Annotated in this window: 57 protein-coding genes (1 of these 57 running past the window's edge); 36 read left to right on the forward strand and 21 right to left on the reverse strand. The window is 62.0% G+C overall.

From position 1 onward, the window contains the following. Positions 1-169: 169 nt before the first annotated feature. Positions 170-1156 carry a malate dehydrogenase gene (locus tag ACCAA_RS09325; RefSeq protein WP_186406973.1) on the reverse strand — a complete coding sequence of 329 codons (987 nt, stop codon included), beginning with the start codon at positions 1154-1156 and terminating at the stop codon, positions 170-172. Positions 1157-1396: 240 nt separating this feature from the next. Between ACCAA_RS09325 and ACCAA_RS09330 the strand changes: the two genes are divergently transcribed. From ACCAA_RS09330 to lpdA, 10 genes are all read left to right on the forward strand, one after another. Next, on the forward strand, positions 1397-2134 hold the full coding sequence (locus ACCAA_RS09330) for a GntR family transcriptional regulator (protein WP_186406974.1): 738 nt from the start codon (positions 1397-1399) through the stop codon (positions 2132-2134). A 119-nt stretch (positions 2135-2253) separates the two neighbouring features. Next, positions 2254-2646, forward strand: a complete 393-nt coding sequence (sdhC, locus tag ACCAA_RS09335; RefSeq protein WP_186406975.1) for a succinate dehydrogenase, cytochrome b556 subunit — start codon at positions 2254-2256, stop codon at positions 2644-2646. Next, complete coding sequence (gene sdhD, locus ACCAA_RS09340) at positions 2640-2987, forward strand: succinate dehydrogenase, hydrophobic membrane anchor protein (protein WP_186406976.1); 348 nt, start codon at positions 2640-2642, stop codon at positions 2985-2987. The genes sdhC and sdhD overlap by 7 nt, the downstream gene beginning before the upstream one ends. Further along, positions 2988-4772 (forward strand): succinate dehydrogenase flavoprotein subunit, encoded by a 1785-nt coding sequence (gene sdhA, locus ACCAA_RS09345; RefSeq protein ID WP_186406977.1) that lies wholly within the window; start codon positions 2988-2990, stop codon positions 4770-4772. 24 nt (positions 4773-4796) lie between these two features. Continuing rightward, on the forward strand, positions 4797-5510 hold the full coding sequence (locus tag ACCAA_RS09350; RefSeq protein WP_186406978.1) for a succinate dehydrogenase iron-sulfur subunit: 714 nt from the start codon (positions 4797-4799) through the stop codon (positions 5508-5510). Continuing rightward, the gene (locus ACCAA_RS09355; RefSeq protein WP_186406979.1) at positions 5510-5764 is read left to right on the forward strand and encodes an FAD assembly factor SdhE; all 255 of its coding nucleotides are present in this window, start codon (positions 5510-5512) and stop codon (positions 5762-5764) included. The genes ACCAA_RS09350 and ACCAA_RS09355 overlap by 1 nt, the downstream gene beginning before the upstream one ends. A 70-nt stretch (positions 5765-5834) precedes the next feature. Beyond that, positions 5835-7130 carry a citrate synthase gene (gene gltA / locus ACCAA_RS09360; protein ID WP_186406980.1) on the forward strand — a complete coding sequence of 432 codons (1296 nt, stop codon included), beginning with the start codon at positions 5835-5837 and terminating at the stop codon, positions 7128-7130. Positions 7131-7241: 111 nt separating this feature from the next. Further along, positions 7242-10082, forward strand: a complete 2841-nt coding sequence (locus tag ACCAA_RS09365; RefSeq protein ID WP_186406981.1) for a 2-oxoglutarate dehydrogenase E1 component — start codon at positions 7242-7244, stop codon at positions 10080-10082. A 12-nt stretch (positions 10083-10094) separates the two neighbouring features. Next, the gene (gene odhB, locus ACCAA_RS09370) at positions 10095-11339 is read left to right on the forward strand and encodes a 2-oxoglutarate dehydrogenase complex dihydrolipoyllysine-residue succinyltransferase (protein ID WP_186406982.1); all 1245 of its coding nucleotides are present in this window, start codon (positions 10095-10097) and stop codon (positions 11337-11339) included. A gap of 89 nt (positions 11340-11428) precedes the next feature. After that, entirely contained in the window at positions 11429-12865 is a 1437-nt protein-coding gene (gene lpdA, locus ACCAA_RS09375) for a dihydrolipoyl dehydrogenase (RefSeq protein WP_186406983.1), read from the forward strand. Here lpdA and ACCAA_RS09380 read toward each other — a convergent pair. After that, the gene (locus ACCAA_RS09380) at positions 12862-13494 is read right to left on the reverse strand and encodes an MBL fold metallo-hydrolase (RefSeq protein ID WP_186406984.1); all 633 of its coding nucleotides are present in this window, start codon (positions 13492-13494) and stop codon (positions 12862-12864) included. The genes lpdA and ACCAA_RS09380 overlap by 4 nt on opposite strands. A gap of 113 nt (positions 13495-13607) precedes the next feature. Between ACCAA_RS09380 and ACCAA_RS09385 the strand changes: the two genes are divergently transcribed. The 4 genes from ACCAA_RS09385 (at position 13608) to ACCAA_RS09400 (ending at position 16561) form a co-directional block, all read left to right on the forward strand. Beyond that, a complete protein-coding gene (locus ACCAA_RS09385) occupies positions 13608-13814 on the forward strand; it encodes a hypothetical protein (RefSeq protein WP_186406985.1) in 207 nt (68 codons plus the stop codon). Then, a complete protein-coding gene (locus tag ACCAA_RS09390; protein WP_186406986.1) occupies positions 13811-15289 on the forward strand; it encodes a hypothetical protein in 1479 nt (492 codons plus the stop codon). Before ACCAA_RS09385 ends, ACCAA_RS09390 begins: the two co-directional genes overlap by 4 nt. A 34-nt stretch (positions 15290-15323) precedes the next feature. After that, entirely contained in the window at positions 15324-16208 is an 885-nt protein-coding gene (locus tag ACCAA_RS09395) for an endonuclease/exonuclease/phosphatase family protein (protein WP_186406987.1), read from the forward strand. A gap of 161 nt (positions 16209-16369) precedes the next feature. Further along, positions 16370-16561, forward strand: coding sequence for an SUMF1/EgtB/PvdO family nonheme iron enzyme (locus tag ACCAA_RS09400; RefSeq protein WP_186406988.1), 192 nt, complete (start codon positions 16370-16372; stop codon positions 16559-16561). 109 nt (positions 16562-16670) lie between these two features. Here ACCAA_RS09400 and ACCAA_RS09405 read toward each other — a convergent pair whose 3' ends face one another. The 3 genes from ACCAA_RS09405 to ACCAA_RS09415 are packed head-to-tail and all read right to left on the reverse strand — an operon-like array spanning position 16671 to position 20795. Next, positions 16671-18572, reverse strand: a complete 1902-nt coding sequence (locus ACCAA_RS09405) for a propionate--CoA ligase (protein ID WP_186406989.1) — start codon at positions 18570-18572, stop codon at positions 16671-16673. Positions 18573-18616: 44 nt separating this feature from the next. Beyond that, positions 18617-19759 (reverse strand): GGDEF domain-containing protein, encoded by a 1143-nt coding sequence (locus ACCAA_RS09410; RefSeq protein ID WP_186406990.1) that lies wholly within the window; start codon positions 19757-19759, stop codon positions 18617-18619. Positions 19760-19790: 31 nt separating this feature from the next. After that, positions 19791-20795 (reverse strand): acrylyl-CoA reductase family protein, encoded by a 1005-nt coding sequence (locus ACCAA_RS09415; protein ID WP_186406991.1) that lies wholly within the window; start codon positions 20793-20795, stop codon positions 19791-19793. A gap of 165 nt (positions 20796-20960) precedes the next feature. Here ACCAA_RS09415 and ACCAA_RS09420 point away from each other — a divergent pair, with 165 nt between their 5' ends. The 8 genes from ACCAA_RS09420 to ACCAA_RS09455 are packed head-to-tail and all read left to right on the forward strand — an operon-like array spanning position 20961 to position 28707. After that, positions 20961-21470, forward strand: a complete 510-nt coding sequence (locus tag ACCAA_RS09420) for a C40 family peptidase (RefSeq protein ID WP_186406992.1) — start codon at positions 20961-20963, stop codon at positions 21468-21470. Positions 21471-21514: 44 nt separating this feature from the next. After that, entirely contained in the window at positions 21515-22225 is a 711-nt protein-coding gene (aat, locus tag ACCAA_RS09425; protein WP_186406993.1) for a leucyl/phenylalanyl-tRNA--protein transferase, read from the forward strand. Between the two features lie 4 nt (positions 22226-22229). Continuing rightward, positions 22230-22988, forward strand: coding sequence for an arginyltransferase (locus ACCAA_RS09430; protein WP_186406994.1), 759 nt, complete (start codon positions 22230-22232; stop codon positions 22986-22988). 49 nt (positions 22989-23037) lie between these two features. After that, positions 23038-25545, forward strand: coding sequence for a tetratricopeptide repeat protein (locus tag ACCAA_RS09435; protein WP_186406995.1), 2508 nt, complete (start codon positions 23038-23040; stop codon positions 25543-25545). Then, entirely contained in the window at positions 25538-25828 is a 291-nt protein-coding gene (locus ACCAA_RS09440) for a DnaJ domain-containing protein (protein ID WP_186406996.1), read from the forward strand. The genes ACCAA_RS09435 and ACCAA_RS09440 overlap by 8 nt, the downstream gene beginning before the upstream one ends. Further along, positions 25825-26541, forward strand: a complete 717-nt coding sequence (locus ACCAA_RS09445) for a nucleotide exchange factor GrpE (RefSeq protein ID WP_186406997.1) — start codon at positions 25825-25827, stop codon at positions 26539-26541. The genes ACCAA_RS09440 and ACCAA_RS09445 overlap by 4 nt, the downstream gene beginning before the upstream one ends. Beyond that, positions 26538-28334 (forward strand): Hsp70 family protein, encoded by a 1797-nt coding sequence (locus ACCAA_RS09450; protein ID WP_186406998.1) that lies wholly within the window; start codon positions 26538-26540, stop codon positions 28332-28334. The genes ACCAA_RS09445 and ACCAA_RS09450 overlap by 4 nt, the downstream gene beginning before the upstream one ends. Then, positions 28327-28707, forward strand: a complete 381-nt coding sequence (locus ACCAA_RS09455; RefSeq protein ID WP_186406999.1) for a hypothetical protein — start codon at positions 28327-28329, stop codon at positions 28705-28707. Before ACCAA_RS09450 ends, ACCAA_RS09455 begins: the two co-directional genes overlap by 8 nt. 226 nt (positions 28708-28933) lie before the next feature. On the opposite strand, the gene mobA is transcribed toward ACCAA_RS09455, so the two are convergent. The 4 genes from mobA to ACCAA_RS09475 are packed head-to-tail and all read right to left on the reverse strand — an operon-like array spanning position 28934 to position 32565. Beyond that, positions 28934-29509, reverse strand: a complete 576-nt coding sequence (mobA, locus tag ACCAA_RS09460) for a molybdenum cofactor guanylyltransferase MobA (protein ID WP_186407033.1) — start codon at positions 29507-29509, stop codon at positions 28934-28936. 44 nt (positions 29510-29553) lie between these two features. Further along, on the reverse strand, positions 29554-30117 hold the full coding sequence (locus tag ACCAA_RS09465) for a hypothetical protein (protein WP_245754523.1): 564 nt from the start codon (positions 30115-30117) through the stop codon (positions 29554-29556). 24 nt (positions 30118-30141) lie between these two features. Continuing rightward, complete coding sequence (locus tag ACCAA_RS09470; protein WP_186407000.1) at positions 30142-30561, reverse strand: ProQ/FINO family protein; 420 nt, start codon at positions 30559-30561, stop codon at positions 30142-30144. An 18-nt stretch (positions 30562-30579) separates the two neighbouring features. After that, positions 30580-32565 (reverse strand): SDR family oxidoreductase, encoded by a 1986-nt coding sequence (locus ACCAA_RS09475; RefSeq protein WP_186407001.1) that lies wholly within the window; start codon positions 32563-32565, stop codon positions 30580-30582. Positions 32566-32746: 181 nt separating this feature from the next. Between ACCAA_RS09475 and ACCAA_RS09480 the strand changes: the two genes are divergently transcribed. From ACCAA_RS09480 to ACCAA_RS09495, 4 genes are all read left to right on the forward strand, one after another. Next, the gene (locus ACCAA_RS09480) at positions 32747-33304 is read left to right on the forward strand and encodes a phasin family protein (protein ID WP_186407002.1); all 558 of its coding nucleotides are present in this window, start codon (positions 32747-32749) and stop codon (positions 33302-33304) included. Between the two features lie 115 nt (positions 33305-33419). Then, positions 33420-34637, forward strand: coding sequence for a patatin-like phospholipase family protein (locus ACCAA_RS09485; RefSeq protein WP_186407003.1), 1218 nt, complete (start codon positions 33420-33422; stop codon positions 34635-34637). Between the two features lie 91 nt (positions 34638-34728). After that, a complete protein-coding gene (locus ACCAA_RS09490; protein WP_186407004.1) occupies positions 34729-35376 on the forward strand; it encodes a TetR/AcrR family transcriptional regulator in 648 nt (215 codons plus the stop codon). A gap of 59 nt (positions 35377-35435) precedes the next feature. After that, positions 35436-36209 (forward strand): tetratricopeptide repeat protein, encoded by a 774-nt coding sequence (locus ACCAA_RS09495; protein ID WP_186407005.1) that lies wholly within the window; start codon positions 35436-35438, stop codon positions 36207-36209. A gap of 25 nt (positions 36210-36234) precedes the next feature. Here the strand turns inward: ACCAA_RS09495 and ACCAA_RS09500 are convergent, their stop codons facing one another. The 5 genes from ACCAA_RS09500 to ACCAA_RS09520 form a co-directional block, all read right to left on the reverse strand. Next, a complete protein-coding gene (locus ACCAA_RS09500) occupies positions 36235-37731 on the reverse strand; it encodes a wax ester/triacylglycerol synthase family O-acyltransferase (RefSeq protein WP_186407006.1) in 1497 nt (498 codons plus the stop codon). Between the two features lie 113 nt (positions 37732-37844). Continuing rightward, positions 37845-38123 (reverse strand): polyhydroxyalkanoic acid system family protein, encoded by a 279-nt coding sequence (locus tag ACCAA_RS09505; protein WP_186407007.1) that lies wholly within the window; start codon positions 38121-38123, stop codon positions 37845-37847. 18 nt (positions 38124-38141) lie between these two features. Next, positions 38142-39008, reverse strand: a complete 867-nt coding sequence (gene rsgA / locus ACCAA_RS09510; protein WP_186407008.1) for a ribosome small subunit-dependent GTPase A — start codon at positions 39006-39008, stop codon at positions 38142-38144. Beyond that, on the reverse strand, positions 39005-39346 hold the full coding sequence (locus tag ACCAA_RS09515; protein ID WP_186407009.1) for a 4a-hydroxytetrahydrobiopterin dehydratase: 342 nt from the start codon (positions 39344-39346) through the stop codon (positions 39005-39007). The genes rsgA and ACCAA_RS09515 overlap by 4 nt, the downstream gene beginning before the upstream one ends. A gap of 24 nt (positions 39347-39370) precedes the next feature. Next, on the reverse strand, positions 39371-40609 hold the full coding sequence (locus tag ACCAA_RS09520) for a M48 family metallopeptidase (protein WP_186407010.1): 1239 nt from the start codon (positions 40607-40609) through the stop codon (positions 39371-39373). A gap of 44 nt (positions 40610-40653) precedes the next feature. On the opposite strand from ACCAA_RS09520, the gene orn reads away from it, so the two are divergent. Beyond that, positions 40654-41199, forward strand: coding sequence for an oligoribonuclease (orn, locus tag ACCAA_RS09525; protein ID WP_186407011.1), 546 nt, complete (start codon positions 40654-40656; stop codon positions 41197-41199). Positions 41200-41232: 33 nt separating this feature from the next. Here the strand turns inward: orn and ACCAA_RS09530 are convergent, their stop codons facing one another. From ACCAA_RS09530 to trxA, 4 genes are all read right to left on the reverse strand, one after another. Then, positions 41233-42900: an ArnT family glycosyltransferase gene (locus ACCAA_RS09530; protein WP_186407012.1), complete on the reverse strand. Its 1668-nt coding sequence runs from the start codon at positions 42898-42900 to the stop codon at positions 41233-41235. 87 nt (positions 42901-42987) lie between these two features. Next, positions 42988-43203 carry a 50S ribosomal protein L31 gene (gene rpmE, locus ACCAA_RS09535; RefSeq protein ID WP_186407013.1) on the reverse strand — a complete coding sequence of 72 codons (216 nt, stop codon included), beginning with the start codon at positions 43201-43203 and terminating at the stop codon, positions 42988-42990. Between the two features lie 127 nt (positions 43204-43330). Further along, entirely contained in the window at positions 43331-44587 is a 1257-nt protein-coding gene (rho, locus tag ACCAA_RS09540; protein ID WP_186407014.1) for a transcription termination factor Rho, read from the reverse strand. A 203-nt stretch (positions 44588-44790) separates the two neighbouring features. Beyond that, on the reverse strand, positions 44791-45117 hold the full coding sequence (trxA, locus tag ACCAA_RS09545) for a thioredoxin TrxA (protein ID WP_186407015.1): 327 nt from the start codon (positions 45115-45117) through the stop codon (positions 44791-44793). 204 nt (positions 45118-45321) lie between these two features. Here trxA and fdxA point away from each other — a divergent pair, with 204 nt between their 5' ends. Both fdxA and fadD read left to right on the forward strand, forming a co-directional pair. Further along, positions 45322-45645 (forward strand): ferredoxin FdxA, encoded by a 324-nt coding sequence (gene fdxA, locus ACCAA_RS09550; protein ID WP_186407016.1) that lies wholly within the window; start codon positions 45322-45324, stop codon positions 45643-45645. Between the two features lie 49 nt (positions 45646-45694). After that, positions 45695-47371: a long-chain-fatty-acid--CoA ligase FadD gene (gene fadD, locus ACCAA_RS09555; RefSeq protein ID WP_186407017.1), complete on the forward strand. Its 1677-nt coding sequence runs from the start codon at positions 45695-45697 to the stop codon at positions 47369-47371. Here fadD and ACCAA_RS09560 read toward each other — a convergent pair whose 3' ends face one another. Continuing rightward, a complete protein-coding gene (locus ACCAA_RS09560) occupies positions 47372-47998 on the reverse strand; it encodes an ankyrin repeat domain-containing protein (RefSeq protein WP_186407018.1) in 627 nt (208 codons plus the stop codon). A 91-nt stretch (positions 47999-48089) separates the two neighbouring features. Between ACCAA_RS09560 and ACCAA_RS09565 the strand changes: the two genes are divergently transcribed. The 5 genes from ACCAA_RS09565 (at position 48090) to ftsB (ending at position 52947) form a co-directional block, all read left to right on the forward strand. Then, complete coding sequence (locus ACCAA_RS09565; RefSeq protein ID WP_186407019.1) at positions 48090-48632, forward strand: hydrolase; 543 nt, start codon at positions 48090-48092, stop codon at positions 48630-48632. 106 nt (positions 48633-48738) lie between these two features. Beyond that, positions 48739-50382 carry a CTP synthase gene (locus ACCAA_RS09570; RefSeq protein ID WP_186407020.1) on the forward strand — a complete coding sequence of 548 codons (1644 nt, stop codon included), beginning with the start codon at positions 48739-48741 and terminating at the stop codon, positions 50380-50382. Next, positions 50379-51215 carry a 3-deoxy-8-phosphooctulonate synthase gene (gene kdsA, locus ACCAA_RS09575; RefSeq protein WP_186407021.1) on the forward strand — a complete coding sequence of 279 codons (837 nt, stop codon included), beginning with the start codon at positions 50379-50381 and terminating at the stop codon, positions 51213-51215. Before ACCAA_RS09570 ends, kdsA begins: the two co-directional genes overlap by 4 nt. A 67-nt stretch (positions 51216-51282) precedes the next feature. Next, a complete protein-coding gene (eno, locus tag ACCAA_RS09580) occupies positions 51283-52566 on the forward strand; it encodes a phosphopyruvate hydratase (RefSeq protein ID WP_186407022.1) in 1284 nt (427 codons plus the stop codon). Positions 52567-52590: 24 nt separating this feature from the next. Continuing rightward, positions 52591-52947 carry a cell division protein FtsB gene (ftsB, locus tag ACCAA_RS09585; protein ID WP_186407023.1) on the forward strand — a complete coding sequence of 119 codons (357 nt, stop codon included), beginning with the start codon at positions 52591-52593 and terminating at the stop codon, positions 52945-52947. Positions 52948-52987: 40 nt separating this feature from the next. Here the strand turns inward: ftsB and ACCAA_RS09590 are convergent, their stop codons facing one another. Continuing rightward, positions 52988-53653 carry an SIMPL domain-containing protein gene (locus ACCAA_RS09590; RefSeq protein WP_245754524.1) on the reverse strand — a complete coding sequence of 222 codons (666 nt, stop codon included), beginning with the start codon at positions 53651-53653 and terminating at the stop codon, positions 52988-52990. A 259-nt stretch (positions 53654-53912) separates the two neighbouring features. Here ACCAA_RS09590 and ACCAA_RS09595 point away from each other — a divergent pair, with 259 nt between their 5' ends. Together ACCAA_RS09595 and ACCAA_RS09600 are read left to right on the forward strand one after the other, a co-directional pair. Then, positions 53913-54383 carry a peroxiredoxin gene (locus ACCAA_RS09595; protein WP_186407025.1) on the forward strand — a complete coding sequence of 157 codons (471 nt, stop codon included), beginning with the start codon at positions 53913-53915 and terminating at the stop codon, positions 54381-54383. After that, positions 54380-54904, forward strand: a complete 525-nt coding sequence (locus ACCAA_RS09600; protein ID WP_186407026.1) for an FKBP-type peptidyl-prolyl cis-trans isomerase — start codon at positions 54380-54382, stop codon at positions 54902-54904. Before ACCAA_RS09595 ends, ACCAA_RS09600 begins: the two co-directional genes overlap by 4 nt. A gap of 41 nt (positions 54905-54945) precedes the next feature. Here the strand turns inward: ACCAA_RS09600 and ACCAA_RS09605 are convergent, their stop codons facing one another. Continuing rightward, a protein-coding gene (locus ACCAA_RS09605; RefSeq protein ID WP_186407027.1) for an ABC transporter substrate-binding protein crosses the window boundary here: on the reverse strand, positions 54946-55307 show its 3' end. It continues 805 nt past the right edge of the window; the window shows 362 of its 1167 coding nt (coding positions 806-1167); its start codon lies beyond the right edge, outside the window; its stop codon occupies positions 54946-54948.

The following is a 55307-nucleotide window of genomic DNA, read 5'->3' on the forward strand; positions in this document are numbered from 1 at the left end:
TGCGGGCTACGCTGCAAAACTGTCGACGCCAGATTTCTACGGAATGACGACGCCGTTAACACCCCAGCAGACCACAGGTTCAATGTGTTGGCAAATAGCAGGACGTAACGTTCCAATCAATGAAAAAGCCGCGGATCTGCCGCGGCTGTGGGGGCGATGGAAAGGCCGATCAGAGCATGTGCTTGACGGCGTCCTGTTCGTCGGTCAGTTCCTTGAGCGTCTTGTTGATCTTGTCGCGTGAGTAGTCGTCGATCTCGAGACCCTGGATGATTTCGAACGAGCCGCCCTTGCAGGTGCAAGGAAAACCGAAAACGATGCCGGCCGGGATCCCGTAGGAGCCGTCGGACGGCACACCCATGGTGACCCATTCGTTGGAACCAAGAACCCAGTCGCGCATGTGGTCGATGGCTGCATTGGCGGCCGAAGCGGCGGAGGACAGGCCACGGGCGTCGATGATCGCCGCTCCGCGCTTGCCGACCGTCGGCAGGAAGGTATCGTTGTTCCATGCCGCATCGTTGATCAGCTCCTTGACGTTGTCGCCGTCAGAGGTGCAATTGCGGTAATCGGCATACATTGTCGGCGAATGGTTGCCCCAGACGACGAGTTGCTTGAAGCTGGCCACCGGCCGGCCGGTCTTCGCGGCGAGCTGTGTCAGGGCGCGGTTGTGGTCCAGACGCAGCATGCCATGGTAGTTGGCCGGGTTGGTGCGACCGACCTTCTTTGCTGCGGTGCCGGCAATCAGGGCATTGGTGTTGCAGGGGTTGCCAACGACCAGAACGCGGACGCCTTCGCTGGCATTTTCGGCAATCGCCTTGCCCTGAACAGTGAAGATGGCACCGTTGGCGGTCAACAGGTCGGCCCGCTCCATGCCGGGGCCGCGCGGACGCGCGCCGACCAGCAGGCAGACGTCGGCGTCCTTGAAAGCAAGGTTCGGATCGTCAGTGGCGAATACGCTCGCGAGCAGCGGGAAGGCGCAGTCTTCAAGCTCCATGATGACGCCTTGGCAGGCTTTCTGGGCTTGCGGCAGGTCGAGTAACTGGAGGATGACCGGTTGATCCTTGCCCAGCATTTCGCCGGAGGCGATCCGGAAAAGCAGGCTGTAACCAATTTGACCGGCGGCGCCGGTGACCGCGACGCGCATGGGGGCTTTAGACATGATGCGGCTCCTGTTGAGTGATGAGCAAAATTAACGGAAAAGCGGGATAGAAAAGCGAAACGCAAAACGAGCGGAAATCGATCGGCCTTATCCCTGAAACGCCTTCGCAGGGCGAGCCAAATCGACGTAATCATAAGATGCCAGACCACAGAGTGTCAAATATATCTTATATCTTATAGATGAGTTGTATAACAGAAACGAGATGGACGCGAGCGTCAAATTATGCTGAAATAGCGCTCCATGAACCGGTCTTCGTCATTGCATTCTCCGACCTTCAGCCCGCTGTATCGGCAGATCAAGGATTTGGTCCTGCGCCATCTGGAGTCGGGCGAGTGGGGTCCTGGCGACCCGATTCCGAGCGAGTCGGAACTGGCGACGCGTTTCGGCGTCAGTCAGGGTACCGTCCGCAAGGCGATCGACGAGATGGCTGCCGAGAATCTCCTGGTCCGCCAGCAAGGCAAGGGCACTTTTGTCGCCACGCACAAGGACCCGGGTTCCTATTTTCGCTTTCTGCGTCTGCTCCCCAATGACGGCGAGACGCGCCTTTCGCAAAGCGTTCCGCTCGAATGCTGGCGTGCCAAGGCTGGCGCCGACGTGGCCCGCATTCTGGCGCTCGAACCCGGTTCGCCAATCACCATCGTTCGCCGCCTGTTGAAGCTCGGCGACGAGCCGGTGGTCTTCGACGAGATCTATCTGCCCAGCGAATTGTTTCCGGATTTGTCGCTCGAGATTCTCCGGTCGGCTGAGTCGCTGTACAGCCTGTTCGAAACCCGTTATGGCGTACGCATGATTCGGGCTGACGAACGGTTGCGTGCCGTGGCGGCCGACCGGGTCAGCGCCGAATGGCTGCAGGTCACCGAAGGCAGCCCGCTGCTGCTCGTCGAGCGGGTCACTTTTACCTACGGGCACAAGCCGGTCGAATGGCGCCGCGGCTTCTACTCAACACGCAACTATCATTATCACAACGAACTGGGGTGAACCATCACAGCGAGCCTATCGGGTAAGTCAGCCGCGCTACGATGGTTTATAATCGAGCGCGGTTTTGCAGAGGTCGGGCGGCACGGATTCGGCCGCATTACAGATGAGGGATGACGTTCATGGCAGAGATGGCAATCAAAAAGAAGCGTCCAAAAAATTTGGACTTGCCGACAATCAGGCTACCCCTTCCGGGTATCCTTTCAATCCTCCACCGGGTCAGCGGGGCGGCAATTTTCCTGCTCCTGCCGGTTCTCCTATGGCTGTTGCAGAGCAGTCTCGCGTCGCCGGAAGCTTTTGCCGGGGTCAAGGGTATCATCGGGCATCCGCTGGCTAGAATTGTTCTGTTCGGTTTGATCTGGTTTTACATGCATCACTTCTGCGCCGGCATCCGCTACCTGCTACTCGATGTGGACAAGGGGGTAGGGCTCGAGGCGGCACGTCGGTCGAGCAAGATCGTTTTTGCGGTCAGCATCGCCCTGACCCTGATCATCGGAGCGAAAGTGCTATGGTAAATCGTATTCTTGTCGGGGCGCATTACGGGCTCAAGGACTGGATCATCCAGCGTGCCACGGCGATCATCATGGCTGTGTACACGGTCATCTTCCTGGTCGTCATCGCTGCCGTCGGGCCCGACTCCTTCGACGCATGGCGCGGCATCTTTGCCAATGGTTTCATGAAGTTCGCAACCTTTCTGTTTTTCGTCAGTGTCTTCTACCATGCCTGGATCGGTATTCGGGATATCTGGATGGATTACATCAAGCCGGATGCCTTGCGCCTCCTGATGATGATTGCGACGGCTGCGGTGCTGGTCGGCTACGCCGGCTGGGCGGTTCAGATTCTGTGGAGAATGTAAGTGAGCAAGCTAACCATTCCGGTACGTAAGTTCGATGCAGTCATCGTTGGCGCTGGTGGTTCCGGTCTGCGCGCAGCGATCCAGTTGTCCGAAGCCGGCCTGAAGACAGCGGTTCTGTCGAAGGTCTTTCCGACCCGTTCGCACACCGTGGCGGCGCAGGGTGGCGTGTCTGCCTCGCTCGGCAACTCCGAGGAGGATCACTGGCACTGGCACATGTACGATACGGTCAAGGGTTCCGACTGGCTCGGCGACCAGGACGCAATTGAGTACATGTGCCGCAAGGCACCTGAAGTAGTGGTCGAACTCGAACATTTCGGCATGCCTTTCGACCGCACCGACGAAGGCAAGATCTACCAGCGTCCGTTCGGCGGGCACATGTCGAACTTCGGCGAGAAGCCGGTCCGTCGGGCCTGTGCCGCGGCCGACCGCACCGGGCACGCCATGCTGCACGCGCTGTATCAGCGCAACGTGCGCGCCAACACACAGTTCTTCGTCGAATGGATGGCGCTCGACCTGATTCGCGACGATTCCGGCCAGGTGCTGGGGGTGATCGCCCTCGAGATGGAGACCGGTGAGGTCGTCGCCTTCCACGCCAAGGCCACCATCTTCGCCACCGGTGGTGCTGGCCGCATCTTCTATTCGTCGACCAATGCGTTCATCAATACCGGCGACGGTCTCGGCATGGCGGCACGTGCCGGGATCCCGCTCGAGGACATGGAGTTCTGGCAGTTTCACCCAACGGGCGTCGCTGGTGCCGGGGTGCTGATTACCGAGGGTGTGCGCGGTGAAGGCGGTATTCTGCGCAACTCGGCCAACGAGCGCTTCATGGAGCGTTACGCGCCCAACGCCAAGGACCTGGCTTCGCGTGACGTCGTTTCGCGGGCCATGGTCACCGAAATCAACGAGGGTCGCGGTTGCGGGCCGAACAAGGACTTCGTCCTGCTCGACATTACCCACCTCGATCCGGCAACGATCATGAAGCGGCTGCCGGGAATTCGCGAGATTTCGATCCAGTTCGCCGGCATCGACCCGATCAAGGCACCGATCCCGGTGGTGCCGACCTGTCACTATCAGATGGGCGGCGTGCCGACCAATTACAAGGGCCAGGTCGTCGCTCCGGACGGCACTCCGGTCAGGGGCTTCTATGCCGCCGGCGAGGTAGCCTGTGCTTCGGTGCACGGCGCCAATCGGCTGGGGACCAATTCGCTGCTTGACCTGCTGGTCTTCGGCAAGGCGTCCGGGGATTCGGTGATCGAAGATGTCCAGTCGGGTGCGATCGGTCTCAAGGAGTTGCCGGAGAACTTTGCCGACTTCACCATGGCGCGGCTGAAACGCCTCAATACGCAGACCGGTGGCGCCGACGTCAATGAGACGCGCCTTGAGTTGCAGCGTACGATGCAGAAGCATTGCGGCGTTTTCCGCTTCAAGGACATGCTGGTCGACGGTGTCGCGAAGATTGTCGAGATCGAGAAAGCGGTTGCCAGGACCGAGATCAAGGACAAGTCGCAGGTCTGGAACACGGCCCGCGTCGAGGCGCTGGAACTCGACAACCTGATCGAGGTGGCCAAGGCGACGATGGTTTCGGCGGAGGCACGCAAGGAATCGCGTGGCGCCCACGTCCGCGACGATGCGCCGGATACGGCCGCCAATCCCAATGGACGCGACGATGTCAACTGGCACAAGCACACGCTGTGGCAGCGCGAGGGCAATGGTCTGAGCTACAAGCCGGTGATCATGACCCCGCTGTCCGTCGAATCCATCGCGCTGAAGACGCGTTCCTATTGATCGTGCGCTAAGGAGTCAATGATAATGGCCACCAGTACCATGCAGTTCAAGATTTACCGCTACGATCCTGACAAGGACAACGCGCCGTACATGCAGGACATTTCGGTCGAGGTCGACTTTGCGCTTGATCGCAAGTTGCTTGACATTCTCACGCGCCTCAAGGCGAAGGACGATACGCTTTCCTATCGCCGCTCGTGTCGCGAAGGCATTTGCGGTTCGGATGCGATGAACATCAACGGCAAGAACGGTCTGGCCTGCCTGACCGACATCAAGGATCTCAAGCAGCCGGTCGTCCTGCGGCCGTTGCCGGGTCTGCCGGTGATCCGCGACCTGATCGTCGACATGACCCAGTTTTTCAAGCAGTACCACTCGATCAAGCCTTACCTGATCAATGAAGGGCCGCGTCCAGACCGTGAGCGCCTGCAGTCGCCCGACGAGCGTGAAGAACTCAACGGTCTCTACGAGTGTATCCTGTGTGCCTGCTGTTCGACCTCGTGCCCGTCGTTCTGGTGGAATCCGGACAAGTTTGTCGGTCCGGCCGGTCTGCTGAATGCTTACCGTTTCATCGCCGATACCCGCGACCAGGCGACCAACGAGCGGCTGGATGATCTCGAGGATCCCTATCGTCTGTTCCGCTGCCATAGCATCATGAACTGCGTCGATGTCTGCCCGAAGAACCTGAACCCGACGCGGGCGATCGGCAAGATCAAAGAGATGATGGTTCGTCGCGCCATCTGATGGAGGACCGGGAAAAGCTCAACCGCCTGCGCTGGCGCTGCACGCGCCGCGCGATGCTGGAAATGGATCTCCTGCTCGGGGAGTTTCTCGATCGGATCTTTCCGACCCTGACGCCGGGGCAGGCCGATGCCTTTGTCACCTTGGCCGACATGGAGGACCTCGAACTGTGGCCGCTGGTAACCGGTAGCCGCGAATGTTCCGATCTGGTGCAGGCCGAGGTTCTTGCGCTGTTGCGCGACGTAAGAGTTAAGTAAGGAAGTTGCCATATTCTGGCGGCTTCCTGTTCGACGCTGTGACCTCAACACCTCAACGGGGATTAAAAGAATGACGACCGCACGTAAGGCAACTCTGATCATCGAAGGGCAGGCTCCTGTCGATTTTCCAATCATGACGCCCACGCATGGCAATGATTGCATCGACATTCGCACCCTTGGGGCCAAGACCGGACTGTTTACCTACGACTCCGGCTATCTGTCGACGGCGAGCTGCAGGTCTACGGTCACCTTTATTGACGGCGACAAGGGTGAGCTGCTCTACCGCGGATATCCGATCGAGCAACTGGCCGGACAATGCAACTTCCTCGAGGTGGCCTATCTTTTGTGGTACGGTGAGTTGCCGAGTTCCGCCCAGAAGGTCACTTTCGAGAAGAACATCAAACAGCACACGATGGTACACGAGCAACTGGTGAAGTTCTTCCAGGGCTTTCGTCGTGACGCCCACCCGATGGCCGTTCTCGTGGGTGTGGTCGGTGCCCTGTCGGCGTTCTACCATGAGGCCGAGGATTTCTCGGATCTCGAACACCAGAACATCAGTTTCAATCGTATCGTCGCCAAGCTGCCGACGATCGTCGCCATGGCCTACAAGTATCACCGCGGTGAACCCTTCATCTATCCGCGCAACGATCTCGACTACACAGCGAACTTCATGCACATGATGTTCGGCACGCCGTGCGAGGAGTACAAGCCGAATCCGGTGCTGGTGCACGCGCTCGACACCATATTCACCCTGCACGCCGACCACGAGCAGAACGCATCGACCTCGACGGTCCGCCTGTCGGGTTCTTCCGGTGCCAATCCATACGCCTGCATCTCGGCCGGCATCGCCTGTCTGTGGGGTCCGGCGCATGGCGGCGCCAACGAGGCCTGTCTGCAGATGCTCGAGGAAATCCACGATGTCTCGCGCGTCGGCCAGTACATCACCCGGGCCAAGGACAAGAACGACGATTTCAAGCTGATGGGCTTTGGTCACCGGGTCTACAAGAATTTCGACCCGCGCGCAACATTGATGAGGAAGGTCTGCAACGAGGTCCTGCAGGAACTCGGTCTGGAGAACGACCGCCTGTTCAAGCTGGCGATGGAACTTGAAAAGATCGCCCTCGAGGACGACTACTTCGTCGAGAAGAAACTTTATCCGAATGTCGATTTCTATTCAGGGATCGTCCAGAAGGCGCTCGGTATCCCGACCACGATGTTCACCTGTATCTTTGCCCTCGCCCGCACCGTGGGCTGGATGACGCAGTGGGAAGAGATGATCAACGATCCGGAGTACAAGATCGGCCGCCCGCGGCAGCTCTACGTCGGTACGGCCAGGCGCGATGTGATTCCGGTCGGCCAGCGCTAGGCTGGCGGACTCCAGAGGGCGGCAGACAGTGGCCGCCCTTTTTTCATTCTGCAGTCTTTCGACCGCAGGTATTGTCGATTCGAACCAGGACCGTGACCACAGGTAACTGCCATGATGAATCAGCTTTTTGGTAACTCCCTCCTCTTTGGTGGCAACGCGCCCTTCGTCGAGGAGTTGTACGAAAACTATCTCGACAACCCCGGTTCCGTCTCCGAGCAATGGCGTGACTACTTCGACAAGCTGGCCCAGTTGCCGGGCTCCGTCGCGCGCGACGTACCGCACCTGCCGGTGATCAATGCCTTTGCCGAGCAGGCAAGGAAGGGTGGCTACCGCGCCGCGGCAGTGGCGCCGGTCGACGACCAGAAGCAGGTTCGCGTTCTGCAGATGATCAGCGCCTATCGCTTCATCGGTGATCGCTGGGCCAACCTGGACCCGCTCAAGCGCACCCCGCGCCCGGACCTGCCGCAGCTTGATCCCGCCCACTACGGACTGTCCGATGCCGACCTGAACACGGTGTTCAATGCGGGTTCGTTCAAGGGAACGCCAAGCCGCGCTACGTATGGCCAGATCTACGACGCCTTGAGGGCGACCTATTGCGGTTCGATCGGCGTCGAGTACATGTATATCAGCACGCTGGCCGAGAAGCGATGGATACAGGATCGACTCGAGCCCGTTCACGCCAAGCAGAGCTACACGCCCGACGAGCGGAAGCGGATGCTCGAACGCCTGACTGCTGCCGAAACCCTCGAACGCTATTTGCATACGCGTTACGTTGGCCAGAAGCGCTTCTCTCTCGAAGGTGGCGAGTCGCTTATCCTGGCGATGGACGAACTGATTCGCGTCGCCGGTGCCGGTGGTGTTGACGAGATCGTCGTCGGCATGGCGCACCGCGGCCGCCTCAACGTTCTCGTCAATACCCTGGGCAAAGAGCCCGCGATGCTGTTCGACGAGTTCGAAGGCAAGAAGGCACAGGACCTGACGGCCGGTGACGTCAAGTATCACATGGGCTATTCCTCCGACGTTTCGACGCCGGGAGGACCGTGTCACCTGACCCTGGCTTTCAACCCCTCGCATCTCGAAATCGTGAACCCGGTGGTGGTTGGCTCGGTCTATTCGCGTCAGCGGCGTCGCGGTGCAGACGGCAAGGACAAGGTCCTGGCGGTATTGATTCACGGCGACGCTGCCGTTGCCGGGCAGGGCGTCAACCAGGAAATGCTCAACTTTGCGCAAACACGCGGCTACGGTGTCGGCGGCACGGTGCACATCGTGGTCAACAACCAGATCGGCTTTACCACCTCCGACCCGCGCGACTATCGTTCGTCGCTGTACTGCACGGACATTTTCAAGATGGCCGAAGCGCCGATCTTTCACGTCAATGGCGACGACCCCGAAGCCGTGGCGCTGGTCACCCGCATCGCCCTGGACTTCCGCCGGACCTTCAAGAAGGATGTCGTGGTCGACATCGTCTGCTATCGCAAGCTCGGGCACAACGAGCAGGACGAGCCGATGGTCACGCAACCGCTGATGTACCAGAAGATCCATGCGCATCCCGGTACGCGCAAGCTCTACGCCGACAAACTGGTGGCCGAAGGTGTCCTGGATGCCGCCGGTCCGGACGAGATCATCGCCGATTACCGCGCGCACCTCGATCGCGGCGAACTGCTGTACAACCCGGTCCTTGCCGGCTACAAGCACCCGATGACCATCGACTGGACACCCTTCGTCTCGCCGAAATACATCGAGACTTGCGATACCCGGGTGCCGATGGCCGAACTGCAGCGCCTGGCCGAGCGGCTGACGACACTGCCGGAGGGCTTCACCGTGCACAGCCGGGTGCGCAAGATCATCGAAGATCGCCGCCAGATGGGCGAAGGCAAGCTGCCCGTAGACTGGGGCATGGCGGAAAACCTGGCCTACGCGTCGGTGCTGGTTTCCGGGTACGGTGTGCGCGTGTCGGGCGAAGACGTCGGTCGCAGTACCTTCTTTCACCGCCACGCTGCGCTGCATGACCAGAATCGCGAGCACTGGGACAGGGGGACGTACTATCCTCTGTCTCACTTGCAGGACCGGCAGGCGCGCTTCCAGTGTTTCGATTCCGTCCTCTCGGAGGAGGCAGTGCTGGCCTTCGAATATGGCTACTCGACGGCCAATCCGCACGAGTTGATCGTCTGGGAAGCGCAGTTCGGCGACTTTGCCAACGGCGCACAGGTGGTGATCGATCAGTTCATCGCTTCTGGCGAAGCCAAGTGGGGTCGTGCCAGTGGTCTGGTTCTGCTCCTGCCACATGGTTACGAAGGGCAGGGCCCCGAGCATTCATCGGCGCGCATTGAGCGTTACATGCAGTTGTGCGCCGAGATGAACATGGAAGTCTGCCAGCCGTCGACGCCGGCGCAGGTCTTCCACATGCTGCGCCGGCAAGCGGTGCGTAACCAACGCAAACCGCTGGTGGTTTTCTCGCCGAAGTCGCTGCTGCGTCACAAGGACGCCACGTCGGCGCTAGAGGAGTTGAGCGAAGGCGAATTCCAGCGCGTGATTGGCGAAGTAGAGCCGATCAATGCCAAGAAAGTGACCCGTGTCGTGTTCTGCTCAGGCAAGGTCTACTACGATCTGATCGCTGCGCGGCACGAGAAGAAGATCTCGCACATTGCGATTGCCCGCCTCGAACAGTTCTACCCCTTCCCGCAGGAGTCGTTCCAGGAGGAACTGGCCAAATATCCGAAGGCCAGCGAAGTCGTCTGGTGCCAGGAAGAGCCACGCAATCAGGGAGCCTGGTACTGGATCGCTTCGCGTCAGCACCTTTCCCGCTCGCTGAGCGACAAGCAGCATCTGTTGCTCGTTTCCCGTCCAGCCTCGGCTTCCCCAGCGGTAGGCTACTACAGCAAGCACAATGCTCAACAAAAGGCTCTGATCGACTCCGCGCTCGGTGAGATCGAGTACTACAAACCAGCCTAGAACGGAGTGAACATGATCATCGACGTCAAAGTTCCACAGCTTTCCGAGTCAGTCGCAGAAGCGACCCTGGTCTCGTGGCACAAGAAAGCCGGCGAGGCCGTCACGCGGGATGAAAATCTGATCGACATCGAGACCGACAAGGTGGTCCTCGAACTGCCGGCGCCGGATGGCGGCGTCCTGGTCGAAATCGTCAAGGGTGACGGGGACACGGTCGTCTCGGGTGAGGTTATTGCACGCATAGACACCGCCGCCCAGGCCGGTGCCGTCGCAGTGCCTACAGACAAGGCCGCCGCGCCAGCCAAGGCAGCCGTTCAACCGCCGCCGGCGGCCGCCGCGGCGACGGCCGCCGGCGTCGCCCTGCCTGCGGCGCGCAAGATTCTCGAAGAGAAAGGCGTTGCCGCTGCTGACGTGACCGGTACCGGCCGTGGCGGTCGGGTGACCAAATCCGATGCGCTGGCCGCCCAGCCTCCAGCCGCAAAACCGGCTACCGTGGCGCCGCCCGCCGCCAGCGCGGCCACCCTGGCACCGGCACCCGCGGTCACCGTTCCGCTGGGCGAACGGCCCGAGCAGCGCGTGCCGATGTCGCGTCTGCGCGCTCGCGTTGCCGAGCGTCTGCTGCAGTCGCAGGCGAGCAACGCGATCCTGACCACCTTCAACGAAGTGAACATGGGTCCGGTCATGGCACTGCGCAAGCAGTACGGCGATCGATTCGAAAAGGCGCACGGTGTGCGCCTCGGCTTCATGGGCTTCTTCGTCAAGGCTGCCGTTGCCGCGCTGCAGAAGTTCCCGGTGATCAACGCTTCGGTTGATGGCAACGACATCGTCTATCACGGCTACATCGACATCGGCATCGCCGTTGGCAGTCCGCGCGGCCTGGTCGTGCCGATCCTGCGCGACGCCGATCAAATGACCATCGCCGACATCGAGAAGAAGATCGGCGAGTTCGGCGTCAAAGCCAAGGATGGCAAGTTGACGATGGAAGATCTCACCGGCGGCACCTTCTCGATCTCCAACGGGGGAGTCTTCGGTTCGATGCTGTCGACGCCGATCATCAACCCACCGCAGTCGGCGATCCTCGGCATTCACGCGACCAAGGACCGGCCGGTCGTCGAGAATGGTCAGGTCGTCATTCGCCCGATCAACTATCTGGCCATGTCGTACGACCACCGCATCATCGACGGTCGCGAAGCGGTACTGGGTCTGGTGACGATGAAGGAGGCGCTCGAAGATCCGGCTCGCCTGCTGCTCGGCGTATAAGCACTCACCACCGGGGCATGGAGGCTCAGGGCTGCACCCTGTGAAGACTCTGTGCCCTTGTGTCTCTGCGGTTGGAAAGGGGATTTATCATGTCCAAGCAATACGACGTTCTCGTTATCGGTGGTGGGCCCGGTGGCTATATTGCCGCCATCCGAGCCGCGCAACTGGGTTTCAATGTCGCCTGCTGCGAATCCAATGCCTATGCTGATCCAAAAGGTGAGCCGCGTCTCGGCGGGACGTGTCTGAACGTGGGTTGCATCCCATCGAAGGCTCTGCTGCACACCTCGCACCTCTTCGAGGAAGCAGGTCACGGCTTTGCCGATCAAGGCATCTGTGTCGGTGCGCCGATCATTGATGTGGCCCGCATGACCGCTCGCAAGGACGGCATCGTCAAGCAACTGACCAGCGGCATCAAGGGCCTGTTCAAGAAGAACAAGGTCACCTTGCTCAACGGGCATGGCTCTTTCGTCGGGCGCAAGGGGTCTGGCGAAGGCGAGGTCTGGCAGATCAGGGTCGGTCAGGAACTCGTCGAGGCAAAGCAGGTCATTGTCGCCACCGGATCGAAGGCGCGCCACCTGGCTGGCGTGCCGGTGGATAACGAGATCGTTTGCGACAACGTCGGCGCACTGGACATCGACGCCGTGCCGAAGAGGCTGGCGGTGATCGGCGCCGGCGTCATCGGACTCGAAATGGGCAGCGTCTGGCGTCGCCTGGGTTCCGAAGTGACGATCCTCGAGGCCTTGCCGGACTTCCTTTCGCTGACCGACGTCGAGGTGGCCAAGGAAGCGGCCAAGCTGTTTGCCAAACAAGGGCTGAAGATCATTACCGGGATCGAGATCGGTGACGTCAAGGTGTCCCAGAAGGGCGTCGCGATCGACTATACCGACAAGGACGGCAACGAGCACAAGCTTGACGCCGACCGTCTCATCGTCTCGATTGGCCGCCTCCCGAATACCGATGGCCTGAACGCCGACAAGGTGGGTCTGAAGCTCACCGATCGAGGTCAGATCGAAGTCGATGCCCATTGCCGAACCAATCTCCCCGGCGTGTGGGCGGTCGGTGACGTGGTGGTTGGGCCGATGCTGGCGCACAAGGCGATGGAAGAAGGCGTCATGGTTGCCGAGATGATGGCGGGTCAGGCCGGGCACTGCAATTTCGACACCATCCCCTGGGTGATCTACACCAGTCCCGAGATCGCCTGGGTGGGCAGGACCGAGCAGCAGTTGAAAGCCGAGGGCATCGCCTACAAGGCCGGCAAGATCCCGTTTGCCGCCAATGGGCGGGCGCTCGGCATGGGCGACCCGAGCGGCTTCGTCAAAATACTGGCCTGCGCCGAGACCGATCGCATTCTTGGCGTGCACATCATCGGTGCCAATGCTTCCGAACTGATCTCCGAGGGCGTCGTGGCAATGGAATTTGGCGCTGCGTCCGAAGATCTGGCGCGCATCTGCCATGCCCACCCGACGCTGTCGGAGGTGGTTCACGAAGCCGCTCTGGCCTGCGACAAGAGGCCGCTACACTTCTAGTCGCCGCAGAAGGGATTGCTGCGCCGCTCGGCGCCAAAGGTCGACATTGGCCCGTGGCCGGGAATGAAGGCGACGTCGTTGCCGAGCGGCCAGAGTCGATTGCGGATCGAAGAAATCAGCGTCTCGAAATCGCCTTTGGGGAAATCGGTGCGGCCAATCGACCCCTGGAAGAGGACGTCACCGACGATCGCCAAGCGGTCTGGCCTGGCGAAGAAAACCACGTGCCCCGGCGTATGTCCGGGGCAATGCAGAACGTCCAGCACGAGATTGCCGAAACTCACCGTGTCGCCTTGCTCCAGCCAGCGGTCGGGCGTAAAGCTGCGCACGTTGGCAAAGCCGAACATCTTGCTCTGTGCCACCATGCCGTCGATCCAGAACTTATCCTCGCGCTGCGGCCCTTCGATCGGCAAGGACAGGCGTGCAGCCATGTCGGCAACACCGCCGGCATGATCGATGTGGCCATGGGTGACGAGAATCTTCTCCACTTCCACCCCGTTGGCCTCGACCGCCCGCAGGATGCGCGACACATCACCACCCGGGTCGACCACGGCGCCTCGCTTGGTCTGTTCGCACCAGAGAAGGCTGCAGTTCTGTTCGAAAGGGGTCACCGGGATGATCTGATATTTCATTCTCAAGGGCCAGGCTGGCGTGGATCGGAAAGAGCGCGAAGTATAGCAGAGCAGCGCTCAGGCCTCGTCTTTCGGCCGAGCCGACGCTGCGCAGCTTCACCGGACGCTACACCTTGAACCCCCTCCGTCTGCAAGAGCGCGCCGGGGTGCGCCTGGACTACGACGCCCGGTTCGAGCTGGCGCGTCCGCTGCCCCCGATGATCGCGTTGCTGTCCGGAATCGGCGCCATCAGGCCGACGATGCGCGAACAGTTTGTCGCCATGCTGCGCCAGATCGAGCGGCGGCAGGCTGCGGTGTCGGCCGCCGAGCATGGGCCATGATGCGCTGCCTGTTCCCGGCGTACCCCGCGCTCCTCGGGCTGATCTGCCTGGCGCTGGCCGCCTGCGCCAGCCTCGACCCCTACGCGCAGCCACCGGTGGCGCAGCGCTTGCAGCGTGACGACGCAATCGGCGACTGCGCACGACTCTTCCGCGCCAGCGATACGGCCATCGATGCGGCCGGCACGCGCGATGCGCAGGCAGCGCGCGTGCCGGGTTTTCCCTACCTGCGTGTCGATCGACTGCTGGCGAAGCTAGCCGACGCGACCGAGGCTGACCCGCAGCGTACCCGTGTCTGGAGTGAAGCGCTGGCGACGCTCGACGATTCCGCCAGGCGCACCGAGTTGCGCAACGCCGGCGGCGACGATGTCGCCATGGCCGAGACTCTCGCCGCTTGCCGGCGTCTCCTCGCGACGGCCGATCAGGAGGAACTGGGCGTGCTCATCGCCGCCGCGCAAGTGCCCGACGACTACTCGACCGCCCTGCGTGTGCTTGGCCTCTATCCGCTGACGCGGCATGTCTTCGCCGCCGGCATCCGGCAATGGCAGCGCGACACGCTGGCCGATTTCGCCGCGCACGGCACTGCCGACCCGGTGCGCTATCGGCGCACACGCTACGTCGCGGCGGCGACGGCGGAAGTCATGCCGTCCGTCGGCGACGGGCCGGCGCTGGGCCTGCCGCCAGCTTCGCCGGCCACGCTTGCCCGCCTGGTCGTTCGCCATGCGCCGACGCTGGCGATCGAAACCGCCGGTGACGACGATCGACCGGGGGCACTCGTCTGGCAGCACGAGCACGATCGGCTGCAGGCGGGCGTCGCGGTAGATGACCCGGTGCTTTACGTGCGCACCGCCTACAGCCAGATCGGCGGGCGCTGGCTGCGGCAACTGATCTACACGGCCTGGTTTTCGGCGCGCCCACCGGCGCACGTCTTCGACGTCCTGGCCGGGCGGCTCGACGGCCTGCTCTGGCGCGTCACGCTGGCCGACGACGGAGCAGCGCTGGTCTACGACACGATTCATCCCTGCGGCTGTTATCATCTGTTCATTCCGACCGAACGAGTACGCGCCAGGCCGCAGCCCGAGACCATCGACGAGAGTCTGTTCGTGCCACAAACGCTGCGCTCGCCGGGCGTACACGAACGCGTGGTGCTGAAACTGGCCGCGCGGACGCACTATTTGCAGCGGGTCGAGATCGATGCGCAACGTGGCGACGGCGACGGTGGCGACAAGCTCCTGGCGCTACGCGACGAGGACTCGCTCCGGTCGCTGCCGGTGCCGGATGGCGGCACGCGCAGCGTCTTCGGTCCCGAAGGCCTGATCGCCGGCAGCGAGCGGCGCGAACGCTTTTACTTCTGGCCGATGGGTATCACCAGCGCCGGTCAGATGCGACAATGGGGGCGCCACGCGACAGCTTTTGTCGGGCGGCGCCATTTCGACGATCCAGCGCTATTCGATCGCTACTTCGAGCGCCTGCCGTGAATCACGAATCGGCCGAAACGTACCAGGCCAAGCCATGAAACTCCGCGTTGCCACCTATAACATCCACAAGGGCGTCACCGGCATCCGTGGGCGGCCTCGCATCCATGACGTGCGCCTGGCACTGCAGACGATCGACGCCGACATCGTCTTCCTGCAGGAAGTGCAGGACCGCAACGAGCGGATGGCTCGCCACCCCGGCTACCCGTTCGGCACCCAGCTCGCCTTCCTGGCCAGCGACGCCTACGCGCATCATGCCTACGGCATGAACGCCGTCTACCCGCACGGGCACCACGGAAATGCGATCCTCTCGCGCCACCAGATCACTGACTCCAACAACCACGACATCTCCGACCACGTGCTCGAAAAGCGCGGCCTGCTGCACGCGGTGACGCGTGTCGGTCCGGGCAAGGGCAGGGAGGTGCACCTGATCTGTGTCCACTTCGGGCTGATCAAGCGCAGCCGCGTCCGCCAGGCGGCGTTCCTGGCCGATTTCGTTCAGCGTGAGGTGTCGGCCAGGGCGCCGCTGATCATCGCCGGTGATTTCAACGACTGGCAGCAGCGCGTCGACGAGGTTCTGCGCAAGCGGCTCGGAGTCGAGGAAGTCGCGGTGGCCGCCACTCCGGCGCCACAACACGGCGGGCTACTCGACCGGATCCTCTCCTGGCGACCGTCGAGCGATATGCGGGCCGGCGTGTCGCGCACATTTCCCAGTTTCGCGCCGTGGTTGAGGCTCGACCGCATCTACGTGCGTGGCTTCCAGGTGCTTGACATGTACGTGCCGCAGGGCCTTGCCTGGGCGCGCTGCTCGGACCACGCGCCGCTGATCGCCGAACTCGAGCTCGAACCCTCGCGCCTTCGTCCGCAGGTCGCGACCAGGCTGGCCGACGAGGCGGCGAGCGAAGCGCTACCGCCTCTCTGATCTACGAAGTTCGCCTGCCGACCGAAGAGGAGTGAGAGCGCGCGGCGCGCGGGCGCGATGGCCGTGCTTATCCATGGGGTGAGAATTACGAAACGGGTGACGCCAACATCAACAAAACCTGGGACAGCCCCGGCGGCTGAAAGCTTGAGCAGACCACGGCCGTGGGCGCCTATCCACAGGGAGCTTCGAGCGCAGGCGTGCTCGATCTGGCCGGCAACGTCTGCGAATGGTGTCTCAACAAACACGACCACCCGGAGCAGGTCGAGGCCGACGCCAGCGGCGACGCGCGCGTGCTGCGCGGTGGCTCGTGGTACGGCGACCCCGACGCGGGGCGGGTACGCATAACGGTGTGAAAGCTATGTGGGCAGTCAGCCGCGTGGCTTTTTGGCCGGCGAGCAAAAAAAACGCCTGCCACCAATGAAGGCGGCAGGCGAATCACAGCCAGCAGTGGCTTGTTCGGGACTAGCCCTTGACGGTGCCCAGCGCGCGTTGGAGCTGTTCGAGCGCCTTGGGATCTTCGATCGTCGTCAGATCGCCCGGATCGCGGCCTTCGGCGAGCGCCTGGATCGAGCGCCTGAGCAGCTTGCCCGAGCGGGTCTTTGGCAGCACGCTCACGAAGTGTACGCGGCTCGGGCGGGCGATCGCACCGAGGCTTTCGTCCACCTGCTTCATGACCGCCTTCTCGAGGGCCGCGGTTAGCTCAGGTGTGGCGATGCTGTCCACGTTCTTGACCACCGCGAAGGCCATCGGCATCTGACCCTTGAGCTGATCGGCAACGCCGACGACGGCGACTTCGGCAATCGCCGAATGCCCCTGGATGGCTTCTTCGATTTCACGCGTTCCCAGACGGTGCCCGGCGACGTTGATCACGTCGTCGGTGCGGCCGAGGATGTAGTGATAGCCGTCCTTGTCCTTGATTCCCCAGTCAAACGAGGAGTAGACCTGCGGCTCGCGGAAAAGCGAGAAGTAGGTCGAGACAAAGCGCGCGTCGTCACCCCAGACGGTCGTCAGGCAGCCAGGTGGCAGCGGCGGCAGGATGCCGACAATGCCTTTTTCATCCGGGTCGCAGATCGTGCCGTCTTCGCGGAAGATCTTGAGGTTGTAGCCATAGACCGGGAAGCTCGGCGTACCGAAGCGGATCTCGGTCTTTTCGACCCCCGGCATGGCCGACAGAATCGGCCAGCCGGTCTCGGTCTGCCAGTAGTTGTCGATTACCGGCAAGCCCAGTTCGCCCATGATCCACTCATGGGTCGGCTGATCGAGCGGCTCCCCGGCGAGGAACAGGTGCCTGAGACTGGACAGGTCGTACTTGTGCATGTAGGCGTTGTCGTGCTTTTTCAGGACACGCGCTGCTGTCGGCGCCGAGAACATGACGTTGACCTTGTACTTCTCGACGATCTGCCACCAGATGCCCGGGTCCGGGCGCAGCGGCGTTCCCTCGTACATGATGGTACACATGCCACCGATCAGCGGGCCGTAAATGATGTACGAGTGACCGACGACCCAGCCGATGTCTGAGGTGGCGAAAAATGTTTCACCCTCGCCGCCGCAAAAGATGTACTTGAGCGTCGAGGCCAGCGCAACGGCATAGCCGCCGGTATCACGCTGCACGCCCTTGGGTTTGCCGGTGGTGCCGGAGGTGTACAGGATGTAGGACGGTTCGGAGGATTCCAGCCAGGTGATCGGCACGTCGGCGTCCATGAACTCTGCGCGTAGCGTCGCGTAGTCGGTGTCGCGACCTTCGACCTTGTTGAAATCCTTGTCGAGACCGCGGTCGACCATCAGTACTTTGGCGGGCTTGTGCTCGGCCAGTTCAATCGCTTCGTCGAGCAGATCCTTGTAGGGTACGGCCTTGCCGCCGCGCATGCCGGCATCCGACGAGACGACCAGTTTCGGGGTCGCATCATCGATCCGCGTAGCCAGCGATCCGGAAGCAAAACCGCCGAAGACGACCGAGTGAATGGCACCGATGCGCGTGCAGGCGAGCATCGCGAACATGGCTTCGGCGATCATCGGCATGTAGATCAGGACGCGGTCGCCCTTGCCGACGCCGAGGCTCTGCATGATCGCCGCCATGCGCATGACTTCCGTCTTGAGCTCGGCGAAGGAGTACACCACTTCCTGGTCGGTCTCTGTCGAGATGAAGACCAGTGCCCGGTCATTCGGGCGCTTGGCCGCGTGACGGTCGACTGCGTTGTAACAGAGATTGGTTTCGCCGCCGACAAACCACTTCGCGAACGGCGGGTGGGAGAAGTCGAGTACCTGAGTGTACGGCTTGTGCCAGTCGATGAGCTTGGCTTCTTCAGCCCAGAACGCGTCCGGATGGTCGATTGATTGCTTGTGAAACTCTTGGATTGTCGTCATGAGACTCCCTCTTGCAAAATGTGAACCACGTGCACCAGTGGAAATTACGCTTGCCGATTGTCTTGGACCTCGTGCTCCCGGTCAAGCAGTCGTTTTCGAATCCCTGCCAAAGGCAGACCCAACTCCAACTCCCTTTCCAGCAGTTCCAGGAAGGGAAGTATTTCCTTGCCGAGCGGCACAAGATGCGGGATGACCGCACTCGCGTGCCCGGCCTTGATCAGGTCGATGGCATGGCCAAGCCGCGGTACCTGAACCTCGTTCAAGGGCTTGTTGGCGCACGCCACGACGCGATTGCCGCCGGCTTGTTGTGCGCTGTGCAGACGCTCGCCAGCGAGGATCAGTAGCGCCCCGGCAGAGCTTACCCTATCGACGGGGGTGTTGGCGACGCCAATGCTGACCGACAGCTCAAGGCGTTTTCCGTGGGCCGCAATATTGGCCACCGCGAAGGCCTCGCGCAGGCGGTTGGCAAAGGCCTCGCACGCCGGGTAGGGGGTACCTGGCGAAACCACCGCCAGCTCGTTGCTGGAATAATGCCCCAGGCTATCTTCCTTGCGTACCTTGTTGGCCAGCATGCCGGCAAGGCGTTTCTGCAACTCCTTTGCCAGATCACCGCCATGTTCCTGACTCAGCGCCTCGAAGCGGTCAAAAGCCATGACCATGACGCTCACCGGGCCCTCGTGGCGCATCGCATGCGATACCGCCTGGGTGGCCTGTCGGTCGACGTACTGCCGCGTCGGTAGGCCGGTGTCGGGATGCTGGGAATGGTGACCCGGCTCCGCTCTGAGTTCGCTCTGCACTTCTGCCAACTGGAGCAGCGAGTCTATGCGTGCGAGCAGTTCGGCAGCACCGATTTCCCGGCCAATGAAGTCGGCAACGCCAAGCGATCTGGCTCGCTCATTGGCCTCCTCGTTGTCACCCGAGATCATCAGAACCGGCAATTGGCGCAGGCGCGCCAGCCGGGATGAGCGGATTCTCGGTAGCAGACCGTCGTCATCGAGTATCGGCGGCGACAGTGCGCAGATCACGAGCTGGATGGAAGGGTCGAGAACCAGCGCCTGCCAACCCGACTGGCCATCGACTTCCTCGCGAAAGCGGTAGCGGTCACGAACCAGCTTGATCAGCGTCGTGCGGACCATCCGCGATTCATCGACAATCAGGATGCGCGGCGCTTGCTTCGAGTCGTCCATCGTGCCAGGCGATCAGTGGTCCGTATCAACTTCAGGCGACCGGTGCACCGGCGATGTCGACGACCACGCGTCCGTGTGCATGGCCCTCGACGTACTCCTTGAAGATGCCTGGCAACTCGTCGAAGGCGATGGCGCGTGACATTTCATGCAGATGTCGCGGCCGCAGATCGTTTGCCAGACGCTGCCAGACACCACTGCGATACGGCTCGCCGATGTAACCGGAATCAATTCCGAGCAGCGAAGCGCCACGCAGGATGAAGGGCATCACCGTGGTGGTGAGTGACGAACTGGCTGCGAGGCCGATGCTGGCGATCGTCCCACCCTGTTTCATCGTGCTCACGATCCAGGCCAGCACGTCGCCGCCGAGGTTGTCGACGGCACCCGCCCAGAGTGCCTTGTCGAGTGGCCGAATGCGCGCCAGATCAAGCGTCGAGCGGAGCATGACCGCGGCCGCGCCAAGCCCCTTGAGGTAGTCGCTGGCTTTCTCCTTGCCGGTCAGCGCGGTGACCTGATAGTCACGCTCGGCCAGCATATCCACCGCCAGACCGCCGACGCCCCCCGTGGCACCGGTGACGATCACTGGGCCCTTCGCCGGCTGCAGACCGTTTTCTTCCATCCGCACGACGCCAAGCGCCGCCGTGAAGCCGGCCGTACCCAGGGCCATTGCCTCGTACAGCGACAGCCCTGCAGGCAGCGGGACGACCCAGTCTCCGGGCACTCTGGCGTACTCGGCGTAGCCGCCGTGGTGAGCCACACCGATGTCGAAGCTGGTGGCAATCACCGCATCGCCGGCCTGAAAGCGCGGGTCGGCGCTCGCTTCAACGATTCCTGACAGGTCGATGCCGCCGACGCAGGGGAAGCGACGAATGATCCGACCGGCACCGGTGGCGGCCAGCGCATCCTTGAAATTGACGCTCGAGTAGGCGACCCGGATGGTCACCTCACCGGTGTCCAGTTGCGACTCGTCCATGGTGACGAAGCGACCTCGCGCCGAACCTTCGGTCGCTTCGATCAGATAGGCCTTGAACGGACGCATGCTCACTCCTTGTCGTAGGGTGGAAGGTTGGGTCCCAAAACCGCCGGGCGGAACGGTCCGCGCCGTGAACGCTGGGCGATTATAAACACAAACTCCGGTTTCTTGAGTCGCCGCTAGTCGGTAGGGGGTTTACAGCGTGACATTTTTCACATAAATTCCGTCTCCATGCTTAGAAAAAACACCCTCGTCTCTCTTCTCGGCGCCACCCTGCTTGCTCTTTCAGGTGGCGGAGTGGTCCACGCCAACGAACTGCAGAAGCCTGCCGACGAACCTTCGCTGCTGGAACGTTACACCACCAGCGCGCAGGATCTGATCCTCAAGGGCTTCGAGCTGATTGGCATCAATTATCGCTTTGGCGGCGCCAACCCTGATAGCGGACTGGATTGCAGCGGCTTCGTTCAAGTGGTCTTCAGGGAAGCTATCGGCATTCTGCTGCCGCGTACTGCCAGGGAGCAAAGCGAGGTGGGTGCCGTGATAGACCAGCACGAGCTGAAGGCCGGCGACCTGGTTTTCTTCAACACCATGCGTCACGCCTTTTCGCATGTGGGCATCTATCTGGGCGACAATCGCTTCATGCATGCACCGCGTACCGGTTCAGAAGTCCGGATTGATGACATGCGTCAGAGTTACTGGATCCAACGTTACAACGGGGCGCGCCGCTTGCTGTCGCGCTGACCGGCAAAGTCGCTCCGAAACGACGCCTGGCGTCGTGCCCCTCGATGATCCCCTGGCTCGATGACCGGAAAACTCCGTTTCCGCCACTGGAGCTGGCGCTCAACGAGCCCAATGGCCTGCTCTGTGCCGGCGGTGATCTGTCTCCCCAGCGCCTGCTCAACGCCTACCAGCATGGCATCTTTCCCTGGTACTCGAGGGGCGAGCCCATCCTGTGGTGGAGTCCCGACCCGCGCATGGTGCTCTTTCCTGGCGAGTTCCGCATCGCACGCTCCTTGCGCCGCTGCTTGCGCTCGGGGCGCTGCGAAGTGAAACTCGACAGCGACTTCCCTGCCGTAATCCGGGCCTGCGCCGAAACGCCGCGTGCTGGCCAGAACGACACATGGATCACGCGCGACATGCAGCGTGCCTACTGGCAGTTGTTCGAATCCGGCATTGCCCATTCGGTAGAGACGTGGTTTGATGGCCAACTCGTCGGTGGCCTGTATGGGCTGGCCATCGGCCGCATGTTCTATGGCGAGTCGATGTTCTCGCGCGTGACCGACGCCTCGAAGATCGCCGCAGCGCATCTCGCCCGTTTCCTTGAAGAGGAGGGATTCGGCATGATAGATTGCCAGATGAACACGCCGCACCTCGCTTCGCTGGGAGCGCGGGAGATCCCGCGCGCGGTCTTCATCGCCCGGCTGCGTGCGCTGGTCAGCGTCGCCTGGCAGCCTGGCAAATGGCCGACCGACGGCGCCAGCCAGCCCTGGACTTAGGCGAATGGCACGACTCAACGACTCCGACCTGCCATTTTCGCTGCTGCAGTTCTACGCCACAGCTCCCTACACCTGCAGCTACCTGCCGGGTGAACGGGCACGTTCGCAGGTCGCCACTCCCAGCCACCTGATCAATACCGAGGTCTACGGCGAACTCGTTCGCAGTGGTTTTCGACGCAGCGGGGTGTTTACCTATCGCCCACGCTGCGACGATTGCCGTGCCTGCATCCCGGTACGAATTCCCGCCAGGCTGTACCAGCCCAACCGCAGCCAGCGGCGCAGCATCAGGCTGCACGCCGGCCTGACGGCGCGCGAGTTGCCGCTCGCCTTCGCCGACGAGCATTATCAGCTCTATCTGCGTTACCAGTCGGCACGACACGCCGGCGGCGGCATGGACCAGGACAGCCATGAACAATACACGCATTTCCTGCTGCAAAGCCGTGTGGACACCCGGCTGATCGAATTCACCGAGGACGGTGTCCTGCGCATGGTCAGCATCCTCGACGTTCTCAACGACGGCCTGTCGTCGGTCTACACCTTCTACGATCCGGACCATCAGCCGGCGAGTTTCGGCACCTACAACATTGCCTGGCAGATCGCCCAGTGCGTGGCCAATCGACTGCCCTATCTGTACCTGGGCTACTGGATTCGGGATAGCCGGAAGATGGCTTACAAGGCTAGCTTCAGGCCGCTCGAAGGACTGTTTGACGGACAGTGGATAGCCCTTGGCGCGGGTCTCGCGGCCGCCACCGCGCAGCGTTGATTTGCGGTAAACTGCCGCCTTTCCCTGGCCCTCCACCTGACCTGTCTTGATGTCGAGAAAGCACCGAACACCCCCTCCAGCCTCCCGGCAAACGCCCCCCAGCGCAGCGGTTTCGCCCGCGACGCGCGCCAGACAGGCCCTCGACGCGGGTCGCTATCGTGACGCGATCGAGTTCTTCAAGGACCTGCTCAAGAGCGAGCGGCGACCGGAATGGGTCGATGCGCTGGCCCAGAGTTATGCCGGTCGGGCCGCCGAACTGGCGGGCAAGGGAATGTTTCCCGAGGCGCTGGTGGTGTGGCGTAATCGCTCCAGCCTGTGCGATAAGCCGCTGGTTGAAGGAGGCAGCCCCTACCTCGAGTGGCTGATGCGCGCCGGCGAGCACGACGCGGCGCTGCGCTTGCTGATCAGCGCCGACGCCGACCCGTCGACGGCGGCCGATCTCGAGACGCGTCTGGCCGCGGTGGCGCTGACCGCGCCCGATGGCACGCTGGCGCAGCTCGCTGATGATCGTCCGCTGCGTCGTCATCGTGCGGCGGCGCTGGCGTCGATCGCTGCTTGCTGCCGGGGTGATCGGGCCGATCTCGACGAGCAATTGCGCACCATTCCGTTTCGCTCCCCTTATCGCGATCTGCGCTTCATCCTCAAGGCGTTGCTGCTGGTCGGCGATGATCCTTCGCAGGCTGCCGACCTGATGGCCCGCATCGCTGTCGACGGTCCTTTCGAGAAGCTCGCGGCCGTCGTTCGCGCGGCTCTCCTGCCCGGCAGCCGCTGGCTGGTGCCGATGCTCGCTCTTGACGAAGAGGGCCGGCAACTGCTGCTCGACCTCAAGGGTTGTCCGGACAATCGGCGCGCGCTGATGTTCGAGGTTGCCGCGCTGGCCCGGCTCGGCACGCCGCCGACACCGGCCAAGGTCCTCGACCTCCTGCTGCGCCGTGGCCGCGTTTTGCCGACCAGCGCGGCCAGGCTCTGCCGACGCCTGTTGCCCTATGGCGCCAAACGCCTGGCGGAATACCGCAGTGCTTTCGGTCAGTTGGCAGTAGCCGAGCGCGAGTGCATTCTGGCGCTGGCGATCGAACAGGATGGCGGGGGCTGGATCGAGGAGCACTGGTTGCGCGCCGTGGATCTGCTGTCGCCGCCCGACAAGGCGCCGCTGCACGCAGCGCTGATTCTCCGCCATCTGTACGAGGTCATCGTCGGCGACGCCGACGCCGATGATTCCGAGTGCATCGACTGGCTGGAACGAAGCCTGCTGCTCGACCCCGATGATCGTGCGACGCACCTCAAGCTGATCAGAATCCACCGCCAGGCCAAGGATCTCCAGGCCGCGCGCGCGAGTCTCGATAGGGCGCTGGCGAGCTTTGCCAATGATCCGGCAGTGTTGCTCGAAGCGGTCGAAACGGCACTGGCCGGCAACGCCTTCAAGAAAGCGGTGACCCTGGCCAAGCGCCTGCTCGAGATCGATCCGATCAATTCGAAAGTGCGCGCGCTGATTGGGCAGGCGCACCTGTCGCACGCGCGCAAGCAGATCCGCGCGCAGCGGGCGGATGCGGCCGGCAGGGAACTCGACCTGGCCGAGGAATGGCTCAGTTCGCCGAACGATCGGAGCATCGCCACGCTGCTGCGTGGGCTGAGCGCCAGCGATGCTCCGGCGACCGCGCTGTTGTTGGTAGCCGTGGCTGAACTAGGGGGCGGGCTGCTGGCCGCTTTCCATGTCTTGCTGGAATCCAGTCGTGTCGGTAGCCAGGGCGCGGGCGCCTTGCGTCGCGCTGGCATCGAACTGTCGCGGGCAGCGACCTCGCGGGAAGTCCTGGCCGTGGTGCAGGCGATCAATGCGCTGCGCGAGGCTGACGAGCGCAAGCTGCAGACTGTTCTCGACCCCCTGCGGGCGCCACTCAAGCGGGCGGCCGGCGCTGACTTCAGTGAGTCCGAACTGATCTCGATCTGCGAAACGCTGCTGCGCCGGGACGAAATCACCCTGTTGCAGGCCTATGCCGGTGCTGGCCTCAAGCGCTGGCCGGAGCGGCCGGTTTTCGTGTATTTGACGATCTTTGCCCGGCATGGCAAGTCGGCACGTTTCGCCATGTCCAGTCGAGAGATTGTGGCACTGGAAAAAGCCGCGGAGCAGGCGCAGGCCGATGGCGATCAACGTACCGTAGCGCGCATCCGCGAGCTCGTCCAGCCGTTGCCTGACTTCGCAGGCGGAGGGCCGGACGACTTCGATGACCCGGATGTCTTCGGCGGTCCCGGCGAGGCACCGTTCGCCGATCTACACGCGCTGTTCGAGATGATGATCTCGCTGGACAACGACCAGGCGTTGATCACCATGGCTCGCGAACTCATGCCTGACGCTGAATTCTGTCCTCTGGAACGTGCGGCAGGTGGCAACCGGAAGAAGCTGGCGCGCTTGCTCATCGATTATCTTGTCGAACTCGACGCGAAGGTTGGCGCGAGTCGTTCGCCGCGCGAAGCGCCGACGCCGGCGCCGCGCGCGCCCGAGCCGCTCAAAGGCAAGGTGCCAGTTCAGGACGACCGCCAGAAAGGGCTATTCGATGATTGACCCCTACCGCGTGCTTGGCGTCGACCTTTCGGCGGACGACGAGACGATTCGGGCCGCCTATCTGGCGGCGATTCGCGAATCGCCGCCAGAACGTGACCGCGAGCGGTTCGAGAGCGTGCGCGCCGCCTATGAGACCATCGCCGATCCTCGTCGGCGGATTGCGCACAGCCTGTTCGACCGTTCGCAGCCCACTATCGACGATCTGCTGGCTGCCGTGAGCAGCGATTTCGCGCCGCGTCACCCGACCGATCGGCGCCTGCTGCGCATTCTGGGGGCAAAATGATCGACCCCCTGATGACCCTCGATTCGGCCGAGAGAGAATGTCTGGTGGACGAGTTCCGTGCCTGTCTCGAGCGCGCTGCAGCGCCCCGTGAAACCTGGCCGGAAGCGCACGACGAGGCGCCAGCTGCCGAGCCGCCGGCGGTCGACCTGGCCACCCTGCTCAGCGAGATGGCTGTGCTGAAGAGCGAGCTGCGACTGCAATCGCGCCAGTTCAAGAATACGCTCGAAGAATTGCGCCTTTTTGGCAACGATCTCCGCCAGCACGGCGAGCGCCTGCAGCGCGATGTCGATCGTGCTCGCGAGCAGGCGGCAGCGATCCAGGGACAGACCGAGAAGAAGTTTCTGCTCGCCATTCTCGACCTGCGCGACCGGCTGCAAAGCGGCGTCGACGCCGCCGGGAGGCCTCCTGCATCGCTGCTCACGCGCCTGGTTCCCGGCCCGACGCGTTTTGCCGCCAGCCTGGCAGAGGGGCTGCGGCTGACCCTGCAGCGCCTCGACGACCTGCTCTCCAGCCATGGCGTGCGACCGCTGCAGGTGGTCGGCGAGATCCTCGATCCGCAACGGATGCGTGCCGTCGGCGTCGAAGCCGGTAGCGATTCGGCAGCCATCGCTGATGGCACCGTCCTGCGCGAGGTGCAGCGCGGGTTTTTCCACGACGGTGATCTCTTGCGCGTCGCGCAGGTCATTGTCAGCAAGAAGGCAAACAGAAAATGACAGAAATCATTGTCGGTATCGATCTCGGTACGACGAACTCCGAAGTGGCCATCGTTCGCGAAGGGCGAGTCGAGGTCATCCCCGTTGCACCGGGAACGGGAACAGGAGCAGGAGCGCGCATTCTTCCCTCGGTCGTCAGCGTCGCCGATGATGGCAGCCTGCTGGTCGGCGACGCAGCGCGCAACCAGTATGCCTTGCATCCCGAGCGCAGCGTGCGCTCGATCAAGCGTCGCATGGGCGAGTACACCGCGGTGCAGATGGCCGGCAAGGATTACAGCCCGCAGGAGATCTCGGCGATGATCCTGCGCCGCCTGCGCGACATTGCCGAAGCGCATATCGGCGCAACGGTGAACAAGGCGGTGATCACGGTGCCCGCCTATTTTTCCGACGCGCAGCGCCAGGCGACGCGCGAGGCGGGTGAGATCGCCGGCCTGGAAGTGGTGCGCATCATCAACGAGCCGACGGCTGCAGCGCTGGCTTACGAAAGCTGCCACAGCGGCGCGCGCAAGGCGCTGGTCTATGACCTCGGTGGCGGCACCTTTGACGTTTCCGTGGTTAATCTCGAAAGCGATGTCGTCGAGGTGCTCGCCAGCCACGGCAACAATCACCTCGGCGGTGACGATTTCGACCAGAAATTGGTGACCTTCGCGGTCGATCACCTGAAGGAGAAGCACGACATCGACGTTCGGCAGCAGCCGCTGGCCATGGCGCGCCTGCAGCACGCCGCCGAAGCGGCAAAGATCACGCTTTCCGACCAACCTTACGCGATGCTGTCCGAAGAGTACCTGTGCGAAAAGGACGACGTTCCGGTGCACCTGTCGCTCGAGATCTCGCGCCTGGCGTACGAGGAGATGATCGAGCCCTACATCGCCGAGACGATAGAAGCCGTCCATGTCGCCTTGAGCGGCGCCGGGCTGACGGTGGCCGACATCAACGAAATCCTGCTCGTCGGCGGAGCGACGCGGACGCCTCTCGTGCAGCGCCGACTCGAAGAGGACCTCGGTATTCAGCCGCGCGCCGAAGTCGACCCGGACCTCTGCGTGGCCATGGGCGCCGCTATTCAGGCGGCCGTGATCGCCGGCGATCAGGCGCCGACCGTGCTCGTCGATGTCACGCCTTACACTTTCGGCACCAGCGTTCTGGAATACTTCAATGGCGAAATGTACCCCTATTGCTACGTGCCGCTGATCCGCAAGAACACGCCGATTCCCGTCTCCAAGAGCGATGGCTTCTGCACGATCTTCGATGGCCAGACCAAGGTCGACATCAATGTTTACCAGGGCGAAGACCCGGATGCATTGAACAACATCGAAATTGGCCGCTTCACCATCGAGGGTCTGCGCGAAGATGCGCCGGCGGGTAACGCCTTGATCACCACCTTCTCTCTGGATGTCAACGGCATTCTCCAGGTGACTTCGCGCGAGAAGGAAACCGGGCTGGTGCACTCGATCACCATCGACAACGCCATCAGCCGCTTTACCGGCGACAAGCTGGCCGAAGCGCGCGAGCGCATCGACGGGTTGTTCGGCGACCAGGACGGCGAAGTGGGGCGGCCAGGCGCGGAGGTCACCAGTTCCGGTGGTGAGACCGTCGAAGGTGGCCGGCGCCTGCGCGTCGAGGCCGCGGCACTGACCGAGAAGGCCGAGCGCCTGCTGGCCAGTTCAGGGACTGAAGACGCTGAAGATCTGGTCAATGGCATCGAGGCCGTCAAGGACCGCCTGGCAGGATCGGACGCCGAACTGAAAACGGCGATCGATGCGCTGGCCGACCTCCTGTACTACCTGGATGCCTGAAGTCCTGGATCGCTGCCCGGCGTGTCGCGCACGTCTGCCGGAGAACGCGGTCTGTCCGCGCTGTGGCTGCGACTTCTCGCTTGCACAGCAGGCGATCGAGCAAGCCAGGCGCCTGCTCGAACAAGCGCTTCGCTCGCTGGCCCTGGGTGACCGAGCGGCGGCCCGTAGCCAGGTCGACGCCTCGCTGGCGATGCACAGGCGGCGACTCGGGCAGGCCATCAAGGGCTTCCTGGACGACGAGAAAAGCGCCGCGAAAAGCGAGCGGGCAGCGCCTGGCGGCTGGTCAGCGGAGCCGGGCGACGATGAAGCCCTGCCGGGCGTCGTCTGGCCAGGCGAATGGCAGAACCTCGATTCGACTGTCGGGCAGGACTAACGAACAGGCGAACTCGATCGGCGATTTGCGTCCAGCAACCGTTGCAGCGCTGTGCTTTGGTTTGTAGGTTGGAGTGAGGCACGAACCCCGACATTGAAGGGCGGGGATTACGTTGGGGTTCCTACGTCACCCCAACCGAACTCCAGACTTTTCGGGTGCTCAGCCAGGGCGTTCAGCGATTCGGCCGTTTCGCCAACGTCGATCGCGATCCTGCTTGCCCAGGGGCCTACTGGCTGAGGCGCCTCAGGCTGGTCAAATCGTCTTCCGTGTTGATATTGCGGAAGGCATCGGCCTGGTCGTCGAAGGCCACTTCGATGGCTGCCAGCGTCTGATACCACAAAGTCGGCTGACATCCACCGGCGGCCAGGAAGGCAGTGAGCTGCGGCAGCAGGTCGCGGCGACACAGACAGAACACCGGCTGCGCCTGGTCAAACGTGCGCGCCGTGGCGACATCGGCGCCAGCGAGGGTGATCGCCGCCCGCAGGCGGGCCAGCAGATCGGTCGGCAGAAAGGGCGAGTCACAGGGGACGGCCGCCACCAGCGGATGCGTGGCGCGAGTCAGTGCCGCGTGCAGGCCGGCGAGCGGGCCGGCGAAGCCGCCGATCTGATCGCCGATCACCGGGTAGCCGAAGGTTTCGTAGCGCTCGGTGTTCTGATTGGCGTTGAGCAGCACTTCGTCTGCCTGTGGCGCCAGACGCTCGAGCACCCACTGCACAAGTGGCTTGCCGTCGAGCAGTTGCAGCCCTTTGTCGACTCGGCCCATGCGACGGCCAAGGCCGCCGGCCAGGATCACGGCAGTCATCCGTTCGCTGCCGACGGCTTGCTGGCCAGCACCGGTCGCGACTTTCACGGGACGCCAGGAAGCCAGCCGAACGGTGGCGGTGTGGTGACGGGTTCGAGCCTACCCTGAAAAAGTGCTTCGATCACCGCCGGCTCTCGCCAGCGTTCATTCATGTAGGTCAGCCCGGTTTCTTCGACCAGAGCACCCCGCCAGTAGTAGCTGGCAACGGTATCGAGCGTCGCCAGGCTGAGGTTGTGCGGCAGGCGCAGGTAGTCCAGCCAACTGGAATCGTGGAACGAACAGAGGTAGGCCCCGGTGCTGCGCGCTCGTACCAGGGCTTTGCCAAAGACCCGCGCCGGATGCCTGGCCTGGAAGGTCTCGGCGTCGATCCGCGTCGCAAAGAGCAGCAGGGCGTGCAGGCGGCTTGGGAAGTGCTGGTAGAGTCGCTGGCGGAAATACTCCAGGTGATACTCGGCAAAATAGTTCTGTACGGTCGTAAACTGGTCTTTCGGCAGCGAGCTGCCGAAAGGATTGCCGACCAGGATGTCCCAACCCGGTAGCTCTGCGTCCTCGTCCAGCCAGGCGTACAACTCCAGCGGGGCGCTATCCTTGAGCACGTGGCCCATCATTCCTCACTGGCCGGTGGAGTCCGCTCACTTGCTGCGGCCGAACCTTTCGACCAACTGGCCCAGCTTCTCCGCATGCTGACGAGCCAGAGTCTCGGCCTCGCGCTGCGCCTTGCGTTGTTCCGCCTGTTTCTTCAGGCGCTCCCTGAGCAGTTCCGAGGCATGGGTCCGGTGCTCGGCGGTGATCTCGCCAGCGGGATGGCCATCGAGGTCCACGCGGACAGCAGCCTTCTCGGTCGTTTTGAGGTAGCGCAAAGAGTGCGTGTGGATTCCCAGTGCGATGCGCAAGTCCTTGCGCTCCAGGCTCGGCAGGCGGCCCAGGAGTTGCTTGTCGATGCCGATCGCCAGTGGCAGGCAGTCCCGGAAGACCGGGAACTGGTCCTGCAGTTGCTTGAGTAACTGGCGAGCGTTTTGGCCGGGCACGGAGACTGGGGTGGTGGTATTCATGAGTTCAGAAGTCAAAAGTCAGAAGTGGATGCCGCGCATGATTTGTGAGAAAGCAATCTGGTCGGCGGTTTGTTCTGCCGCCTCAGCTTTCTTCTGCATTGCGGCGCTGGCATCCGGGAACATGCGGAAGCTGGTGTTCATCATGATCTGGGCTGCTTTCGGCGTCAGCGAGTGGAGCAGGGCGCCGAAGATACCCAGTCGGGTGGCGATGCGTACCGGCTTGTGGATGATCGCTTCAACAATCATCTCGGCAGCATCTTCCGGGGAGAGCGTCGGAACCTGATCGTAGAGTTTGGTCGGCGCAATCATCGGAGTCTTGACGAGCGGCATGTTGATGGTCGTGAACTCGATGCCGCGATCGGCAAACTCGGAAGCGGCGCAGCGTGCCCAGGCGTCCATCGCCGCCTTTGAGGCGACATAGGCCGAAAAGCGTGGGGCGTTGGTCAGCACGCCGATCGACGAGATGTTGATCACCTGGCCCTTGCGTTTGGCGATCATCGCCGGCAGGAAGCCCATCGTCAGGCGCAGGGCTCCGAAGTAGTTCACTTCCATGGTCCGTTCGTAATCATGGAAGCGATCGAAGGAATTCTCAATGCCGCGGCGAATCGAGCGGCCGGCGTTATTGACCAGGATGTCGACCCCGCCATGCTCCTCGGTCATGAACTTGACGAAGGCTGCACACTGCTGTGGATCGGCAATATCGACAGCATGGGTGATCAGGCGCAGTCCGGCGGCCTCGAACTCGCGACGGGTTTCGTCGAGGGCCTGCGCATCGCGGGCGATGGTCACGGCAATGGCGCCGGCCTCGGCCATCTTGCGGATGGTGGCTTTGCCGATTCCCGATGAACCGCCGGTGACGAGAACGACCTTGCCTTCGATCTGACCACGCAGCGTCTGATCGATGAACAGGTCCGGGTCGAGGTGGCGCTCCCAGTAGTCCCACAGCCGCCAGGCATAGCTATCGAGCGGCGGCACGGCGATGCCGGTGCCCTTGAGCGCGCGCTGTGTTTCGCGGCAATCGAAGCGTGTCGGGTAATTGACGAAGTCGAGGATGTCGTCGGGCAGTCCGAGGTCTTTCATCAACGCGCTGCGGATGCGGCGCACCGGCGTCAGGGCGAACATCGCCTTGCGCATCGAGCGCGGAATGAAGCCGAGCAGTGCGGCATTGACGCGCATCGCCATTTCCGGGGCGTGCGCCGCACGGGCGAAGGTATTGAGCAGATCACCAACGCGCATCGGCGTCGGGTCGGTGAGGTGGAAGCAATTCCCGTCTTCGTTCTCCAGGTGGGCAATGTGGTCCAGGGCGGCGACGATGAAGTCCACCGGGACGACATTGATGCGTCCGCCTTCGATGCCGATGGTCGGCATCCAGGACGGAAACATCTTGCGCATCTTCTGGATCAGCTTGAAGAAATAGTAGGGGCCGTCGATCTTGTCCATTTCGCCGGTGCGCGAGTCGCCGACGACGATTGCCGGGCGAAAGATGCGCCACGGGACTTTGCACTCCTTGCGCACGATGCCTTCGGAGTCGTGCTTGGTGCGGAAGTAGGGGTTGTCGAGGTTCTCGGCTTCTTCGAACATGTCTTCGCGAAAAAGCCCCTCGAAGAGTCCGGCCGACGCGATCGAGCTGACCAGATGGAAGTGTTTGGCGCCAATTGCCTCGGCGAGGCGGACGGTATTGCGCGTGCCGTCCACGTTGGCCCGCTGCTGGTCTTCGGCGCTGGCCTTGAGGTCATAGATCGCGGCGAGATGAAAGAAGTGCTCGATCCTGCCGGTCAGCGCCTGAACATCGGCTTTGCCGACGCCCAGTTCGGCCTGCGTGAGATCTCCGACAACGGGGATGACCCTCGTCTCGTCACAGCCCCAGTAGGCGTACAATTCCTCGAGCTTGGGCAGTTCCACCGCGCGCGTCAGAAAATGGACGACGGCATCGGGGCGGGTCAACAGTTTCGCGACCAGCCGTTTGCCGATGAAACCGGTGGCGCCGGTGACGAAGTAGTTCATGGTTGTCTCCCTGAATTCATGGTCATCTCCCTGGGGGGTGTGTTTTTGATAGACTGCGGCAGTCTGGGGGGCATTGGCCCGGCCTTTAGTGTGCGTCCTCTAGATATTGTCACTACACTCGCTTCCAAGGGCAAGCAAAAAACTTGTTGACCTTTTGATCACGACTCTCAAGGAGATGAAAATGGGCAAAAAACTCAAAGAATTGGCCGGTGGCCTGACGGAAAACCAACTGGCATCGACGGTCAAGGAATCCGCCCAGCAGATCTGGCTGGCCGGGCTTGGCGCTTTTGCCAAGGCACAGGAAGAAGGCGGCAAGGTGTTCGACGCACTGGTCAAGGAAGGCGAGAGCATTCAGTCGAAGACCCGCAAGATGACCGATGAGAAAATTGCGCAAGTCGCCGGCAAGGCGGCAGGAACCTGGGATCGCCTCGAACAGGTCTTCGAAGATCGCGTCGCGCGCGCATTGGGGAGCCTTGGCGTGCCCAGCAAGCAGGATATCGACAGTCTGTCGAAACGCGTCGTCGAACTCAGCGCCGCCGTGCAGGCTCTGACTGAAGGGAAGTCCCCTGCCAAGGCGGCTGCCAAGGACGTTCCGGCGCCGGCCGTTGCGGACGCCGCCAAACCCGCCGCCAGTCCGGCTGTCCGCAAACCGGCTGTCCGCAAGCCGGCCGCTGCCAAACCGGTTCCCCCGGTGACCCCTGCTGATGTGCTCAATACCCTGCCGAAGACCAGCGAGTAATCCGGTCCGCGGTTGCTAGGGTGCAGCGTGCACTGACACGCACCAAGACGAAGGCGTCGGGAAGCGGTATTCAACGCCGCCACAGACGGCGCTTTCCCTGACGAGGGTTTGCTCCATGGTGGCGTCAACTAGGTGTTCGAAGGTCGGGCTGGCGCTTGCCGGTGGCGGTCCGGTCGGCGGGATTTATGAAGTCGGCGCGTTGACCGCGTTGGCCGAGGCGTTGGAAGGCGCCGACTTCAGCGCCTTCGACATTTACGTCGGCGTCAGTTCCGGTGCCTTCATTGCGGCCGCTGTCGCCAATGGGCTGGGGCCGGCGACGCTGGCACGGATGCTCGTGGACAACGACAGCAACGAGGTGTTCGATACCGAGATGCTCCTGCATCCGGCTCTCGGTGAATACTTTCGGCGTGCCTTGTCGGTGCCGGTGCTGTTCTGGTCGTCCTTGCGGCAGTATCTGTCCGATCCGTGGCACGTGGGTTTCGTCGAGGCTTTTCAGGGCCTCAGTCATGCGCTTCCGACGGGGATCTTCAATGGCGTCGGCATCGACCGACTGCTCAGGAATCTGTTCTCGACTGGCGGGCGGAGCAACGATTTCCGTCAACTCAGACACCGGCTCTTCCTGGTCGCGACCGATCTCGACACCGGCGAGTCGGTTGCCTTCGGCTCCGAGGGGCATGACGATGTGCCCATTTCGGTCGCCGTGCAGGCGAGCGCAGCCTTGCCGGGCTTGTTCCCACCGGTCAGAATCGGCGAGCGCTATTTTGTCGACGGCGCGCTGATCAAGACGCTACATGCCTCGGTGGCGCTGCACGAGGGCGCCGACCTGGTAATCTGCATCAATCCGCTGGTGCCCTTCGATTCCCGCCTGGCGGCCAAACGCGCGCCGCACGAGAAGGCGACACCCGCTCCCGAGCATCTGGTCGACGGGGGCTTGCCGGTCGTCCTGGCGCAGACTTTCCGGGCCATCATCCATTCGCGGATGCGCACCGGCATGGAGCGTTACCGGCTCGAGTTTGCCGGCCAGGATGTGGTCCTCTTCGAACCGACGCGTGATGATGCAGACATGTTCTTCACCAATGTGTTCAGCTATCGCGGGCGCAGCCGCCTGTGCGAGCATGCCTATCAGCGCACGCGTCACGACCTCTACCGGCGCCGTCATGAACTCGGGCCGATTTTCGCGCGTCATGGCCTCCATCTCAACCTCGGCGTGCTCAAGGACCACACTCGTTCGCTCCTGTCGCACAAGCGCCGCCCGGACCTGGCGACCAGCGCCAGCGCGCTGGACTCGTCGTTACGCGAGCTGGAAGTCTGGTTGCAGGCGCAGAATGGCTGATCCTGCCCAGCTCGCCGGCCAAAGTGCCATTCCCTGACTCGATCAGCGATGGTATGCTGGACGATCAGGGAAGGTGACCGGAGGGTGGGTAATGGAGAGGAAACCGAAGCGGCGAACGCGTGAACGGATCATCGAGACCAGCCTGCGCTTGTTCAACGACTTTGGCGAGCCGAATGTAACGACGACGGTTGTGGCTGACGAGATGAACATCAGTCCTGGCAACCTCTACTACCACTTTCACAACAAGGACGAGATCATCGAGTCGATCTTCGCCTCCTTCGAACGGGAAATGGAGGAAACCCTGACTACACCGACACGCCGCCCGGCCAATGTCGAGGACATCTGGCTGTTTCTGCACCTCCTGTTCGAACTGATCTGGAAGTATCGGTTTTTCTACCGCGATCTGAACGATCTGCTGACGCGTAATCGCGTGCTCGAAATCCATTTCAAGCAGATTCTGGCGCACAAGGTGCGCACCGCGACGACCTTGTGCGACGGTCTGGTGTCAGCCGGCGCGATGCGCGCGAGCAGCGAACAGCGGCGCGCGCTGGCGACCAACATGGCGGTCATTGCCACCTACTGGCTGTCGTTCGAGTACGCGTGTGATCCGCGTGGCACGGTCGAAACCGGTCGCATCGGGCGCGGCGTGTATCAGGTGATGGCGATGGTCTCGCCGTTTCTGTTGGGTGACGCCAAAGGGCTGCTGGAAAAGCTGTCACGCGAGTACGGCGCGTCGTAGCGTAGTGACCCATCTGCGGGCACTTTTCTTCACGAACACAAACCTATTGAGGAAAACCGATGGCGTGGAAAGAATTTCCCTATCCCAACCAGGCCTACCGCTATCCGGGCGCGGCGCTGGAAAAGAACTGGGCCCGCCTGCATCGCGGCGACTGCGAGCCTTTTCCCGCCAATGCGAAGGTCCAGGAAGCCTGGCGCAGTTATCATTCCGGCGATTTCGGCCAGGCCGTAGACTCCGGGCTGGCCTGCGGTATGGGCGGTTACAACGCGGCCAACAAGGCCGCCACGATCTATGCCAGTTACCTCGAATCCGATGACTCGCGCAAGTGCAAGCTGCTGCTGGAGGTCGCGCAGCGTTGTGAGGAGCAGCAGGAAAAGACGCCACGCGACGCCAATGCCTGGTATCTCCATGCCTTCGCGCTGGGTCGTTACAGCCAGAGCATCTCGGTGGTCAAAGCGCTGGCGCAGGGCCTCGGTGGCAAGATCAAACACAGCCTGACCCAGGCCATCGAGATCGAGCCCAGGCACGTCGACGCGCAGGTGGCTCTTGGCGCCTATCACGCCGAGGTGATCGACAAGGTCGGCGCGCTGGTCGGCGGGCTGACCTATGGCGCCAAGAAGAGCACCGGCAACGAGCTTCTCGAAGCGGCCATGAAACTCAACCCCGACTCCGCGATCACCCGCATCGAGTATGCCAACGCCCTGGTGATGATGTTCGGCAAGGCCAGGATGAAGGACGCCGAGCGTCTCTATCAGGAGGCGGCAGCGCTGGCGCCGATGGACGCGATGGAACGTCTGGACGTTGAGGCCGCGAAGGCTGAACTGGCGGACTGACTGGAAATTTGCCATGAGCGCGACATCAAACCCGACTCATGGCCGACAGGTCTTCCTCGACGACTTGCGGGAAACCCAGTCGATCCCAAGGTTCCAGCAGAACTAGCCAGAGTAGTTTTTCAAACTCGTCGGCGAAGCGGGCGACGATGCGCTCGGGATCGTCGACCCGGTTCCTGTCGGTGATCAGGCCGAATTGCACGCGGCCGTTGTACGACAGAATGCTCACGCCCATGCCGATGTCGCCGGCCTGCGGCACCCAGGCCATTTGCTCGACGATCCTGCTGCCGGCAAAGAAGCGAGGCTGTGCAAAGCCGGGGACGTTGGTCATTACGGCTGTCGTCTTGTCGGCGAGCAGCCTGAGCACCTTGTCCTGTACGAAGCGGGGCGCCATGCCGGCGGCGCCGAGCAGAGAGAAGGTCAGCATCGCCTGATGCGATCCCTTCAGCGCGGCCATTCCGGCGCGCGTCGCGTAGAGTCTGGCCAACGGGTTTTCGATGCCGATCGGCAGTTCGAGGGCGACGAGGCCAAAGCGGTTGCCGAGTTCCTCGACGTCGCCGGGTGGACGCAGATTTACCGGCACCATGACGCGAATCCTCGCCGCGCCCAGCGGGTCGCCTCTGGCCGCCAGGTAGCCACGCAGGGCGCCGGCGACCGACGAGAGCAGCGTGTCGTTCACCGAGCAGCCGAGTACCTTGCCGACGGCCTTGATGTCGGCCAGCGAGATCGGCTCGGACCAGGAAACGCGCTTGACCGTGCCGGCCTTGCCTTTGAAACGCGTCGCGCTGTCGGCGGGCAATAGCGCCAGTTGGCTCACTTCCTGGGCGATCGCGCCGGCGACGCGCGCGTAGTCGAGGACCGTACCGGGATCATTGCGCAGGCCGAGGTAGTGGCCCCAGAGATGGCCGCCGACACGGATCGAGGTCAGCGCGAAGTCGCTCAGCGGAGTGAAGATCGTTCGCCAGAAAACGTCGCTGCCATCGGCTTCGCCATCGTCGTCGGCATGGTCGCCGGCCGGGGCGGCAGTACTTTCCCCTGCTGCCAGTCCGCCATCCTCGGGGGCGTCGATCTGCCCGTCGGTAAGCGAGTTGATGACCCCGATCAGGGCGATGCCGTCGGCAATCGCGTGGTGGATGCGGACGACCAGCGCCGAGTTCCGGCCGGCGGTCTCGACGAGGTTGAATTCCCAGCGCGGGCGCGCCGGATTGAGCGGCGTGGCGGCCATTTCAGCAACGAACTTCTGCAGCTCGGGTTTGCCGGCGGGCGCCGGGAGCAGCGAATGGCGCAGGTGAGCGTCGACGTCGAAGTCAGGATCATCGACCCACCAGGCGCCGTCGGAATCCTGCATTGCGATCTGGCGGAAGCGCCGGTAACGCAGCAAGCGGGAAGCGACCGTACGCTTGAAGCGCTCGGCGTCGATGCGGCCCTTGAAGAGCATGACGCCAAGGATCTGCATCAGGTTCTCGGGCCGGTCCATGCGCAGCCAGGCGGTGTCGACGTGGGAAATTCTTTCGCGCGAGCTCATTGCGTTTGCTCCCCGGAGAAGTGTCAAGCCCCTATAATAGCAGCCCATTTCAGCAGTACATTGCCCTGGTCGATGATCTGAAAGCGCGCTGAAGCGACCCCTGCCGGGGTCGCTCAAGCCGGGAAATTTTCGTCGAAGAAGCGGTGTATTTCGCGCTCTATGGCTGGCTTGAGCGCGAACAGCAGGAAGCCGAGCCGGATGTTCAGGGCGACTTCGCTGTCGTCGAGCGACAATTCGCCGCTCACACCCGGGCGCTTGAAGCGCATGACATCGCCGTTCCAGGCGTAGTCCAGGTCGAACTCTTCCTTCAACTCGGCGGCCATGTGTTCGGCCGAGGCGCGCGCGTCGGCGCGGGGTTTGCCGTGCTGGCGGCGAATGGTGATGTCGCTCATCGGAAGGGTCCTGTGGGGTTAGCCGATTTCGGCACAGAGTGAACGGAAAGCCGCATAGCGGCGCGGGTCGATGGCGCCTTCGCGGAGTGCGGCCTGCACGCGGCAATCGGGTTCGCGGTCGTGCCGGCAGTTGCGGAAGCGGCACTCGCCGAGCAGCGGGCGGAGTTCGGGAAAGGCCTGCGCAAGGTCTTCTGCCGACAGATGGTGCAGGCCGAAGGCCATCAGTCCGGGTGAGTCGATCAGCGACGTCATGGCGCCGAGGCGATAAAGCCTGGCATGCGTCGTGGTGTGCTTGCCGGCGTTGAGCGCCTGAGAAATCTCTCGGGTGGGCGCCCTGGCGTAGGGGACCAGGGCGTTGGTCAGGGTCGATTTGCCCATTCCGGACTGGCCAATCAGGAGACTGGTCTGCTGCGCCAGATGAGGCAACAGGAGAGCGCTCTCGTGGCGCGCGCAGAGCTTGACTACCCGGTAGCCGAGCGATTCGAACTGGGCCAGCGCTGCGCTGGCCGCTGCGACGCGGTCGGTCAGGTCGCACTTGTTGAGCACGATCAGAGCCTTGATCCCCTGATTTTCGGCGGCGACCGTGCAGCGCGTGATCAACTCGTCTGAAAATGGCGGTTCGGTGGCGACGACGATGATTATTTGCGTGACGTTGGCGGCGATTAGCTTCTGCTTGAAGTGGTCCGAGCGATAGAGCAGCGTTGTGCGCGCTTCGAGTGCGCTGATCACGCCCTGGTCGGCACTCGTTTGCTCCACGATGACCTGATCGCCGCAGGCCAGTTCGCTTTTCTTGCCGCGCGGAAAGCAGAGCAGCGTCTCGCCTTCGGCCACCTCGACTCGGTATTGCCGTCCGTAGGCGGCGACGACGGTGCCCGCGACTTTCAAATGGCTGCCAGTGCCTCGATCTTGGCTGCGCAGATGAAGTCGTTGCGCGACAGGCCGCCCACGTCATGCGTGCTGTAACTGACCTTGACGCGGCCATAGCCGACTTCGAGATCCGGGTGGTGGTCTTCGCGTTCAGCCAGTCCGGCGACCGTGTTGACGAAGAGCAGGGTGGCGGCGTAGCTGGCAAAGGTGAAGTCCTTCTGCAGGACGCCTGCTTCGGCAATTCGCCAGCCAGGCAGGCAGCCGAGCAGGGCAGAGGCGCGCGCCAGGTCGAGCAGGTGTTCGCTGCCGCGCAGGGGTCGGCAATGTTCAAGGGCAAGTGCCGGTTCGGTGGTCATGGTCAGGAGTCTCCCGTGGGCGAGTCACGCCGTCTGCAGGCGAGCGATGCGCAGGGCGGCGGGTGGATGCGAATCGTAGAACAGCGAGTGCAGCGGGTCGGGCGTCAGGGTAGCGGCGTTGTCTTCGTACAGTTTGACCAGGGCGGTGACCAGACTTTCTGCCGAGGCATGTCGGGCGGCATAACGGTCGGCTGCAAACTCGTCGCGGCGTGACAAAAGGCTCGGCAATGGCGTCAGCAGGAAGGTGAAAACAGGTCCGGCGAGAAAGAAGAGGAGCAGTCCGAGCGCCGTGTTCCGGCTATCAACGCCCAGTCCTTGATAGAACCAGGGCGCATCGATCAGTTGGCCGAGCACGGCGAGGAAACCGAGCGATAGGGTAAAGAGCATGACGATGCGCTTGACGACGTGGCGGTGCTTGAAGTGCCCCAGTTCGTGCGCCAGGACGGCTTCCACCTCAACCGCTTGCAGACGGCCAAGCAGCGTGTCGAAGAAGACGATGCGTTTCGTTCTGCCGAAGCCGGTAAAGTAGGCGTTGCCGTGGCTCGAACGCGTCGAACCATCCATCACGAAGAGCCCCGAGGTGGTGAAGCCGCAGCGGGCGAGCAATGCCTCGACGCGCGTCCTGAGTTCGAGGTCGTCGAGCGGGGCGAACTTGTTGAACAGCGGCGCGATCCAGGTCGGGTAGATGAACAGGATGAGCAGATTGAAGGCGCACCAGAAGAGCCATACGTAGAGCCACCACAGGCTGCCCATTTTCGCCATCAGCCAGAGCACGGCGAGCAGCGCCGGCGTGCCGATGATCAGGCCAAGCGCCGCCTGCTTCAGGAGGTCGCTGACAAAAAGCTTGAAGGTCATGCGGTTGAAGCCGAATTTTTCTTCGATGACGAAGCGATGGTAGAGGGCGAGCGGCAAATCAACGAGCGCAGAAATCGCGATGACGCTGAAGATCAGCGCCACGCCGTAGGGCAGACCGTCGAGTCGCATGGTCCAGAAGTTGTGCAGCAACTGCAGACCGCCGCCGAGCGTGAGGGCAAGCAAAACGGCCACTTCGACGGCAAGACCGGCACGGCCGAAGCGGGTGCGTGCGACGGTGTAGTCAGCGGCCTTCTGATGGGTGCCAAGTTCAATACGATCGGCAAATTTGTCAGGTACGGTTGCCCGGTGGGCGATGACGTGCGAAATCTGCCGCTGGGCCAGCCAGAGACGAACGGCGACCATCAGCAGCAGCGCGGCAAGAAATGCAAGAGAAAAGGTAGGGAGCATGAGCGTGTGACACAATACTACTTTTGAAGGTTGATGCCGATTATATGACACAGGATGCCAATTACCTTGTTTGGCTGGACATGGAAATGACCGGCCTCGAACCTGACCGCGATCGCATCATAGAATTGGCAATCATCGTCACCGATAACCAGTTGGCGACGATGGCCGAATCACCGGTCTGGGTGGTCCGCCAGGAGAATTCCTGCCTTGAGGCGATGGATGAGTGGAATCGCAAGACGCATGGCCGCTCCGGCCTGATTGATCGGGTCAGGGCCTCGACGCTCGATGAGGCGGCGGTCGAAGCGGCGGCGCTGGCCTTCGTGCAGGCCTACGTTCCGCAGTCTGCCAGCCCCCTGTGCGGCAACTCGGTCGGCCAGGATCGTCGCTTCATGGTCAGGTACATGCCGCAGTTCGAGTCCTGGTTCCACTACCGCAACCTTGACGTGAGTACGCTGAAGGAGTTGTGTCGGCGCTGGAAGCCAGAGGTCGCGAAGGGCTTTGTCAAGCGGGCGGAGCACAGCGCACTCGCCGACATCCGTGAGTCGATTGCCGAACTGAAATACTATCGCGAGCACTTCATCAGGCTCTAGCCAGGCGGCCGGCCAAGTGCCGGCAAAGCACCCTCACCGCTCTGGTTTTGACGCTCCCTTTTTTGCCTCACGCCGGTAGAGCTGCAGCTTCTCGTGGTCGTGGCGATCGCTGGGACGTCCTCCTTCCCAGACTTTCCGCCAGCCGTTAGCCGCTCTGGCGCTGCCCTCCCTGGCCGGGCCGAGCGTCAGCAGCCAGGCGCAGTTCCTGCCGGCAGCGGACCTTGCCGCCACCGTCCGTATGCCTTCGAAATAGTCGAGCGAGGCGAGAATCGAGTCGGCGACGTTGGCGCCGGCGATGCAGCCATACTGCTCAGGCAAGGCGCTGGCCAGCGCAGCCGAGAGCGGACGGTACGTTTTTCCGTAGTCGATCCAGGGCATCCAGAGCGCTGCAATCAACAGCCAGAACAAAGTCAGACCCGCCATCCAGTGCATGATCCCACGCATTGGCGAGCGTGGCGTGGTGGCAATCAGCCAGCACCAGGCGATGCTTCCCAGTAGCGCGAAGCTGACCGCGAAGCCGTTGAACTGGCCGCTGAACCCTGGTTCGAGTCGAGCGGCCTGCCGCGCCAGCCTTTCCGGCCAGCCGAATACGAGGGCGCTCCAGCCGATCCAGACGAGGAGCGCGAAGAAGCTGAAAGTGATCATGCCGAACCAGTCGAATGCGTTTGCTGCACCGCGTCGCAGCGATGTCGCGCCGGGAACGGCAAGTAGAACCAGTGGCGGCAGCAGCAGCAAGGCCGGCGCACTGCGTGCGGCAAAGCAAAAGCTGATGCCGACCCAGGTGGTCAGAAAGGCGAAAATCGGCAGGGCCAGCGGTCGTGTGGCCAATTGGCGCCTCTTTGCCCAGAGTGTCCAGCCGGCCAGAGGGAGGGCTGGCCATGCGTACCAGGTGAGCATCATCAGGAAGCGCCACAGACTGAGCAGGGGTGCCGAATTGTCGCCAAGTTGGGCTGACTCCTCCTGCCAGAATGCTTGCAGATATTCGGGTGACGCGGCGAACAAGGCGGCCAGCCAGGCGCCGGAAAGCGCGCCGCCCAGGAGCAGCGAGCCGAGCAGCATCAGCGCGGATTGTTGACGGTTTTCGGATCGCCAGACGACATAGGCGGCTACCGGTAGCAGCGGGAGCATGGGCGCCAGGCCGTTGGCCAGGAAGCCCAGGCCAAGCGCTGAACCAAAGACACAAGCGCCGCGCAGCGGTCGCCTGTCGAGCAGGGTCAGTCCCCAGTAGGCAGCCGTGTGCGCAGTCAGGGCGGCTAGCATGGGTTGCGCCTCGTGCGCGTGAAAAAGGAAGCCAATACTGCCGGCCAGCAAAAGGGGAGCCGCCGGCGCCTGCTCGCGGCCGTGTAGTTCTCGTGCAGCGAGGAGGGTGAAAGTGAGCGCCAGCAGAGTGCAGGCACCGCTGGCCAGGCGTGCCCCCTCATGCACCGGCAAGAGCCAGGAGAACAGGTGGCCGCAGGCGGCAGCCATCCAGTAGTAAAGGGGAGCGTCCGGGTAGGGGTTGCCGGCCAGACTGAGGGCCAACCAGTCGCCGTTCGAGACGATGCTGTGGACGACGCCGATAGTGACGGCGTCGTCACTTCTCCACGGGTCGTGGCCGATCAGTCCGGTAAAAATATAGAGGGCGAGCAGCGCCGCCAGGGCCCAACCGCTAGGCGGCAGTGGCATCCCGTTGAAGCGGGCACGCTCCGGCTGATCTGGCATCTGGAAAGTTGCGCTGCACTGGCCTGTGTGGAACGAAACGAAAAAGGCAGCCATGGGGCTGCCTTTTCTGTCGACCTTGCGGATCGGTTAAGCCGACTTGCGAATCGCGCCGTACTTCTGGTTGAACTTTTCGACGCGGCCAGCGGTATCGATGATCTTTTGCTTGCCGGTGTAAAAAGGATGGCAGGCCGCGCACACTTCGACATGCAGCGCTTTCTTCATCGTCGAACGCGTGGTGAAGGTGTTGCCGCAGGAGCAGGTCACCATGATCTCGTTGTATGCGGGGTGTGCGTTGGCTTTCATCTGGTACTTTTCCTGTATGTTAGATCAGTCCGTCCATGGTCAACAATCGACGACCGGAAGGCAATGCCATGAGAACGACCGCGATTATCGGCGATTTTCCTCTGCTCTGCAATCGTGCACGACGTGATCACCGGCGCATGGAGTCGAAAAACTCGGCGTTGTTCTTGGTGGCCTTGATCTTGTCGAGCAAAAACTCCATCGCTTCGAGATCATCCATGTTGTAGAGCAACTTGCGCAGGACCCACATTTTTTGCAGAACGTCGGGCTTGAGCAGAAGTTCTTCTCGGCGGGTGCCCGAGCGGTTGACGTTGATCGCCGGGTATACCCGCTTCTCGGCCATGCGGCGATCGAGGTGGATTTCCATGTTCCCGGTTCCCTTGAACTCTTCGTAGATCACGTCGTCCATGCGGCTGCCGGTATCAATCAGCGCGGTGGCGATGATGGTCAGCGAACCTCCCTCCTCGATGTTTCGCGCGGCACCAAAGAAACGTTTTGGCTTTTGTAGCGCATTGGCGTCGACACCGCCGGTCAGGACCTTTCCGGAGGCCGGCTGCACGGTGTTGTATGCGCGCGCCAGGCGCGTGATCGAGTCGAGCAGGATGACCACGTCGCGCTTGTGTTCGATCAGTCGCTTGGCTTTTTCAATGACCATCTCGGCCACTTGTACATGGCGCGTCGCCGGTTCGTCAAACGTCGAGGCAACCACCTCGCCACGCACCGAGCGGGTCATCTCGGTGACTTCCTCGGGCCGTTCATCGATCAACAGGACGATGACCGTGACGTCCGGATGGTTGGTAGTGATCGCGTGTGCGATGTGTTGCATCATCACGGTCTTGCCACTCTTCGGGCTGGCGACGAGCAGGCCACGCTGCCCCTTGCCGATTGGCGCGATGATGTCGATTATGCGGCTGGTGATGTTCTCTTCACCCCGGATGTCACGCTCGAGTTTCATGTGCTCGGCGGGGTGCAGCGGGGTCAGGTTCTCGAAGAGAATCTTGTTCTTCGACGCCTCGGGTGCTTCGCCGTTGATCTTGTCAACCTTGACCAGCGCAAAATAGCGTTCGCCATCCTTGGGTGTGCGGATTTCGCCTTCGATAGTGTCGCCGGTGTGGAGGTTGAAACGCCGGATCTGGCTTGGGCTGACGTAGATGTCGTCGGTGCTGGCGAGGTAGGAGGTGTCGGGTGAGCGCAGGAAGCCGAAACCGTCGGACAGCGTTTCCAGCGTGCCGTCGCCAAAGATGCTCTCGCCTTTCCGGGCCTGATTTTTGAGTAGCGCGAAAATCAATTCGTGTTTGCGCAGTCGGTTTGCGCCCTCGACATTGTTGGTGATGGCCATGTCGAGAAGCTGGCTTACATGAAGTGCCTTGAGTTCGGATAAGTGCATGTGCTGGAGACGAGGAAGGGAAAAACCAGGGAAGAGCCAGACGGGCCGCGCGCTAACGCGTATGGAACACGTGCTGGGGAAGTGCCGTGGGAGCGGGCGGGGCTTGCTGCAGGGAGAGGATGCCTGAAGAGTCTGCGCTGGCTCTTGATGTGCGATGGGTCAGGTGCGGCACCCATCGAACCTGCAGGCTGAGGTTAACGACTTTAGAGGTTGCTGTCAATAAAGGTGATCAGTTGCGACCTGGACAGCGCGCCGACCTTGGTCGCTTCGACATTGCCATTCTTGAACAGCATCAAGGTCGGAATGCCGCGAATGCCGTAGCTGGCCGGCGTCTTCTGGTTGTCGTCGATGTTCAACTTGGCCACTTTCAGCCGGCCGGCGTAGTCAGTGGCGATGTCCTCAAGGAGGGGTGCAATCATCTTGCACGGGCCGCACCATTCGGCCCAGTAATCAACGAGAACCGGCTGGTCCGATTGCAGTACATCGGCGCCGAAACTATCGTCCGAAACGTGATGGATGTGTTCGCTCATTTAAGAAAGCCTCTCGCGGGAACTGGGATGGGATGCGTGGCGGATGCGGGTGGAGCGGCGAGTTGACTGAAATCCTAGCCGCGTGCCTGTTCAGCCAGCTTCGCTATGCTAGCGAAAAAATCGCTGCAAGGGAAGCCGCCGGTTTGTCTCGCAGGCAGCAAATGCGCTATAGTCATCTACGTTCCACATTTCCGAATCGAGACAATGGCCTACGTCGTTACTGAGAACTGCATCAAATGTAAATTCACGGACTGTGTCGATGTCTGTCCCGTCGACTGCTTCCACGAGGGTCCGAATTTCCTGGTGATCGACCCTGATGAGTGCATCGATTGTACCCTGTGTGTTCCGGAGTGTCCGGCAGAGGCGATTTACGCCGAGGACGATGTGCCGGATACGCAGCGCGCCTTCATCGCACTCAATGCGCAGTTGGCCAAAGGCTGGCCGACGATCGTCGAACGCAAGGAGCCACCGGCTGACGCGGAGGAATGGAACAACAAGCCCGACAAGCTGCAGTTCCTCGCGCGGTGAGCCCGTAGGGGCGGTGAAACTCATAACAGACGACTAAAGAGGAGAGCAGGTGGACAAGATCTGGCTAAAGAGCTATCAGAAAGGCGTTCCCGCCGAGATTGACGTACACGAATTTCAGTCGCTTGGTGAATTATTCGAGAAAAGCGTGACGCAGTACCGCGATCGGGTGGCCTATATCAACATGGGCATCGAACTGACGTACGGCGAACTCGACAAGCTTTCACGCGATTTCGCCGCCTATCTGCAGTCGGTCCTCAAGCTGCCGCTGGGTGCCCGCGTGGCGATCATGATGCCCAACGTCCTTCAGTACCCGATCTCGATTTTTGGCGCCCTGCGTGCGGGTTATGTGGTGGTCAACGTCAACCCGTTGTACACACCACGCGAACTGGAGCATCAACTGAAGGACTCTGGTGCCGAAGTCATCGTCATTCTGGAGAATTTCGCCGTCACCCTCGAGCAGGTGCTCGCCAGGACGCCGGTCAAGCATGTCGTCATGGCTCGCCTGGGGGACATGCTCGGTTTTCCAAAAGGTGCCGTCGTCAATTTCGTCGTCAAGTATGTCAAAAAGATGGTCCCGGCCTGGAGCCTGCCGCGCGCGGTCAATTTTCGGACGGCGCTCGCCAAGGGTGCCTCCGCCGAGTTGAAGTCGGTCAAGGTGACGCCGGACGACCTCGCTTTCCTGCAGTACACGGGTGGCACGACCGGACTCTCGAAAGGCGCGATGCTGATCCATCGCAACATCCTTGCCAATCTGGCACAGGCGCATGCCTGGATCCAGCCGGCACTGGGCAGCGAGCAGCACATGGTCGTCACGGCGTTGCCGCTATACCACATCTTCGCCTTGACGGCGAACTGTTTCACCTTCTTCAAGATCGGCGCCAGCAACCTGCTGATTACCAACCCTCGCGACATTCCGGGCTTCGTCGCGGAATTGGGCAAGTACCCGTTTACGGTGATCACCGGCGTCAACACCCTGTTCAACGCCCTGCTCAATAGCGATGCCTTTTGCGCACTCAACTTCAGCCGGCTCAAGGTGACTCTCGGTGGTGGCATGGCCGTGCAAAAAGCGGTTGCCGAGAAATGGAAACAGGTGACCGGCAAGCCACTGATCGAGGCCTATGGTCTGACCGAAACCTCGCCGGCGGCGACCATCAATCCGCTCGACATTCCCGAGTACACCGGTGCGATTGGCGTGCCAATCTCGTCGACCGAGGTGGTCATTCGCGATGACGCGGGCACTGATGTTCCTCTGGGCGAGCGCGGTGAACTCTGCATTCGTGGTCCGCAGGTGATGAAGGGTTACTACAACCGACCTGAAGAGACAGCCAAGGTCATCATGGCCGACGGCTTTCTATTGACCGGCGACATTGCGGTGATGGACGAAAGAGGCTACGTGCGCATCGTCGACCGGAAGAAGGACATGATTCTGGTGTCCGGATTCAATGTTTACCCGAACGAGGTCGAGGATGTCGTCGCCCAGCATCCCGGCGTGCTGGAAGTCGCCGCAGTGGGCGTGCCGCACGACAAGTCGGGCGAGGCGGTCAAGATTTTCGTCGTCAAGAAGGACCCAGCGCTCACTGCCGAGGCGCTGATCGCCCATTGTCGGGAACATCTGACCGGCTACAAGGTGCCCGGACAGGTCGAGTTCCGCACCGACTTGCCGAAAACCAACGTCGGCAAGATCCTGCGCCGCGAACTGCGCGACGAGGCGCTCAAGCAGGGCTGATCAATTCTTGGCGGCATACTGCTGCAGGTATTCGGTGGTCACAGGATGCTTGTTGCGCGCAGCGTAGAAGATCGGCGTTTTTCCGTGTTTGTCCTCGCTCCGTGGATTGGCTCCATGTTCAATGAGCACTCGCGAGATTCTTGGCTGACCCGTCGCGGCAGCCAGATGGAGGGGCGTCTGGCCGGCATCGGTGGTCGCGTTCACATCGGCTTTCCTGTCGAGCAGCAGTTCGATCTCCTGCTTGGCACCGACCAGCACTGCCGCGTGCAAGGGCGCCATTCCAATGCGATCTCGGGCATCGATGCGCGCACCACTGATGAGCAGGAACTCGGATACCTTGGTGCGGCCATAGAAGGCTGCCATGTGGAGTGGCGTTCTGCCCAGCGCGTCGGTGACGTTGACCTCGGCGCCGCCTTCGAGCAGCGTCTTGATCTCGGCCAGATCGCCGCGGCTTGCCGCTCGTGCCAGCGGAGAACTGGCCGTCGGGGTGTCGGCGGTGGGCGGTGGTGCAGGGGGCAGTTGTTTTGTCGTGCTGGCCGTGCTCTCAGGTGCCTTGTCGCAGGCGCTCAGGGCCAACGACAAGAGGGCAATGGCAATCAGCGTGACGCGAGATACGGCTGTATTCATCTGAGAAGTTCTCCTCTACGCTTGGCGGCTGGCCTCGCGCATATTAACATCGCTGCTGACGACTACCGTTGGTTGCCTGGAGGTTGCAGTCATGCTGATCCATCTTGATCGTTCCGCCCTGTTGCTGGTCGATTTGCAGGAGCGTCTTCAGCCGGCGATCGACGAGGCTGCGCAGGTGCTTGAAGCCAGCCTCTGGCTGACCAGAGTGGCGCAGCGTCTGGACGTTCCGGTGATCTGCACCGAGCAGTATCCGCGAGGCCTGGGGCCAACCTTGCCAGTCTTGCGGAGCTTGCTCCCGGATCAATGCGTCGTCGAGAAGATCCATTTCTCGGCGGTTGCCGAGGGTGGCCTGTGGCGAGCGCCCGGAGGCGACCGAGCGCAGTTCGTCGTGGCCGGCACCGAAGCGCATGTCTGCGTTCTACAGACAGTACTCGATCTGCTCGCCGCAGGTCGCCGGGTCTTCGTCGTCGAGGATGCCGTCGGGTCGCGGCGAAGCGCGGACAAGGCCTTGGCCCTGGCACGCATGCGCAGTCACGGAGCCGATATCGTGTCGCGCGAAATGGTCGTCTTCGAGTGGTTACGGCAGGCGGGTAGCGACCTTTTTCGCAACCTCAGTCGCGAGTTCATTCGCTGAGCACGGCCGGCGGTGGAGCCGTCGGTAAATCTCTATCGGTCGCGTCGAGTTTTCAGGGCAGGGCTGTTTTCAGCTACAATCCGGATTTCCCGCTGCAGTCATTGCCATGATCAAATACGTTTTCGTCACCGGCGGCGTGGTTTCATCGCTCGGCAAAGGGATTGCTGCCGCGTCGCTGGGAGCGATTCTCGAGTCGCGCGGCATCAGAGTCACCCATCTCAAGCTCGATCCCTACATCAACGTCGATCCCGGAACGATGAGTCCGTTCCAGCACGGCGAAGTTTTCGTCACCGAGGACGGTGCCGAAACCGACCTCGACCTCGGCCACTACGAGCGCTTCACCAACGCTCGCATGGAGCGGCGCAACAACTTCACGACCGGCCAGATCTACGATTCGGTGATCAAGAAGGAGCGGCGGGGAGAGTACCTGGGCAAGACCGTGCAAGTGATTCCGCACATTACTGACGAGATCAAGGCGCATATCAGGCGCGGTGCAGAGGGTGCGGATCTGGCGATTGTCGAGGTTGGCGGAACGGTCGGTGACATCGAGTCGCTGCCATTCCTGGAAGCAATCCGCCAGATGGGTCTGCAGGAAGGGCGCAGCAACGCCTGCTACATGCATCTGACGCTGGTGCCCTACATTGCCACCGCGGGTGAGCTGAAAACGAAGCCGACGCAGCACTCGGTCAAGGAGCTTCGCGAGATCGGCATTCAGCCGGACATTCTCCTCTGTCGCACCGATCGACCGATTCCCGAAGAAGACAAGCGGAAAATAGCGCTGTTCTGCAATGTGCAGCGCGAGGCGGTGATCGAAGCCCGCGATGCGGATTCGATCTACAAGATCCCGGCGATGCTTCACGACCAGATGCTCGACGAGATTGTCTGCCACAAGCTCGGGATTCTGGCCAGGGCGGCTGATCTGACGATCTGGAAGACGATCGTGCACGCTCTCGAAAACCCGGAGCGGGTGGTCAACGTCGCTTTTGTCGGCAAATACGTCGACCTGACCGAATCCTACAAGTCGCTGACCGAAGCCCTGGTGCATGCCGGTATTGCCACGCGCAGCAAGGTCCAGGTCAGCTACGTCGATTCCGAAGAAATCGAAAGGAATGGTTGCCAGGTCTTGCAGGGAATGGATGCCATTCTCGTCCCCGGCGGTTTCGGGCGACGGGGTACCGAGGGAAAGATCGCTGCGATTCGCCATGCCCGCGAGAACAGGATTCCTTTCCTGGGCATCTGCCTCGGCATGCAGCTCGCCGTCGTCGAGTTCGCCCGCCATGTGGCCGGCATGCTTGCGGCCCACAGTACCGAGTTCGACCGCGATTCTCCGCAACCCGTGGTGGGTTTGATTACCGAGTGGCAGGACGCCTCGGGTCGGCTCGAAAGACGAGACGAGAATTCCGACCTGGGCGGCACCATGCGTCTTGGCGGTCAGCGCTGCAAGCTCGTCGAGGGAACGCTGGCGCGGGCGATTTACGGCCAGGCGGAAATCGTCGAGCGTCATCGCCACCGCTATGAGGTCAATAGCACGCTGCTCGGCAAGCTCGAAGAGAACGGGTTGGTGGTCTCCGGACGCGCGCCGGTCACCGATCTGTGCGAAGTCGTCGAATTGCCGACCGACGGCCCGAACGCGCATCCATGGTTTCTCGGTTGCCAGTTTCATCCCGAGTTCACCTCGTCGCCACGCAAGGGCCATCCATTGTTTACCTCCTTCGTGCAGGCGGCAGCCATGTACCAGGTGAAGGCATGAAGCTCTGCCACTTCGAGGTCGGTATCGACCAACCGCTCTTTCTGATCGCCGGCCCGTGCACGGCAGAGTCGCTCGACCTGTGTCTCGAGGTCGCCGGGCAGGTGAAGGAAGTCTGTACACGCCTCGGCGTGTCGTACATCTTCAAGGCCTCTTATGACAAGGCCAACCGCACTTCCGGTCGATCTCCGCGTGGGCCGGGAGTCGACGCCGGCCTGCAGATCCTTTCCGAGGTGCGTCGCCAGATCGCCGTTCCGGTGCTCACCGACGTGCATCGCGAAGAGGACATCGCGGCCGTGGCGGAAGTGGTCGACGTACTGCAGACGCCAGCCTTTCTCTGTCGTCAGACCGATTTCATTGCCGCCGTTGCCGCTGCCGGCAGGCCGGTGAATATCAAGAAAGGGCAATTCCTCGCGCCGGGCGACATGCACAACGTGGTGGCCAAGGCCAGGCAAGCCGCTGCTGGTGCCGATACGGTCATGGTTTGCGAGCGCGGTGCTTCATTTGGCTACCACAACCTCGTTGCCGACATGCGCAGTCTGGCGATCATGCGCGAAACCGGGTGTCCGGTCGTTTTCGATGCCACGCATTCGGTGCAGTTGCCTGGTGGGCAGGGCGCTGTTTCCGGCGGGCAGCGCGAGTTCATCCCGGTACTGGCGCGTGCCGCGGTCGCTGCGGGTATCGCCGGACTGTTCATGGAAACCCATCCTCGCCCGGAAATGGCGCTGTCCGATGGGCCAAACAGTTGGCCGCTGGGGCGCATCGAGAGCCTGTTGACGACCCTGGTGGCGCTCGACCGGGTTGTCAAGGGCAGCGGTTTTGAGGAACTGGCTTGATGGCTGCTGACACGACGGGTCGTCAAGAGATGACCACTTTTACATTTTTGAAGACAAGGGAAAGACCATGAGCTCTGTCGTTGATGTTGTCGCACGCGAGGTTCTCGACTCGCGCGGCAACCCTACCGTCGAATGTGACGTCCTGCTCGAATCCGGCGTCATGGGTCGTGCGGCTGTGCCTTCAGGCGCATCGACCGGTTCACGCGAAGCCATAGAACTACGTGATGGCGACGCCGCCCGCTACCTGGGCAAAGGCGTGTTGCAAGCAGTCGAGAACGTGAACACCGAGATTTCCGAAGCGATCATCGGCCTGGATGCACAGGAACAGGCGTTCATCGATCAGACGCTGATTCATCTCGACGGTACCGATAACAAGGCGCGTCTCGGTGCCAACGCCATGCTGGCCGTTTCGATGGCCGTGGCCAAGGCGGCTGCCGAGGAATCGGGTCTGCCGCTTTACCGCTATTTTGGCGGTTCTGGGCCGATGCAGATGCCGGTGCCGATGATGAACATCATCAACGGCGGCGAACACGCCAACAACAGTCTCGACTTCCAGGAGTTCATGATCCTGCCGGTGAGTCAGAATTCGTTTCGCGAAGCGCTGCGCTGTGGTGCCGAGGTCTTCCACGCGCTGAAGAAGCTGTTGCACAAGAAAGGCTTCTCGACGGCGGTTGGCGACGAGGGTGGCTTCGCACCCAACCTCGGAAGCCATGCCGAAGCTCTGGAACTGATCATCCAGGCCATCGAGAACGCCGGTTATGGTCCCGGCGATGACGTGTTGATCGGTCTCGACTGCGCGGCGTCGGAGTTGTACCGCGATGGTCGTTATCATCTGGGCGGTGAGAATCTGCAGTTGAGTTCGCACGAACTGGTCGATTATCTGGCCAATCTGGCCGATCGCTTTCCGATCGTCTCGATCGAAGACGGGATGGCCGAAAACGACTGGGATGGCTGGAAAGTGCTCACTACGCGCCTCGGCAAAGGGGTGCAGATCGTCGGTGACGATGTCTTCGTTACCAACACGCGCATTTTCAAGGAAGGTATCAAGCAGGGTATCGCCAATTCGATCCTGATCAAGATCAATCAGATCGGCACGCTGTCAGAGACCTTTGCGGCGATCGAAATGGCCAAGCGTGCGGCCTACACGGCGGTCATTTCACACCGTTCCGGGGAGACCGAAGACAGCACCATTGCCGATATCGCCGTGGGCATGAACGCTTTGCAGATCAAGACCGGTTCGCTGTCGCGTTCCGATCGCATCGCCAAGTACAATCAGTTGCTGCGCATCGAAGAGGACCTCGGTGATACGGCGGGTTATCCGGGCCGTGAAGCCTTCTACAATCTGTCCTGATCCTCTGCGTAGAGGTCCGCTGCCGTGCGCTGGCTTGCTGTCGCGCTGCTCGTCGTGATCGCCCTGCTGCAGCATCCGCTGTGGTTGGGCAAGGGCGGCTGGCAGCGGGTGTGGGATGTCGATCGGCAGTTGCAGCAGCAGCGGGAAGCCAACAAGAAGCTGGAGATGCGCAACGCCGGTCTCGATGCCGAAGTGCGCGATCTGAAGCAGGGCTACGATGCCATCGAGGAGCGTGCTCGCTTCGAGCTCGGCATGGTCAAGCAGGACGAGATCTTTGTCCAGATTGCCGACAAACCTGCGGCCGAGAAGATCGCCGCTCCGGTCGCCGAGAAAGCCACCGCGGCGCCCCGACCGGCAAGGCAGCCAACGCCAAAACGCTAGTCGCGGGCCTCGCCGGTTCTTGCCTGGTGCGCCTGCAGGCCTATTCGAGCAACTCGATCTGACCGGCGACGGTCGCGCTGATCTGGGTGTCGCCGGCCTCGATCGGCATCGGTGTTGCCTGGGCTGCGGCCAGCCCGGCCGAGCGCATCATCGTGGTCAGCGGTGCCTGGCCACCATTGTTGATCACTAGGTGTTTGATCCGGTAAGGCTTGCCCAGGGTGTCGGCAATCACTTTGGCGCGTGACTTGAAGGCGGCGATGGCATCGATCATGGCTTCGCTTTCGGCCTTCTTTCGGGTTTCCGGCGCCGGCAGCATCATCAGGTTGGCGATGCCCATCGACGTCTGGAGTTTGCCCAACAAGTCGGAGAGAGCTGCCGTATCGCCGGTTTCCAGCGTCAGGTCTGAACGCATTCGCCAGCCTTCAATCGTGCTGCCCTTGGCATAGACGGGATAGGTGTGGGTGGCACCACTCTGCGCCTTGATATTGCTGTATCCTCTGGCCGTCTTCAGGCCCGCGGCGATCAGGCCATTGACGCGCGTGGCCAGGTCGCCCGGCGTCGTACCGCTGGCTTCGGCAAAGACGGTGGCCCGCGCCAGGTCGTTGGCTGCAGGTCGACTGGCTTCGGCGGCGAGATCGATGGTCGTCCCGGTGTCGACCGGCGCGGCAGGTACGGGTGTCGCGAGGAGCAGGGCGAGGATGGACAAGGGGTGTCGTAGACATAGAGACCGCAAGTAAGTCATGGTTTCTCCGGATCGATGTTGCGTTCGCAGCGGGCGCCCGCTGTGCAAGCGACTCGCCGGCTAGTGGCCAACAGCTTGCCTGGCGGCACCGACTGCGTCGTGGCTGGCCTATTGTAGCGTGTTACGGGTGTTGCTTTCTTCTGGTCAGGTGTCGGAAGCTTGGTTAGAATCTGCCTCACCCGCTCGCTCCCGTGCGATCGGGAAGGGTCTTTGAGGGGGCACCATGCTGAAAGCAGGACAGGCAGCTCCGATGTTCGTCCTCCCCGATGCGGATATGGAACTTATCGATATTGCCCAGTTCCAGGGCAGGAGTAATGTCATTCTCTTTTTCTATCCCAGAGATGGCGCACCGTGCTGTACGTTGCAGGCAACCGATTTCTCTGATCACGAGGATGAATTTGCGCGGTTCGACTGCAGGATCCTCGGCATCAGCCGCGACGACTGCATTCAGCACGCAGAGTTTCGGGACAAGCACGGAATTTCGGTGTCTCTCCTCTCGGATGCCGAGGGGACGGCGTGTGAACAGTACGGTGTCTGGCAGGCGAGAGAGGTGGATGGTGCCACGAAATACGGCATCCTGCGCTCCACTTTCGTCATCGACAAACAAGGCGTTCTCCGTCACGTGCTTTACGGAGTGAACGCCAAAGGCCACGCGCGACAAATGCTGCGCGCGGTTAAGGAACTCAATTCATGAATAGGCAAGTTGTCAAAAATTCGGTGGTCACGCTCGACTACAGCGTAACCGACGTCGATGGTGATCTGGTCGATGCCGGTCAGGAGCCGCTCGTCTATCTGCACGGTGGCTACGATGACATTTTTCCGTTGATCGAAGAAGCCGTGCAGGGAAAGGGGGTCGGCCAGTCGGTGGTGGTCAAGATGCAACCCGACGATGCTTTCGGTGAGTATGATGCGGCGCTCGTCCAGGTCGAGCCACGCAGCCAGTTTCCTGTGGAACTCGAGGTTGGCATGCAGTTTGAAGGGGTGCCCGAGGGCGCTGATGACGGCGACGACGAAGGCGACGAAGGCGACGACGAAGACGTCTTGATTTACCGGGTCACCGAAATCGCCGACGACCAGGTGGTGCTCGATGGCAACCATCCGCTGGCCGGAATGGCCTTGATCTTCACCTGCACGGTGACCGACATTCGCCCGGCCACAGCCGACGAGATCACTCACGGGCACATGCACGACGGTGATTGCGAAGACGACGATTGACCGTCGCTGCGAAGACGCAGGTGGCGCTTGTGTCGGGCGCGTCAGCGCAGCAGCTTGCCTGAACGATTGACGATGGTAATGTCGACGAAGCGCGAGCCGGTGTGTCGGTTTGCCGCGAAGCTGATGAATACGCCGCCGGCGTCATAGCTCTTCATGGTCTCGAGGGCCTCGCGCAGTTTCTTGCGGCTTGGATTCGGGCCCGCTCGGCGCAGTCCTTCGCCGAGCACCTTGGCGCCAAGGTAGCCTTCGACGAAGGTCTGATTGACGCTCACGTCCTTCGGGGCGAACTTCGCGAAGTTGTCCTGTATTTCGCGAATCAGGGGAACCGAGCGACCGTTCGGGTCGGGAACGACCTGAGTCAGTACCAGCCCCTCGGCTTGCTCGGCGCCGATCGCCTTGACCA

The organism is Candidatus Accumulibacter aalborgensis, assembly GCF_900089955.1.
In the GTDB taxonomy this organism is placed as follows: Bacteria; Pseudomonadota; Gammaproteobacteria; order Burkholderiales; family Rhodocyclaceae; genus Accumulibacter; species Accumulibacter aalborgensis.

Coding starts and splice junctions, on each gene's coding strand:
- ACCAA_RS09325 (WP_186406973.1), bottom strand. CDS start 1,156: ATGTCTAAAGCCCCCATGCGCGTCGCGGTCACCGGCGCCGCCGGTCAA.
- ACCAA_RS09330 (WP_186406974.1), top strand. CDS start 1,397: ATGAACCGGTCTTCGTCATTGCATTCTCCGACCTTCAGCCCGCTGTAT.
- sdhC (WP_186406975.1), top strand. CDS start 2,254: ATGGCAGAGATGGCAATCAAAAAGAAGCGTCCAAAAAATTTGGACTTG.
- sdhD (WP_186406976.1), top strand. CDS start 2,640: ATGGTAAATCGTATTCTTGTCGGGGCGCATTACGGGCTCAAGGACTGG.
- ACCAA_RS09350 (WP_186406978.1), top strand. CDS start 4,797: ATGGCCACCAGTACCATGCAGTTCAAGATTTACCGCTACGATCCTGAC.
- ACCAA_RS09355 (WP_186406979.1), top strand. CDS start 5,510: ATGGAGGACCGGGAAAAGCTCAACCGCCTGCGCTGGCGCTGCACGCGC.
- gltA (WP_186406980.1), top strand. CDS start 5,835: ATGACGACCGCACGTAAGGCAACTCTGATCATCGAAGGGCAGGCTCCT.
- ACCAA_RS09365 (WP_186406981.1), top strand. CDS start 7,242: ATGATGAATCAGCTTTTTGGTAACTCCCTCCTCTTTGGTGGCAACGCG.
- odhB (WP_186406982.1), top strand. CDS start 10,095: ATGATCATCGACGTCAAAGTTCCACAGCTTTCCGAGTCAGTCGCAGAA.
- lpdA (WP_186406983.1), top strand. CDS start 11,429: ATGTCCAAGCAATACGACGTTCTCGTTATCGGTGGTGGGCCCGGTGGC.
- ACCAA_RS09380 (WP_186406984.1), bottom strand. CDS start 13,494: ATGAAATATCAGATCATCCCGGTGACCCCTTTCGAACAGAACTGCAGC.
- ACCAA_RS09390 (WP_186406986.1), top strand. CDS start 13,811: ATGATGCGCTGCCTGTTCCCGGCGTACCCCGCGCTCCTCGGGCTGATC.
- ACCAA_RS09395 (WP_186406987.1), top strand. CDS start 15,324: ATGAAACTCCGCGTTGCCACCTATAACATCCACAAGGGCGTCACCGGC.
- ACCAA_RS09405 (WP_186406989.1), bottom strand. CDS start 18,572: ATGACGACAATCCAAGAGTTTCACAAGCAATCAATCGACCATCCGGAC.
- ACCAA_RS09410 (WP_186406990.1), bottom strand. CDS start 19,759: ATGGACGACTCGAAGCAAGCGCCGCGCATCCTGATTGTCGATGAATCG.
- ACCAA_RS09415 (WP_186406991.1), bottom strand. CDS start 20,795: ATGCGTCCGTTCAAGGCCTATCTGATCGAAGCGACCGAAGGTTCGGCG.
- ACCAA_RS09420 (WP_186406992.1), top strand. CDS start 20,961: ATGCTTAGAAAAAACACCCTCGTCTCTCTTCTCGGCGCCACCCTGCTT.
- aat (WP_186406993.1), top strand. CDS start 21,515: ATGATCCCCTGGCTCGATGACCGGAAAACTCCGTTTCCGCCACTGGAG.
- ACCAA_RS09430 (WP_186406994.1), top strand. CDS start 22,230: ATGGCACGACTCAACGACTCCGACCTGCCATTTTCGCTGCTGCAGTTC.
- ACCAA_RS09435 (WP_186406995.1), top strand. CDS start 23,038: ATGTCGAGAAAGCACCGAACACCCCCTCCAGCCTCCCGGCAAACGCCC.
- ACCAA_RS09440 (WP_186406996.1), top strand. CDS start 25,538: ATGATTGACCCCTACCGCGTGCTTGGCGTCGACCTTTCGGCGGACGAC.
- ACCAA_RS09445 (WP_186406997.1), top strand. CDS start 25,825: ATGATCGACCCCCTGATGACCCTCGATTCGGCCGAGAGAGAATGTCTG.
- ACCAA_RS09450 (WP_186406998.1), top strand. CDS start 26,538: ATGACAGAAATCATTGTCGGTATCGATCTCGGTACGACGAACTCCGAA.
- ACCAA_RS09455 (WP_186406999.1), top strand. CDS start 28,327: ATGCCTGAAGTCCTGGATCGCTGCCCGGCGTGTCGCGCACGTCTGCCG.
- mobA (WP_186407033.1), bottom strand. CDS start 29,509: ATGACTGCCGTGATCCTGGCCGGCGGCCTTGGCCGTCGCATGGGCCGA.
- ACCAA_RS09465 (WP_245754523.1), bottom strand. CDS start 30,117: ATGATGGGCCACGTGCTCAAGGATAGCGCCCCGCTGGAGTTGTACGCC.
- ACCAA_RS09470 (WP_186407000.1), bottom strand. CDS start 30,561: ATGAATACCACCACCCCAGTCTCCGTGCCCGGCCAAAACGCTCGCCAG.
- ACCAA_RS09475 (WP_186407001.1), bottom strand. CDS start 32,565: ATGAACTACTTCGTCACCGGCGCCACCGGTTTCATCGGCAAACGGCTG.
- ACCAA_RS09480 (WP_186407002.1), top strand. CDS start 32,747: ATGGGCAAAAAACTCAAAGAATTGGCCGGTGGCCTGACGGAAAACCAA.
- ACCAA_RS09485 (WP_186407003.1), top strand. CDS start 33,420: ATGGTGGCGTCAACTAGGTGTTCGAAGGTCGGGCTGGCGCTTGCCGGT.
- ACCAA_RS09490 (WP_186407004.1), top strand. CDS start 34,729: ATGGAGAGGAAACCGAAGCGGCGAACGCGTGAACGGATCATCGAGACC.
- ACCAA_RS09495 (WP_186407005.1), top strand. CDS start 35,436: ATGGCGTGGAAAGAATTTCCCTATCCCAACCAGGCCTACCGCTATCCG.
- ACCAA_RS09500 (WP_186407006.1), bottom strand. CDS start 37,731: ATGAGCTCGCGCGAAAGAATTTCCCACGTCGACACCGCCTGGCTGCGC.
- ACCAA_RS09505 (WP_186407007.1), bottom strand. CDS start 38,123: ATGAGCGACATCACCATTCGCCGCCAGCACGGCAAACCCCGCGCCGAC.
- ACCAA_RS09515 (WP_186407009.1), bottom strand. CDS start 39,346: ATGACCACCGAACCGGCACTTGCCCTTGAACATTGCCGACCCCTGCGC.
- ACCAA_RS09520 (WP_186407010.1), bottom strand. CDS start 40,609: ATGCTCCCTACCTTTTCTCTTGCATTTCTTGCCGCGCTGCTGCTGATG.
- orn (WP_186407011.1), top strand. CDS start 40,654: ATGACACAGGATGCCAATTACCTTGTTTGGCTGGACATGGAAATGACC.
- ACCAA_RS09530 (WP_186407012.1), bottom strand. CDS start 42,900: ATGCCAGATCAGCCGGAGCGTGCCCGCTTCAACGGGATGCCACTGCCG.
- rpmE (WP_186407013.1), bottom strand. CDS start 43,203: ATGAAAGCCAACGCACACCCCGCATACAACGAGATCATGGTGACCTGC.
- rho (WP_186407014.1), bottom strand. CDS start 44,587: ATGCACTTATCCGAACTCAAGGCACTTCATGTAAGCCAGCTTCTCGAC.
- trxA (WP_186407015.1), bottom strand. CDS start 45,117: ATGAGCGAACACATCCATCACGTTTCGGACGATAGTTTCGGCGCCGAT.
- fdxA (WP_186407016.1), top strand. CDS start 45,322: ATGGCCTACGTCGTTACTGAGAACTGCATCAAATGTAAATTCACGGAC.
- ACCAA_RS09560 (WP_186407018.1), bottom strand. CDS start 47,998: ATGAATACAGCCGTATCTCGCGTCACGCTGATTGCCATTGCCCTCTTG.
- ACCAA_RS09565 (WP_186407019.1), top strand. CDS start 48,090: ATGCTGATCCATCTTGATCGTTCCGCCCTGTTGCTGGTCGATTTGCAG.
- ACCAA_RS09570 (WP_186407020.1), top strand. CDS start 48,739: ATGATCAAATACGTTTTCGTCACCGGCGGCGTGGTTTCATCGCTCGGC.
- kdsA (WP_186407021.1), top strand. CDS start 50,379: ATGAAGCTCTGCCACTTCGAGGTCGGTATCGACCAACCGCTCTTTCTG.
- eno (WP_186407022.1), top strand. CDS start 51,283: ATGAGCTCTGTCGTTGATGTTGTCGCACGCGAGGTTCTCGACTCGCGC.
- ACCAA_RS09595 (WP_186407025.1), top strand. CDS start 53,913: ATGCTGAAAGCAGGACAGGCAGCTCCGATGTTCGTCCTCCCCGATGCG.
- ACCAA_RS09600 (WP_186407026.1), top strand. CDS start 54,380: ATGAATAGGCAAGTTGTCAAAAATTCGGTGGTCACGCTCGACTACAGC.